The 57,671-nt window shown below is 42.6% G+C and carries 53 protein-coding genes and 1 other annotated feature (1 of these 54 running past the window's edge); of the genes, 51 read left to right on the forward strand and 2 right to left on the reverse strand.

Annotated elements, in window-relative coordinates; all coding sequences use genetic code 11:
* The first annotated feature begins 141 nt into the window (after nucleotides 1-141).
* From BK139_RS00005 to ftsZ, 13 genes are all read left to right on the forward strand, one after another.
* Entirely contained in the window at nucleotides 142-1,602 is a 1,461-nt protein-coding gene (locus BK139_RS00005; protein ID WP_076255619.1) for a UDP-N-acetylmuramoyl-L-alanyl-D-glutamate--2,6-diaminopimelate ligase, read from the forward strand.
* Between the two features lies 1 nt (nucleotide 1,603).
* On the forward strand, nucleotides 1,604-2,053 hold the full coding sequence (locus BK139_RS00010; RefSeq protein ID WP_076255620.1) for a hypothetical protein: 450 nt from the start codon (nucleotides 1,604-1,606) through the stop codon (nucleotides 2,051-2,053).
* A gap of 2 nt (nucleotides 2,054-2,055) precedes the next feature.
* Nucleotides 2,056-3,030, forward strand: coding sequence for a phospho-N-acetylmuramoyl-pentapeptide-transferase (gene mraY, locus BK139_RS00015; protein ID WP_076255622.1), 975 nt, complete (start codon nucleotides 2,056-2,058; stop codon nucleotides 3,028-3,030).
* A complete protein-coding gene (gene murD, locus BK139_RS00020) occupies nucleotides 3,031-4,383 on the forward strand; it encodes a UDP-N-acetylmuramoyl-L-alanine--D-glutamate ligase (RefSeq protein WP_076255624.1) in 1,353 nt (450 codons plus the stop codon).
* A gap of 170 nt (nucleotides 4,384-4,553) precedes the next feature.
* Complete coding sequence (gene spoVE, locus BK139_RS00025) at nucleotides 4,554-5,654, forward strand: stage V sporulation protein E (protein WP_048007890.1); 1,101 nt, start codon at nucleotides 4,554-4,556, stop codon at nucleotides 5,652-5,654.
* A 284-nt stretch (nucleotides 5,655-5,938) separates the two neighbouring features.
* Entirely contained in the window at nucleotides 5,939-7,042 is a 1,104-nt protein-coding gene (murG, locus tag BK139_RS00030) for an undecaprenyldiphospho-muramoylpentapeptide beta-N-acetylglucosaminyltransferase (RefSeq protein ID WP_076255626.1), read from the forward strand.
* Nucleotides 7,043-7,108: 66 nt separating this feature from the next.
* Nucleotides 7,109-8,017 (forward strand): UDP-N-acetylmuramate dehydrogenase, encoded by a 909-nt coding sequence (gene murB / locus BK139_RS00035; protein WP_076255628.1) that lies wholly within the window; start codon nucleotides 7,109-7,111, stop codon nucleotides 8,015-8,017.
* 192 nt (nucleotides 8,018-8,209) lie between these two features.
* Complete coding sequence (locus BK139_RS00040) at nucleotides 8,210-9,001, forward strand: cell division protein FtsQ/DivIB (protein WP_076255631.1); 792 nt, start codon at nucleotides 8,210-8,212, stop codon at nucleotides 8,999-9,001.
* Nucleotides 8,949-9,680, forward strand: a complete 732-nt coding sequence (locus BK139_RS00045) for a DUF881 domain-containing protein (protein ID WP_076255633.1) — start codon at nucleotides 8,949-8,951, stop codon at nucleotides 9,678-9,680. Before BK139_RS00040 ends, BK139_RS00045 begins: the two co-directional genes overlap by 53 nt.
* Before the next feature lie 69 nt (nucleotides 9,681-9,749).
* Nucleotides 9,750-10,481 (forward strand): DUF881 domain-containing protein, encoded by a 732-nt coding sequence (locus tag BK139_RS00050; protein WP_076255636.1) that lies wholly within the window; start codon nucleotides 9,750-9,752, stop codon nucleotides 10,479-10,481.
* Nucleotides 10,481-10,849 (forward strand): small basic family protein, encoded by a 369-nt coding sequence (locus BK139_RS00055; protein WP_019381715.1) that lies wholly within the window; start codon nucleotides 10,481-10,483, stop codon nucleotides 10,847-10,849. Before BK139_RS00050 ends, BK139_RS00055 begins: the two co-directional genes overlap by 1 nt.
* A 122-nt stretch (nucleotides 10,850-10,971) precedes the next feature.
* The gene (ftsA, locus tag BK139_RS00060; RefSeq protein ID WP_076255638.1) at nucleotides 10,972-12,258 is read left to right on the forward strand and encodes a cell division protein FtsA; all 1,287 of its coding nucleotides are present in this window, start codon (nucleotides 10,972-10,974) and stop codon (nucleotides 12,256-12,258) included.
* Nucleotides 12,259-12,406: 148 nt separating this feature from the next.
* Entirely contained in the window at nucleotides 12,407-13,552 is a 1,146-nt protein-coding gene (gene ftsZ / locus BK139_RS00065; RefSeq protein ID WP_076255640.1) for a cell division protein FtsZ, read from the forward strand.
* Between the two features lie 116 nt (nucleotides 13,553-13,668).
* On the opposite strand, the gene hmpA is transcribed toward ftsZ, so the two are convergent.
* Nucleotides 13,669-14,898, reverse strand: a complete 1,230-nt coding sequence (gene hmpA, locus BK139_RS00070; RefSeq protein WP_076255642.1) for an NO-inducible flavohemoprotein — start codon at nucleotides 14,896-14,898, stop codon at nucleotides 13,669-13,671.
* Nucleotides 14,899-15,344: 446 nt separating this feature from the next.
* Here hmpA and spoIIGA point away from each other — a divergent pair, with 446 nt between their 5' ends.
* The 24 genes from spoIIGA (at nucleotide 15,345) to pyrE (ending at nucleotide 39,360) form a co-directional block, all read left to right on the forward strand.
* Entirely contained in the window at nucleotides 15,345-16,283 is a 939-nt protein-coding gene (spoIIGA, locus tag BK139_RS00080) for a sigma-E processing peptidase SpoIIGA (protein ID WP_076255644.1), read from the forward strand.
* Nucleotides 16,284-16,327: 44 nt separating this feature from the next.
* A complete protein-coding gene (gene sigE / locus BK139_RS00085) occupies nucleotides 16,328-17,047 on the forward strand; it encodes an RNA polymerase sporulation sigma factor SigE (RefSeq protein WP_009330857.1) in 720 nt (239 codons plus the stop codon).
* A 168-nt stretch (nucleotides 17,048-17,215) separates the two neighbouring features.
* Entirely contained in the window at nucleotides 17,216-17,995 is a 780-nt protein-coding gene (sigG, locus tag BK139_RS00090) for an RNA polymerase sporulation sigma factor SigG (RefSeq protein WP_026041699.1), read from the forward strand.
* A gap of 94 nt (nucleotides 17,996-18,089) precedes the next feature.
* The gene (locus tag BK139_RS00095; RefSeq protein ID WP_076255646.1) at nucleotides 18,090-18,359 is read left to right on the forward strand and encodes a YlmC/YmxH family sporulation protein; all 270 of its coding nucleotides are present in this window, start codon (nucleotides 18,090-18,092) and stop codon (nucleotides 18,357-18,359) included.
* 69 nt (nucleotides 18,360-18,428) lie between these two features.
* The gene (gene pgeF, locus BK139_RS00100) at nucleotides 18,429-19,256 is read left to right on the forward strand and encodes a peptidoglycan editing factor PgeF (RefSeq protein ID WP_076255648.1); all 828 of its coding nucleotides are present in this window, start codon (nucleotides 18,429-18,431) and stop codon (nucleotides 19,254-19,256) included.
* The gene (locus tag BK139_RS00105; RefSeq protein ID WP_076255650.1) at nucleotides 19,257-19,943 is read left to right on the forward strand and encodes a YggS family pyridoxal phosphate-dependent enzyme; all 687 of its coding nucleotides are present in this window, start codon (nucleotides 19,257-19,259) and stop codon (nucleotides 19,941-19,943) included.
* A gap of 4 nt (nucleotides 19,944-19,947) precedes the next feature.
* Nucleotides 19,948-20,394, forward strand: coding sequence for a cell division protein SepF (locus BK139_RS00110; protein ID WP_048007904.1), 447 nt, complete (start codon nucleotides 19,948-19,950; stop codon nucleotides 20,392-20,394).
* Nucleotides 20,395-20,400: 6 nt separating this feature from the next.
* On the forward strand, nucleotides 20,401-20,664 hold the full coding sequence (locus tag BK139_RS00115; RefSeq protein WP_009330847.1) for a YggT family protein: 264 nt from the start codon (nucleotides 20,401-20,403) through the stop codon (nucleotides 20,662-20,664).
* 65 nt (nucleotides 20,665-20,729) lie between these two features.
* A complete protein-coding gene (locus tag BK139_RS00120) occupies nucleotides 20,730-21,503 on the forward strand; it encodes a YlmH family RNA-binding protein (protein WP_076255652.1) in 774 nt (257 codons plus the stop codon).
* A 396-nt stretch (nucleotides 21,504-21,899) separates the two neighbouring features.
* Nucleotides 21,900-22,418 (forward strand): DivIVA domain-containing protein, encoded by a 519-nt coding sequence (locus BK139_RS00125; RefSeq protein ID WP_035328829.1) that lies wholly within the window; start codon nucleotides 21,900-21,902, stop codon nucleotides 22,416-22,418.
* Between the two features lie 50 nt (nucleotides 22,419-22,468).
* Nucleotides 22,469-22,734 (forward strand) — a binding site (T-box leader).
* 94 nt (nucleotides 22,735-22,828) lie between these two features.
* A complete protein-coding gene (gene ileS, locus BK139_RS00130; protein WP_076255654.1) occupies nucleotides 22,829-25,600 on the forward strand; it encodes an isoleucine--tRNA ligase in 2,772 nt (923 codons plus the stop codon).
* A 173-nt stretch (nucleotides 25,601-25,773) separates the two neighbouring features.
* Nucleotides 25,774-26,061 carry a hypothetical protein gene (locus BK139_RS00135; protein ID WP_076255655.1) on the forward strand — a complete coding sequence of 96 codons (288 nt, stop codon included), beginning with the start codon at nucleotides 25,774-25,776 and terminating at the stop codon, nucleotides 26,059-26,061.
* Between the two features lie 79 nt (nucleotides 26,062-26,140).
* Nucleotides 26,141-26,638: a signal peptidase II gene (lspA, locus tag BK139_RS00140; RefSeq protein WP_009330836.1), complete on the forward strand. Its 498-nt coding sequence runs from the start codon at nucleotides 26,141-26,143 to the stop codon at nucleotides 26,636-26,638.
* Complete coding sequence (locus BK139_RS00145) at nucleotides 26,610-27,521, forward strand: RluA family pseudouridine synthase (RefSeq protein ID WP_076255658.1); 912 nt, start codon at nucleotides 26,610-26,612, stop codon at nucleotides 27,519-27,521. Before lspA ends, BK139_RS00145 begins: the two co-directional genes overlap by 29 nt.
* A gap of 191 nt (nucleotides 27,522-27,712) precedes the next feature.
* The gene (gene pyrR, locus BK139_RS00150) at nucleotides 27,713-28,258 is read left to right on the forward strand and encodes a bifunctional pyr operon transcriptional regulator/uracil phosphoribosyltransferase PyrR (protein ID WP_076255660.1); all 546 of its coding nucleotides are present in this window, start codon (nucleotides 27,713-27,715) and stop codon (nucleotides 28,256-28,258) included.
* A 138-nt stretch (nucleotides 28,259-28,396) separates the two neighbouring features.
* The gene (locus tag BK139_RS00155) at nucleotides 28,397-29,701 is read left to right on the forward strand and encodes a solute carrier family 23 protein (RefSeq protein WP_076255662.1); all 1,305 of its coding nucleotides are present in this window, start codon (nucleotides 28,397-28,399) and stop codon (nucleotides 29,699-29,701) included.
* A 150-nt stretch (nucleotides 29,702-29,851) separates the two neighbouring features.
* A complete protein-coding gene (locus tag BK139_RS00160; protein ID WP_076255664.1) occupies nucleotides 29,852-30,790 on the forward strand; it encodes an aspartate carbamoyltransferase catalytic subunit in 939 nt (312 codons plus the stop codon).
* Nucleotides 30,753-32,039, forward strand: coding sequence for a dihydroorotase (locus BK139_RS00165; protein ID WP_076255666.1), 1,287 nt, complete (start codon nucleotides 30,753-30,755; stop codon nucleotides 32,037-32,039). Before BK139_RS00160 ends, BK139_RS00165 begins: the two co-directional genes overlap by 38 nt.
* Nucleotides 32,036-33,142 carry a carbamoyl phosphate synthase small subunit gene (locus tag BK139_RS00170; RefSeq protein WP_076255668.1) on the forward strand — a complete coding sequence of 369 codons (1,107 nt, stop codon included), beginning with the start codon at nucleotides 32,036-32,038 and terminating at the stop codon, nucleotides 33,140-33,142. Before BK139_RS00165 ends, BK139_RS00170 begins: the two co-directional genes overlap by 4 nt.
* Nucleotides 33,121-36,333, forward strand: a complete 3,213-nt coding sequence (gene carB / locus BK139_RS00175; RefSeq protein WP_076255670.1) for a carbamoyl-phosphate synthase large subunit — start codon at nucleotides 33,121-33,123, stop codon at nucleotides 36,331-36,333. Before BK139_RS00170 ends, carB begins: the two co-directional genes overlap by 22 nt.
* Nucleotides 36,333-37,109 (forward strand): dihydroorotate dehydrogenase electron transfer subunit, encoded by a 777-nt coding sequence (locus BK139_RS00180; protein WP_286147638.1) that lies wholly within the window; start codon nucleotides 36,333-36,335, stop codon nucleotides 37,107-37,109. Before carB ends, BK139_RS00180 begins: the two co-directional genes overlap by 1 nt.
* Nucleotides 37,106-38,047 carry a dihydroorotate dehydrogenase gene (locus tag BK139_RS00185; RefSeq protein WP_076255674.1) on the forward strand — a complete coding sequence of 314 codons (942 nt, stop codon included), beginning with the start codon at nucleotides 37,106-37,108 and terminating at the stop codon, nucleotides 38,045-38,047. Before BK139_RS00180 ends, BK139_RS00185 begins: the two co-directional genes overlap by 4 nt.
* Nucleotides 38,019-38,735 (forward strand): orotidine-5'-phosphate decarboxylase, encoded by a 717-nt coding sequence (gene pyrF, locus BK139_RS00190; RefSeq protein ID WP_076255677.1) that lies wholly within the window; start codon nucleotides 38,019-38,021, stop codon nucleotides 38,733-38,735. The genes BK139_RS00185 and pyrF overlap by 29 nt, the downstream gene beginning before the upstream one ends.
* The gene (gene pyrE, locus BK139_RS00195) at nucleotides 38,725-39,360 is read left to right on the forward strand and encodes an orotate phosphoribosyltransferase (RefSeq protein ID WP_076255679.1); all 636 of its coding nucleotides are present in this window, start codon (nucleotides 38,725-38,727) and stop codon (nucleotides 39,358-39,360) included. Before pyrF ends, pyrE begins: the two co-directional genes overlap by 11 nt.
* Nucleotides 39,361-39,405: 45 nt before the next feature.
* On the opposite strand, the gene BK139_RS00200 is transcribed toward pyrE, so the two are convergent.
* On the reverse strand, nucleotides 39,406-41,121 hold the full coding sequence (locus BK139_RS00200) for an Rqc2 family fibronectin-binding protein (protein ID WP_076255681.1): 1,716 nt from the start codon (nucleotides 41,119-41,121) through the stop codon (nucleotides 39,406-39,408).
* Between the two features lie 809 nt (nucleotides 41,122-41,930).
* Here BK139_RS00200 and BK139_RS00210 point away from each other — a divergent pair.
* The 14 genes from BK139_RS00210 to rsgA all read left to right on the forward strand — a co-directional run.
* Entirely contained in the window at nucleotides 41,931-44,609 is a 2,679-nt protein-coding gene (locus BK139_RS00210; RefSeq protein ID WP_076255685.1) for a calcium-translocating P-type ATPase, SERCA-type, read from the forward strand.
* Between the two features lie 176 nt (nucleotides 44,610-44,785).
* Nucleotides 44,786-45,658: a YicC/YloC family endoribonuclease gene (locus tag BK139_RS00215; protein ID WP_076255687.1), complete on the forward strand. Its 873-nt coding sequence runs from the start codon at nucleotides 44,786-44,788 to the stop codon at nucleotides 45,656-45,658.
* A 60-nt stretch (nucleotides 45,659-45,718) separates the two neighbouring features.
* The gene (remA, locus tag BK139_RS00220; protein ID WP_026585597.1) at nucleotides 45,719-45,982 is read left to right on the forward strand and encodes an extracellular matrix/biofilm regulator RemA; all 264 of its coding nucleotides are present in this window, start codon (nucleotides 45,719-45,721) and stop codon (nucleotides 45,980-45,982) included.
* A gap of 10 nt (nucleotides 45,983-45,992) precedes the next feature.
* Nucleotides 45,993-46,607 (forward strand): guanylate kinase, encoded by a 615-nt coding sequence (gene gmk / locus BK139_RS00225; protein ID WP_076255690.1) that lies wholly within the window; start codon nucleotides 45,993-45,995, stop codon nucleotides 46,605-46,607.
* Between the two features lie 2 nt (nucleotides 46,608-46,609).
* Nucleotides 46,610-46,831, forward strand: coding sequence for a DNA-directed RNA polymerase subunit omega (gene rpoZ / locus BK139_RS00230; protein ID WP_035328865.1), 222 nt, complete (start codon nucleotides 46,610-46,612; stop codon nucleotides 46,829-46,831).
* A 196-nt stretch (nucleotides 46,832-47,027) separates the two neighbouring features.
* Nucleotides 47,028-48,236: a bifunctional phosphopantothenoylcysteine decarboxylase/phosphopantothenate--cysteine ligase CoaBC gene (coaBC, locus tag BK139_RS00235; RefSeq protein WP_076255693.1), complete on the forward strand. Its 1,209-nt coding sequence runs from the start codon at nucleotides 47,028-47,030 to the stop codon at nucleotides 48,234-48,236.
* Entirely contained in the window at nucleotides 48,233-50,647 is a 2,415-nt protein-coding gene (gene priA / locus BK139_RS00240) for a primosomal protein N' (RefSeq protein WP_076255695.1), read from the forward strand. Before coaBC ends, priA begins: the two co-directional genes overlap by 4 nt.
* A gap of 106 nt (nucleotides 50,648-50,753) precedes the next feature.
* Complete coding sequence (gene def, locus BK139_RS00245) at nucleotides 50,754-51,239, forward strand: peptide deformylase (RefSeq protein WP_076255697.1); 486 nt, start codon at nucleotides 50,754-50,756, stop codon at nucleotides 51,237-51,239.
* Nucleotides 51,236-52,186, forward strand: coding sequence for a methionyl-tRNA formyltransferase (fmt, locus tag BK139_RS00250; protein WP_076255699.1), 951 nt, complete (start codon nucleotides 51,236-51,238; stop codon nucleotides 52,184-52,186). The genes def and fmt overlap by 4 nt, the downstream gene beginning before the upstream one ends.
* The gene (gene rsmB / locus BK139_RS00255; RefSeq protein WP_076255701.1) at nucleotides 52,183-53,538 is read left to right on the forward strand and encodes a 16S rRNA (cytosine(967)-C(5))-methyltransferase RsmB; all 1,356 of its coding nucleotides are present in this window, start codon (nucleotides 52,183-52,185) and stop codon (nucleotides 53,536-53,538) included. The genes fmt and rsmB overlap by 4 nt, the downstream gene beginning before the upstream one ends.
* Nucleotides 53,539-54,624, forward strand: coding sequence for a dual-specificity RNA methyltransferase RlmN (gene rlmN, locus BK139_RS00260; RefSeq protein WP_076255703.1), 1,086 nt, complete (start codon nucleotides 53,539-53,541; stop codon nucleotides 54,622-54,624). It begins immediately after the preceding gene.
* A gap of 4 nt (nucleotides 54,625-54,628) precedes the next feature.
* Nucleotides 54,629-55,393 carry a Stp1/IreP family PP2C-type Ser/Thr phosphatase gene (locus BK139_RS00265; protein WP_076255705.1) on the forward strand — a complete coding sequence of 255 codons (765 nt, stop codon included), beginning with the start codon at nucleotides 54,629-54,631 and terminating at the stop codon, nucleotides 55,391-55,393.
* Nucleotides 55,386-57,374 carry a Stk1 family PASTA domain-containing Ser/Thr kinase gene (pknB, locus tag BK139_RS00270; protein ID WP_076255707.1) on the forward strand — a complete coding sequence of 663 codons (1,989 nt, stop codon included), beginning with the start codon at nucleotides 55,386-55,388 and terminating at the stop codon, nucleotides 57,372-57,374. The genes BK139_RS00265 and pknB overlap by 8 nt, the downstream gene beginning before the upstream one ends.
* Before the next feature lie 15 nt (nucleotides 57,375-57,389).
* Nucleotides 57,390-57,671, forward strand: the 5' end (the start) of a protein-coding gene (gene rsgA / locus BK139_RS00275) for a ribosome small subunit-dependent GTPase A (protein ID WP_076255709.1). The gene runs 600 nt beyond the window's last position; only the first 282 of its 882 coding nucleotides appear in the window; the start codon lies at nucleotides 57,390-57,392; its stop codon lies off the right edge, out of view.

The raw sequence follows: 57,671 nt of genomic DNA on the forward strand, positions 1-57,671 counted from the left end.
GCCCGTAAAGGCCCGATTGGTTCAACTAACAATTAGCGGGGAAAAAGCACTCCCCACTAATTGAAGTTTCACTTTATACTGATCAGTTTTATTAAATAAGGGAATAGTTTGCTCTGTTTTAACATGAGAGGAATGGTAAAGATGGAATTACATAAACTGCTGCGATTTTTACAGCCTTATATGACATATAAAGGGGAAAACCCTGAAATCACAGCGATTGTTAACGATAACCGAAAAGTTCTGCCTGGAAGTCTGTTTATTTGCATTGAGGGCTATACGGTGGATGGCCATGATTTTGCAGCTTCTGCTGCCGAAAAAGGCGCAGCAGCGATAGTGGCCCAAAAAGAGCTGGACTTAGATATCCCGGTTATAGTAGTTAATAATACAAAACGGGCGATGGCCGTGCTGGCTGATGCTTTTTATGGACAGCCGAGCAAGCAGCTTCATTTAATTGGCATAACAGGGACTAATGGCAAAACAACAACAAGTCATTTAATTGAAAAGATTCTTGCAGACGCAGGAAGGAAGACCGGCTTAATTGGCACGATGTATACGAAGATTGCCGATGAAACTTTTGAAGTGAAAAATACTACTCCTGAAAGCCTGACTTTGCAAAGCACATTTAGAAAAATGGCAGATGCAGGTGTGGATTCAGCTGTAATGGAAGTGTCTTCTCATGCACTTGTTGAAGGCCGTGTTCATGGCTGTGATTTTAATATAGCTGTATTTACGAACCTGACACAGGATCACCTGGATTATCATAAAACGATGGATGAATACAGGAGAGCAAAAGGGCTGTTGTTTGCCCAGCTTGGAAGCGCCTATAATCATGGAGAACCGAAGTATGCCATTTTAAATTCAGATGACCCTGCCTCCGCAGAATATGAAAAAGCGACAGCTGCTCATGTCATTTCCTACGGAATTGATCAGGAAGCTGATCTGCGGGCTATTAATATTCAAATGACTGCTGCCGGTACGGAATTTGACTTAATTTCCCCATTCGGGAAGCATAAAGTTTCTTTAAAAATGATAGGAAAGTTCAGCATCTATAATGTACTGGCAAGTATTGGTGCTGGTATCGCTGCAGGCATATCAATCTCTCAAATCATTAAATCTGCAGAAGAAGTTAAAGGAGTTGCCGGCAGATTTGAAACCGTAGATGCAGGCCAGGATTTTTCTGTGATTGTTGATTATTCACATACACCGGACAGTCTGAAAAATGCACTGGAAACGGTAAAGCAATTTGCCCTGAAGCGCATTTTCGCCATCGTGGGCTGCGGAGGAGACAGAGACAGATCCAAACGTCCGTTAATGGCAGAAATTGCATGCCAGTACAGTACAGACCCAATTTTCACTTCAGATAATCCGAGAAGTGAAGATCCAATCCAAATCCTGAGAGATATGGAAGAGGGAGTAAAAGATGAAAGTTATAAAATAATCGTCGATCGAAAAGAAGCCATTCACTATGCGGTGAAAAATGCCAGTGCAGGAGACGTTATCTTAATAGCAGGAAAAGGTCATGAGACCTATCAGATAGTAGGCAGCCATGTTTTTGACTTTGATGACCGTCTGGTGGCAAAAGAGGCTATAGAGGAGCGATAAAATGTATTTGACGTATCAGGATTTAGCGGAATTGTTTCCGGCTGCCAAAGGAATAAAGGATCATGAGCTGGAATTTCATACCGTGGCATCGTCCTCTTCTGACCTGCAGCCAAAAGGAATTTATATTCCTTACGAGGAAGACGGAAATCTGAAGGAAGCTATTGAAAGAGGGGCTGTTGCTGCAATCTGGAATGAGAATGCCGAGACGCCGTCATACACCCCAAATCATTTCCCTATTTTTTATACAAACGACTTAACGAAAGGCTTAAAGGATATCATGGAATTATATATTAATAAATTAAGTAAAGCAGAAGAAAAGATGAACACAACTAATTTTCTTATTTCGAATGAAGAAAGTCTTAAAGAAAAAGAAACAACATATGATATTGCTGTAATGGCTGCAAGATTAGCGGAAACTGCGGGTAATGCCAAACGCGAAAGGAGGGGATAAGTATGATGGAGCAAGTTATTTTTTTCACAATATTGGCAGGTTTTTTAATTACGGTATTGCTGTCTCCCATATTTATTCCCTTCCTGAGAAGGTTAAAATTTGGGCAAAGCATCCGTGAAGAAGGCCCGAAATCCCATATGAAGAAGACAGGTACTCCGACAATGGGCGGGATTATGATTCTTCTTTCCGTCACGGTGACCACTTTATTTATGACCAGTAAATTTTCACAGCCTGCAGTAGAAACATATTTGCTGCTTCTGGTTACCCTGGGGTTTGGACTCCTCGGTTTCCTGGATGATTTTATTAAAGTGGTTTTGAAGCGTAATTTAGGCCTGACTTCAAAACAGAAGCTTCTGGGCCAGATTATTATTTCAGTGATTTTTTATTTTGTTTATAAGCAGAATGACTTTTCAACAGAGGTACATATTCCGCTGACAGATATTTCGATTGATTTGGGCTGGGGGTATGTTTTATTTATTATTTTCTGGCTGGTCGGATTCTCAAATGCTGTCAATCTGACAGATGGACTTGATGGACTTGTCTCCGGGACTGCCGCAATCGCTTTTGGAGCATTTGCAGTACTGGCCTGGAATCAATCCCAATTTGAAGTATCCATTTTTTCTGTAGCAGTAGTTGGAGCAGTATTGGGTTTCCTTGTCTTTAACGCCCATCCTGCAAAGGTGTTTATGGGAGACACGGGCTCACTGGCTCTTGGCGGTGCTATTGCGACCATAGCCATCCTGACAAAACTTGAAATCATCCTGATTATTATCGGCGGGGTTTTTGTTATTGAAACATTATCTGTTATTCTACAGGTGGCCTCCTTTAAAACCACCGGCAGACGGATTTTCCGCATGAGCCCGCTTCACCATCATTATGAATTGGCAGGCTGGTCAGAATGGCGGGTTGTTGTTACGTTTTGGACGGTTGGGTTATTGTTTGCAATTTTAGGAATTTATATTGAGGTGTGGGTGTAAGTGAAAGAAGTCAATCGCTATAGACATAAGAAAATATTAGTACTGGGGCTGGCGAAAAGCGGAGTGAGTGCAGCTTCCCTTTTACATAAGCTTGGAGCATTTGTGACTGTTAATGATTATAAGCCGCTTGCAGAAAATCCTGAAGCACAAGGACTGCTTGAGCAGGGGATTACAGTTATTTGCGGTGGCCATCCCATTGAACTTCTTGAAGAGGGGTTTGAGCTGATTGTGAAAAATCCCGGTATACCTTATCATAATCCAATGATAAAAGGAGCCCTTGAAAAGGGCATACCGGTTATTACAGAAGTGGAGCTTGCCTATCAGGTTTCTGAAGCTCCTTTTATTGCGATTACTGGCACTAATGGAAAAACGACAACGACTACTCTTGTGTTTGAAATGCTTCAGGCAGGGAGCAAGATGCCGCTGATAGCTGGAAATATTGGTACAGTAGCTTCAGAAGTTGCCCAGAATGCCGCGGAAGAAAACAATATCGTGATTGAGCTTTCATCGTTTCAGCTGATGGGCATTCAGGATTTCAGGCCGAGAATTGCCATTTTAACCAATTTATATGATGCCCATTTGGATTACCATGGCACAAGAGAAGATTACCATGCAGCCAAAGCAAACATAACGATGAATCAGACTGAACAGGATTATTTCATTGTCAATGCCGACCAGGATAAAGTAATGGAATGTGCTGCCCGGTCAAAGGCTCAGATCATTCCTTTTTCGACTTCCAAAGTCCTGTCTGAAGGTGCATATGTTAAAGATGGCTGGATTTATTTTAATGATGAACAAGTGATGGAAAGAAAAGATGTATCATTGCCAGGAGAGCACAACCTTGAAAATATCCTTTCGTCAGTGGCTGCTGCCAAGCTGACAGGAGTCGGGAATGAAGCCATCAGCCGGATTCTGAGCTCGTTTACAGGTGTAAAGCACCGCCTGCAATATGTTGGGGAATATCAAAATAGGAAATTTTATAATGATTCTAAAGCAACGAACATCCTTGCAACGAAGAATGCAGTCGCAGCATTTGATCAGCCTGTTCTTCTTCTTGCAGGAGGTCTTGACCGCGGAAATAGCTTTGATGAACTCATTCCATCTCTTAAAAAGGTAAAGGCTCTGGTAACCTTTGGCCAAACTGCTGAAAAGATTGAAAAAGCAGCAATGGAAGCGGGAATAAAAACAATTGAGCGTGTCGATAATGTTGAAAACGCCGTACCAGCAGCCTTCAAGCTTTCGGAGCCGGGAGATGTGATTCTGCTTTCTCCTGCCTGTGCAAGCTGGGACCAATATAAAACTTTTGAGGTTCGGGGAGACATGTTTATAGATGCGGTGCATAAACTTAGTTAAGGGCTTGTCTGCGGGACTAAGAAACTTTCAGCAAAGGCATTCATCTTCCTCGCGTGGCATTTAGAGCTATAAAAAAGAAACAATAGACTGCCTGAAAGCGGGTAAGCTTATTTCGGCAGGGTATATTATTCTACTTGACAGCCCTAAAACTTGCATTCGAGGTGTTTTCGTTGCCGGCTAAAAAAACCACTCCCGATTTTATATTAATGATCGTCACTTTAACGCTGCTTGCTGTAGGATTGACTATGGTATACAGTGCCAGTGCAATTTGGGCAGATTATAAATTTGACGATTCTTTCTTTTTTGCGAAAAGGCAAATGCTTTTTGCCGGAGTCGGAATTATTGCGATGTTTTTTATTATGAATGTGGATTACTGGACCTGGAGAACTTGGGCAAAAGTGTTAATTATCATCTGTTTTGTGCTTTTGCTACTGGTGCTGGTTCCGGGCGTAGGCAATGTGCGAAACGGTTCCAGGAGCTGGATTGGCGTTGGTGCATTTTCCATACAGCCTTCGGAGTTTATGAAGCTTGCCATGATTGTGTTTATGGCAAAATTCCTCTCCGAAAAACAAAAGCTGATCACTTCTTTCCGAAAAGGTCTTGTACCATCTTTAGGGCTGGTGTTTCTAGCATTTGGATTAATTATGCTGCAGCCTGATTTAGGGACTGGAACTGTAATGGTGGGTACCTGTGTTGTCATGATTTTCATTGCAGGGGCCAGAATCAGCCACTTTGTCTGGTTTGCCGCTGCAGGTCTGGCCGGATTTGTGGCACTGGTTCTGTCAGCCCCTTACAGAATAAAGAGGATTACATCCTTTCTTGACCCATGGGAGGACCCGCTGGGAAGCGGTTTCCAGATTATCCAATCCTTATATGCAATTGGGCCTGGAGGGCTGTTCGGCCTTGGTCTGGGACAGAGCAGACAAAAGTTTTTCTATCTTCCTGAACCGCAGACAGATTTCATTTTTGCCATTTTAGCTGAGGAACTTGGGTTTATTGGCGGATCTTTTGTCATATTGTTATTTGCCCTTCTCTTATGGCGAGGCATCCGCATAGCTCTTGGCGCCCCTGATTTATATGGGAGTTTTTTGGCTGTTGGGATTATAGCAATGGTCGCTATTCAGGTAATGATCAACATCGGGGTTGTAACAGGTCTGATGCCTGTTACGGGCATCACGCTTCCATTTCTGAGCTACGGGGGATCTTCCCTGACACTGATGCTAATGGCTATAGGGGTTCTGCTTAATATTAGCAGATATGCAAGGTACTAGCGCATTTATAACATGCATTTTAGGAAACCCTGTGAAGCAGGGTTTCTTTTTTGGAAGCAATAACAAATCCGGCACGCTAAATTATCAAACTTCTTTGCAATTTTGCACATTATTACATTTCTTTAACATTATGATGTTCGTTCCTATCTATTTGTTTTGAATATAGTAGAATAGGGAAATGAGGGGGAGTGTTTGCACTCCAACACGCTATGGCCCTTTATAAATATTTACCGAGGCTTAACAAATGAATGCTATAGATTATAACTCTTTTATGAGGTGAAAGAATGAAAATTGCTGTTAGCGGCGGAGGAACTGGCGGTCATATATATCCGGCACTTGCGCTTATAAGACAAATTCAGAAAGAACATAAGGATGCTGAATTTTTATATATTGGAACTGAAAAAGGGCTTGAAAACACGATTGTGAATCGTGAAAATATCCCTTTTAACTCAATACATATAACCGGTTTTAAAAGAAAAATCTCCTTGGATAATGTGAAAACTGTCTTAAGGTTCCTGAAAGGCGTTCGTGACAGCAAAATGATGCTTAAGGAATTTAAGGCAGATGTTGTCATCGGTACAGGCGGATATGTATGCGGACCTGTTGTATATGCTGCTTCCAAGCTTGGGATCCCAACCATAATTCATGAGCAAAACAGTGTCCCTGGATTAACCAATAAATTCTTAAGCAGATATGTAGATAAAATTGCAGTTTGTTTTGAAGAAGCAAAGGCTTTTTTTCCGGAAACTAAAACCGTCATGACAGGGAATCCGCGTGCATCAGAGGTTTTGGGACAGGATGGAATCAGGGGAAGGCTATCTGCAGGATTAAAGACAGGAGTTCCTGCTGTGTTAATTTTTGGCGGCAGCAGAGGAGCAAGGCCGATAAATGATGCAGTATTAAAAACACTGGCTGAGCTTGGTGAAAAGCCATATCAGGTTCTTTATATTACAGGTGATGTGCACTATGAGGATGTGCAAAAAGAAGTAGAGCTTGTGGGAAATCCTGAAAACGTAATTATCAAACCATTTATTCACAATATGCCAGAAGTGCTGGCCGGAGCCAGCCTTGTCGTATCACGTGCAGGAGCCACCACATTGGCAGAAATAACTTCTTTAGGCATTCCAAGCATATTAATCCCGAGCCCGTATGTAACAAATAACCACCAGGAGAAAAATGCAAGAGCGCTTAGTGACCATGGTGCTGCAGAGCTATTGCTTGAAAAAGAATTAACAGGCAAAAAACTTATTGATAGCATTGACCGAATTATTCTCGATAAAGATAAAATGGATAGCATGAAGGAAGCTTCGAGAAAACTTGGAATCCGGGATGCATCAAATAGACTTTACAAACTAATGGCAGAATTGGTTTCAGATAGCGGAAAGTAGCCCTGAATCGTTAATTTGCATAGAATAAATAAATTTAGGTTGAAATCAATAGAAAGGGAGGTAAATATGGACGGATTTATCAGCAAACTTAGAGAATTAAACATTGGAACAATCAAAGAAAATGAACCAATGGCTAATCATACAACAATGAAGATTGGCGGTCCCGCCGATTTGTTTATTGAGCCTTCTTCCATAGAAAACCTGGCAAAAGCGATGGAATTGATCCGTCAATTTGAATTGAACTGGAGAGCGATTGGAAGAGGATCGAATCTGCTCGTATCTGATGGCGGCATAGAAGGCGTGGTCATTAAATTGGGCCGCGGCATGGACCACATGGATCTTAATGGAACAGAGCTGAAAGCTGGCGGCGGTTATTCATTGGTAGCTCTCTCCACCATAATCAGTAAAAAAGGCTTGTCAGGACTTGAGTTTGCCAGCGGGATTCCCGGGTCGGTAGGCGGAGCAGTTTATATGAACGCTGGTGCTCACGGTTCAGATATTTCGCAAATTCTGACCAAGGCACATGTTCTTTTTGAGGATGGGAAAATGGGCTGGCTCACGAATGAGGAAATGGAATTTTCTTATAGAACCTCCGTTCTTCAAAAGAAGCGTCCAGGAATTGTTCTTGAGGCCGTTTTTCAGCTTACAGAGGGAGACCGGGAAAAAATATCCTCCGCTATGCAAAAGAATAAGGATTACAGGAAGGAAACTCAGCCTTGGAACTTCCCATGTGCAGGCAGTATTTTCCGTAACCCGCTCCCTGAATATGCCGGTCATCTCATTGAGAAAGCCGGCTTGAAAGGCCACTCCATTGGAGGTGCTCAAATTTCCAATATGCATGGGAATTTCATCGTGAATGCAGGAGATGCAAAAGCGGAAGATGTCCTGGCGCTTATTCAGCATATTAAGGATACAATCTTTGATATGTACGGAGTAAAAATGGAGACAGAAGTGGAAATAATCGGTCGAAAGTAACGGGAAATAATACCTCACAGATACCATTTATTGTGATATAATGATTAATTAGATAACAGTATATGCAGTGTTAACGGCATGTTTCACATGCCGTTCTCTTCCCTAATTTTTTAATTGCATAAATTGTGCTGGACAAGCCATTTGATTAATTTAATTTATTGTCCTTGCGCTTTTCTTGATGGGGTGATAAATGTGGAGAAAAGTAAGGTTGTCTCGCTTGAGGATCGAATCCCGAAGCTTAAGCAGCAAAGAAAAAAGAAAGCGAACAGAAGGCTGATCTTTTTGCTGCTGCTTTTTTTCTCGCTGATTGTTTTAGTTATCTACTTTCAATCGCCCTTAAGCCATATTAAACAAATTAAAGTATCCGGCAATTCAATTTATGATAAAGAAGAAATTATCCAAATCAGCGGTGTTACTGAAAAAACAAATATTTGGAAGGTTGATGAAGAGGGTATGGAGGGTAAGCTTAAAGAGCTGCCTGAAATAAAATCTTCAACTGTTAAGATTCAGCTGCCAAGCACAATCATTATACAGGTAGATGAATTAAAGCGCATTGCCTACATAGCGAAAGAGAAGCACTACCTTCCTGTAATGGAGAATGGGAGCATATTAAAGGATGAAAAAGCTGCAGAGATCCCTGTTAACGCACCAATCCTAAATGGCTTTTCTGAGGGTGACATCCTTGATATGATGATCGGAGAACTGGAAACACTGCCCGAAGAGGTATTAAATTCAATTTCAGAAGTCCACCACTCTCCAAAAAAGACAGATTCCAATCATATTACTTTGTATATGAATGATGGTTTTGAAGTCAGCGCTACACTAAGAAGTTTTTCAGAAAAAATGGCACACTACCCTTCTATCATAAGCCAGCTGGATCCCGAAAAAAAGGGAGTCATTGACTTGGAAGTAGGCTCTTATTTTAAAGCTTATGAAAAAGAGGGAGCTGAAGAGATTGAAGAAGAAAATGAAGGTGAAGGGTAATCATGTAATATTCTCCCTGGTCTTTCTCGTTCTGGGTTACATGATGGCTTTTTCCTATCACCTTACACAGGGAGAAGAAGAAAAGCCGGCATTAAGCGGGAAGCAATGGGAAAGAGACCTGGAGCTCCGTAATCAGCTTGTTGAACTGGAGGAAAAAAACAGAGCTCTTCAAAAAGAATTAAATCAAAAGCAGGAAAACGTTCTTGATATTGAAAAGGAGCTTTCACAGGAAGCACAGGTTTATTTTAATCTAGCCGAGGATGCTGAAAAGTACCGGATGCATCTTGGAAAAGTTAAAGTAAAGGGCCCGGGTGTTGAAGTTACTCTTGCAGATGGCGATTATGATCCTGATGAAGATAACATTAATAATTATATTGTACATGAACACCATGTCTTTAAAGTAATTAATGAGCTCTATATTTCCGGTGCTTCCGCAGTTGCCATAAACGGGCAGAGGCTGTCGCATAGTTCATATATTGTATGCAATGGGCCTGTGATAGAAGTAGACGGCTATCAGCATCCTGCCCCTTTTGTCATTACTGCCATTGGTGATGCCGAAGTTCTTTCGTCAGCTCTGAATCTCACAGGCGGGGTGAAAGATACATTGGTAGATGAAAACATCCAATTCACTTTAGAGGAAAAGGGCGAAATTATCATTGAACCATTACTGGGTTCGTAAAGCCAAACCAGCATTCGTATAAAATTTGTCCACAGAATAATTTATTCGGGAAAGCAAGGTGGAATTAAAGTGGACAGCAAAAAGAAGTTAAGCTTTACCTTTATAACAGTTGTAATTGGCTTTATGATTGCCATACAGTTTCAAACAGTTAAGGAACCGGCTGTCCGTGATACGAGAGATACGTGGGAGCTTAGAGCTGACATCCTTAAAGAAAAAGAACTGCAATTAAAACTTTTGCGTGAAATCAGTTCAAACGAAGAGAAAATTGCCCAATATGAAACAAAGCGCAAACAAAGCAAAGAACAAGTGCTTCGTGAGACACTGAAGGAATTAAAAATGGAAGCCGGATTAAGTGAAGTGACGGGACCTGGCATAATCTTAACCATAGAACCGGTGCATGAGGAGCTGCTCCTGGGCAAGCAGGCTGATTCTGTTTCCCCTGATTTACTTAAGCGACTGGTAAACGAGTTAAATATGTATGATGCCATGCACATATCTATTGGAGGCAGAAGGGTCATCAACACTACCGTCATAAGGGACATTAACAGGGAGACCATGATAGACGGTTATGCCTTAAAATCCTTGCCTATTGAAGTGAAAGTAATCACTGAGAATGTTCAATCTGCAGAGAAGCTTTTTAACCGCATGCAGGTATCAAAATCTGCAGAAGAATTCTTCATTGACAATCTTCGGGTAAAGGTGGAAAAGTCTGCAGAGCCAATTACTGTTCCTGCATATGACGAGGCGTTGAGAATCAGATATATGGAGCCTGTGAAACCTGATGAAGGAGGCAAATCATAATGTGGCTTCCCGTTTTAGGATTGATCATAGGTGTGATACTTGGACTTATGACAGATATAAAAGTGCCGGATGAATACTCGAATTATCTGTCCATTGCTGTTCTTGCTGCATTGGATACTCTATTCGGCGGGATTCGGGCGCAGCTTCAAAACATTTATGATGAAAAAGTTTTCGTTTCCGGTTTCTTTTTTAACATCCTGCTGGCAGCAAGTTTAGCTTTTCTGGGTGTGCATCTTGGTGTAGACTTGTATTTAGCAGCAGTATTTGCTTTTGGGGTCAGGCTATTCCAGAATATTGCGGTCATCAGAAGAATATTAATTGCAAAATGGTCTCAAAACAGAGAAAAAACAGAAAAAAATGATATTTAAAAAAGGGAAAATATTAGTTTTGACGAATAATTTTATAGATAAACTAACTTATTAAAACAAATAACAGCAAAAAATTATTGTTGTTCAATATTCGGAATAGCAAAAAAAGGAGGTGCCAGAGAATGAACAGCAATGAAATATATGTTAGTCTTGACATCGGTACATCCAGTGTAAAAGTAATCATTGGGGAAATGGTCAATGACTCTTTAAATATTATTGGTGTTGGCAATGTACATTCAGAGGGGCTGCGCAAGGGCTCTATTGTTGATATAGACGAAACAGTTCATTCTATTAAAAAGGCAATCGAACAGGCTGAGAGAATGATAGGTATGGAAATAAAAAATGTGATTGTGGGAATAACAGGCAATCATGTTATGCTTCAGCCATCCCATGGTGTTGTCGCGGTCTCTAGTGAAAATAGGGAAATAACAGACGAGGATGTTGCTAGAGTTATAGATGCGGCACAAGTTGTATCGATCCCGCCGGAAAGGGATATCATCGATGTCATTCCAAAACAGTTTATTGTCGACGGATTGGACGAGATCAGTGATCCCCGAGGAATGATTGGTGTGCGCCTGGAAATGGAAGGCACCATTATTACCGGATCAAAAACGATTTTACATAACACACTGCGCTGTGTGGAACGCGCTGGCCTTGAAATCATGGATATTACACTACAGCCTCTTGCGGCAGGTGCATTCGCATTATCCAAGGATGAGAAAAATCTTGGAGTTGCACTTGTTGATATTGGCGGCGGCTCCACAACCATTGCCATATTCGAAAATGGTTATTTAAAGGCAACCAGTGTCCTTCCTGTAGGTGGAGACCATATTACAAAAGACTTGTCAATCGGACTCCGTACTTCTACAGATGATGCAGAAAAAATTAAAACAAAGTATGGCTATGCGTTCTATGATCATGCATCCGAAGATGAGGTATTCAGTGTGCCCATCATTGGAAGTGATCAGCATCAGCAATTTAATCAGCTGGAGATTTCAGATATTATAGAAGCGCGAATGGAGGAGATTTTTGATCTTATCCAGCACGAAGTGAAACGTATTGGTGCAAAAGATCTTCCTGGCGGCTATGTATTATCTGGGGGTGTTGCGAACACTCAGGGGATCCTTGAACTGGCACAGGATGTTTTCCAAAACAGAGTCCGCATTGCAATTCCAGATTATATTGGAGTAAGGGAACCGCAGTACACAACTGCAGTTGGATTGATTAAGTTCGCATATAAGAATGCTAAAATACAGGGCAGAAAAATGGAGCAGCCAGTGACTGTCCCTGAAGCAAAAGAAAACCGAGTGCAAAAACCGCAACCGCAACCAAAAACAAAGCCGGAAAAACAGCCGGAAGAAAAGATCACATCAAGAGTTAAAAAGTTCCTCGGATACTTTTTCGAATAACTTGATTTGATTCGCAAGGGTTAGGGAAACGGAATCGAAAGCCATACGGCGGATAGAAAAAGCACTGCAGCCCCATTATGGGAGTGCGTTAAAAAGCGAATCAAATAAGGGTGTTCTTAGGAATGTCGACGAATTAGGAGGATAAGTCATGTTGGAATTTGATACAAATTTGGATTCATTAGCAACTATAAAAGTCATCGGCGTTGGAGGCGGCGGTAACAATGCAGTAAACAGAATGATTGAGCATGGTGTTCAAGGTGTCGAGTTTATTGCAGTTAACACGGATGCACAGGCGCTGAATTTATCAAAAGCAGAAGTGAAAATGCAAATCGGAGGCAAGCTTACAAGAGGGCTTGGAGCTGGTGCCAACCCTGAGGTAGGCAAAAAAGCAGCAGAAGAAAGTAAAGAGCAGGTAGAAGAAGCACTTAAAGGTGCGGATATGGTATTTGTTACTGCTGGTATGGGAGGAGGAACTGGAACCGGAGCGGCTCCAGTAATCGCCCAGATTGCACGCGATTTGGGTGCTCTTACTGTCGGTGTTGTTACGCGCCCTTTCACCTTTGAAGGCCGCAAGCGTTCCACTCAGGCAGCCGGCGGAATTGCTGCTATGAAGGAAGCGGTTGATACACTGATCGTGATTCCAAACGACAGGCTATTAGAAATCGTTGATAAAAGTACGCCAATGCTTGAAGCATTCCGCGAAGCGGATAATGTTCTTCGCCAGGGTGTTCAGGGTATTTCCGATTTAATCGCTGTCCCGGGATTAATTAACCTTGACTTTGCAGATGTGAAGACAATCATGTCAAATAAAGGTTCAGCCCTAATGGGAATTGGTGTTGCTGCAGGAGAAAACCGTGCAGCAGAAGCCGCGAAAAAGGCGATTTCATCTCCTTTACTCGAGACATCCATTGATGGCGCACAAGGCGTCTTAATGAATATTACCGGCGGGTCGAATCTAAGCCTTTATGAAGTACAGGAAGCTGCTGACATTGTTGCTTCGGCATCAGATCAGGACGTAAATATGATCTTCGGTTCTGTTATAAATGAAAATCTTAAAGATGAGATCGTAGTGACGGTCATTGCAACGGGATTTAATGAAGAAGTGATCCAGCCTAAGCCTATGAGGCCATCATTTGGACAGCCTAAGTCTGCTCCAAATATGGGAACAGCTATGAAGCGTGAGCCAAAGAGAGAGGAAGCTCCACAGGAAACTGTAAGAAGCAGCCAATCTCATCAGCCGGAAGAAACGTTGGATATCCCGACGTTCCTTCGCAATCGTAACCGCAGAAGATAATATATGAATGAAAAAACACCTGGAATCAGCTCGATTCCAGGTGTTTTTACAATTGTCATCAAAGTTTTTACACATTTAAGCACGGCTCAAAGTGATGAGCCATGCTTATTAAATTTTTAAACTGATTGAGTTTCCTTTAATTGCATTGATGGCCCGAAGAATTCATAGCGGATATTTTCCTTTTTAAAACCTGCACCAAGTAATGCTTCATACATAGCCTGCATGAAAGGAACTGGACCGCACATATAAACCATACTTTCTTTATTTGGCACGATTGTTTTTAACCACTCAGTAGTAATATAGCCTTCTTTGCTGTATACTTTTTCTGTTTTATCTCTATCTGTTGGCTTTTCATAGCAGAAATATGTTTTAACTAAGGGATTATTCTTTTCAATCTCCTGAACTTCACCGGTAAATGCATGTACATTTCCATTAAGTGCAGCATGAACAAAAATAGTTTCATGATTTACTCCTGCTGCATCAAGATGACGCAGCATGCTGTGCATTGGTGTAATGCCTACCCCGCCGCTAAGCAGAACTACAGGCTTATCCACATTCTCCAGAACAAATTCTCCAGCAGGAGCACTAATCTCTATCTGATCGCCTTCGTTAAGGTCATTATGAAGATAGCTGGAAACCTTTCCGTCCGGCTTTTCAGAGTAGCCTTCTTCTTTCTTAACAGAAATCCGGTAATAAGATTTTTCCGGGGAATCAGACAGGCTGTATTGGCGAATATGTGTGTATTCTTCACCTGGAATCGTTAATTTCACACTAATATATTGACCCGGAAGGTAACCGGAAATATTTCCTCCATCAGCCGGTGTAAAGTAGAAGGATGTAATCACATCACTTTCTTTCACCTTTTTAGCCACAGTGAAAGTTCTGAAGTCATTCCAGCCTCCTGGCTTATGTGCTGCATCCTCATAAAGGTTTTTTTCCAATCCGATGAATGCATCAGCTATTACACCATATGCTTTAACCCAAGCATCAATAATTTCTTCAGTTGCTGCCTCCTGCAGTACTTCCTTAATTGCAAGAATTAAGTGTTCTCCCACAATTGGATAATGTTCAGGTTTAATTCCTAATGATCTGTGTTTATGTGCGATTTGTGTGACAACCGGAATAATAGCTTCGAGGTTATCGATATATTTAGCCGCAGCATATACTGAATTTGCAAGTGCTTTTTGCTGACGTCCCTGTTTTTGATTAGCGTGATTGAAAATGTTCAGCAGTTCAGGGTGATTTGTAAACATCAGTTTATAGAAGGTTTTCGTAATATCTTCACCATGTTTTTCAAGTACAGGTACAGTGCTTTTAATAATTTCGATTGTTTTTGTGTCTAGCATATCAGCAAAACTCCTTTTTAATATTTTCACTGTCATTATAGTTGATAATCAAAACAAAAAATGTGATATAAATCACACCCAGTGAAAAAAGGAGTGCAATGAATAGAAAAATAATGACAAAATCCGTTGGGAATAGGGAAAATTTCTATCTTTTTGCATACAGAAAGCGACACACTTTCTTTACTGAAATGCGCTATACTTTTTTCTAACAGAATCAAAGCACTTTAACTTTATGAGAGAATTGGAACCTCACGTCAATCTATCAGATTCTGATTTTATCGCAGTCTAACGGGCAGTAAGACCCCACTTCAAGACTCAGAGAAATCAACGGAGGAAAAGTGGGGGTCAAACTGCCCGTAAAGGCCCGATTGGTTCAACTAACAATCAGCGGGGGATAAGGAAAACCCCCACTGATTGAAGTTTCACTTTATAAAGGAGGAAGATAATTGACGGTCTATTTGGATGTTATCTGGGCATTGAATTTTATGTTTGACAGCCTGCTCCTTTATTTAACAGCCATAATTCTAAAAAGAGAAACCGGACTATGGAGAATTTTTGCGGGTGGCTTCATAGGATCCATCATTATTTTATTAGCATTTACACCTTTTAATGAATATTCAGGTCATCCGTTCACTAAGCTGCTATTCTCGATTGTAATGGTACTGGTTGTTTTCGGCTTTAAGAGGTTACGTTATTTTGTAAAAGCTCTCATGACTTTTTATTTTGCTACTTTTTTAGTTGGAGGCTCCTTAATAGGAATTCATTATTTTATCAATTTTGATTTTAAGCTTTCTTCATCTGTCATGATGGCCAGTATTAAAGGCTTTGGTGATCCAATCAGCTGGCTGTGCGTGGTTATAGGGTTTCCTCTTGCCTGGCATTTTTCAAAGAGAAATGTTGAGGGAATTGAGATGACAAAAATTCAGTATGACTCTTTTATCCTGGTGCGTGTTGTGATCAATGAAACAGAATATTGTTTCAATGGCCTGATTGACAGCGGCAACCAGTTATACGATCCCATTTCGAAGATGCCTGTTATGTTCATATCCATAAAAGACAGGCTGGATGAGTTTCCGCCTGAAATTAGTAAACTGGCAGGAAACCCGGAGGATATCATTATGGGCAGCGAGTCAATTGGAGTGGATTGGGAGCATAAAATGAGGGTCATTCCATGTAAGGTTGTTGGACAAGAACACCAATTAATCATAGGGTTTAAGCCTGACCGGATTCTCTTTGAAAAAGAGAATGAAATAATCGAAGCAGACCGCGGATTAATATCATTTTCCATGCAGCAGCTTTCATCAGACGATTCATTTCAGTGCATCGTACACCCAAAGATGCTTACAGGCAGAAGTACAATGAAGCCGGATGCAAAAGTAAGTTAATATACTATACTCTGCACGAACTTAATTTAGAAGGAGGACAATTCATGAAAAAGTTAAAACTTCGCTTATCCTACTATTGGTATAAATTGTTGATTAAGCTGGGGATCAAAACAGATGAAGTATATTATATAGGCGGCAGCGAAGCATTACCTCCTCCACTCAGTAAGGAAGAAGAAGAAATGCTCCTGATTAAGCTTCCAAAAGGGGATAAAGCGGCAAGGTCCATTTTAATTGAAAGAAATCTTCGCCTTGTTGTGTATATTGCCAGGAAGTTTGAAAATACAGGCATTAATATAGAGGACTTAATCAGTATTGGAACCATTGGGCTTATTAAAGCAGTAAATACTTTTAACCCGGAGAAAAAAATCAAACTGGCTACATATGCATCGCGCTGTATTGAGAATGAAATTCTCATGTATTTAAGAAGGAACAATAAAATTCGTTCTGAAGTTTCCTTTGATGAACCATTAAATATTGATTGGGATGGCAATGAACTTCTTCTATCTGATGTTCTGGGCACTGAGGATGACATCATTACAAAAGATCTCGAAGCAAATGTTGATAAAAAGCTGCTGTTAAAGGCATTGCATCAGCTTTCGGATCGTGAAAAACAGATCATGGAACTTAGATTCGGCCTCGGATCAGGTGAAGAAAAAACTCAAAAGGATGTGGCAGATATGCTGGGAATTTCCCAGTCCTATATTTCCCGCCTGGAAAAAAGAATTATAAAAAGACTTAAAAAAGAATTTAATAAGATGGTTTAGAAGTTTAAAGCCTTGAATATTTTTTACAAAATTTTGCAAGGTGAAAACCTAGTGTTAATGATGCTTTGACCATTTCCCCATCCGGAAGCCTGATTAGCCGGTGCATATTTTTCCTTTCCAAGGAGATACTGTTTTTTGTACAGCAGCTCCTGTGAGGAGGGAAATGGATTGACTCGAAATAAAGTAGAAATTTGCGGTGTTGATACTTCAAAGCTTCCAGTTTTAAAAAACGAAGAAATGAGAGAGCTCTTCAAGCAAATGCATAAGGGGGATATAACCGCACGGGAAAAACTCGTCAACGGCAATTTGCGCCTCGTCTTGAGTGTGATTCAGCGTTTTAACAACAGAGGCGAATTTGTTGATGACCTTTTCCAGGTCGGCTGTATCGGTCTGATGAAATCTATTGATAATTTTGATTTAAGTCAAAACGTTAAGTTTTCCACCTATGCCGTTCCGATGATTATTGGGGAAATACGCAGGTATCTGCGTGATAATAATCCGATCCGTGTCTCTCGTTCTTTAAGGGACATTGCTTATAAAGCTCTGCAAGTAAGGGAACGTCTCATGAGTAAAACATCCAGAGAGCCTACAGCCGAAGAAATAGCTAAAGAGCTGGATGTGCCACATGAAGAAATCGTTTTTGCATTAGATGCCATCCAGGATCCTGTTTCCTTATTTGAGCCGATTTATAATGATGGCGGGGATCCAATTTATGTGATGGATCAGCTTAGCGATGAACGGAACAAAGATATTCAATGGATTGAGGAAATAGCGCTCAAAGAGGGAATGAGGAGACTGAATGAACGGGAAAAACTGATTCTCAGAAAACGCTTCTTCCAAGGCAAAACTCAAATGGAAGTGGCAGAGGAAATCGGCATTTCCCAGGCACAAGTTTCAAGGCTTGAAAAAGCGGCCATCAAACAAATGAATAAAAATATTCAAAGCTAGCAGCCAATTTGGCTGCTTTTTATATTTAGCAAACATTTTTCTCATAGAAGCAAACATATATTGAATAAGAACATAAATTGGGAGTGAAGTGTCGATGGTGAAAATATCTGAATTTCAAATGAAGGATGTTGTAAATGTAGCTGACGGCAAAAAGCTTGGAAATATTGGGGATATAGATATTAATATTAGTACAGGGAAAATTGAAGCGGTCATTATTGGAGGAGCGGGGAAAGTATTAGGCTTCTTTGGCAGAGACGCAGATATTGTCATTCCCTGGAAAAACATTATAAAAATCGGTGAGGATGTCATACTTGTCCGCTATCAGGATGCGATTGAGCCGAAATATATAGAGGATGAAGCATAAGAGTTGTTAATGGTGTCATCACTGCCTTCCTTGTGGTAAACTATAGAAAAATAAAATGGGGTTAATCGCATGGAACCATTTACTTTAAAAAAGGAAGAGTATTTTGTCATAAAAGAGTGGGCGGATCGTTTTCCCAATATAACCGCTGGTTTTACAACAAAAAATGACGGCTTCAGCCGCAATGAATTTGAAACTCTAAATGTAGGATTACATGTGAATGACAGCTATGAAGCAGTCAGCCAAAATCGGCAGCATGTGGCTGACTTGCTTGGCTTTTCAATTGAAAATTGGGTTGGCGCTGAACAAACACATGATGTAAATATAAAAAAAGTTACTGAAAATGATAAAGGAAAAGGTGCTCTTGTTTACGAGGATTCCTTTCCAGGTACCGACGGCTTTTTCACATATTCTAAAGGTGTCCTTATGACCCTATGTTATGCCGATTGTGTGCCCCTTTATTTCCTGCATGAAAAGACAGGAGCCATAGGCATTGCCCATGCCGGCTGGAAAGGCACTGTTGGCGGGATTGGCAGGAATATGGCTGAACTGTTTGCAGGTGAAGGCATAGACTTAAAAGAGGTCCAAGCCGTGATTGGCCCTTCCATTTGCGGAAACTGTTATATTGTTGATGATCGTGTTATTTCAAAAGTGCAAAAAATACTAGAAGATGTCGATATAAAGCCATATAATCAAATTAGTGACAATCAATTCCAGCTTGACCTAAAAGAACTAAATACGAAAATCCTTGTAAACGCAGGGATCCCACATGAAAATATCATGATGACTGATTATTGCACAAGCTGTCATGCAGACTATTTTTTCTCCCACCGAAGAGATAGGGGGAATACCGGCAGGATGATGAGTTTTATTGGCTGGAAGGAGGAAGCAGGGAATTAAATGAGAGTAGAGGATAATTTAAAGCAAATAGAGACTGCCATCCGCGGAGCGTGTATAAAGGCCAACCGCAAGCCGGAAGAAATTACCGTAATTGCTGTTACTAAGTACGTTTCAGCGGAAAGGGCACAAGAAGCCTTTGAAGCAGGTATTCATCATTTAGGTGAAAACAGGGATGAAGGACTTCTTGCTAAATGGGAAGTTTTAAAAGACAGGCCAACCTGGCATTTTATCGGAACACTGCAAACTCGTAAAGTAAAAAATATTATTGATAAAGTTGACTATATTCATTCACTGGACAGGCTATCCCTTGCGAAGGAAATCGACAAGCGGGCGGATCGAAAGATAAATTGCTTTGTACAGGTCAATGTTTCAGGCGAAGCGTCGAAACAGGGAATAAATCCTGAAGAGGCAGCTGACTTTATTTCAAGCCTGGCTGATTATAAAAATCTCAATATCATTGGCCTGATGACAATGGCGCCACATACATCAGACAAGGATCTGCTGCGTGCCTGTTTCCGGAAGCTCAAGGACCTTCAAAAACAGGTTAAAGATCTGGGATTTGATTTTGCTCCTTGCACTGAGCTTTCAATGGGCATGTCCAATGATTTTTCTCTGGCAATTGAAGAAGGTGCCACAATGGTTAGGATTGGGACAGCTTTAGTAGGCCAAGAGGGTCAGGAGGTTTAATAAAATGAGTATAAAATCAAAATTTAAAACATTTTTCTTCCTAGATGATGAATATGACTATAAGGAAGAGGAAATCATCGAAGAAGAAAGAGAGCCGGTGAAGCAGGTGCAGAAACAGCAGCAGCCAGTTCAAAAACAGAACATTGTCAGCCTTCAAAGTGTGCAGAAATCTTCTAAAGTAGTTCTTGTTGAACCGCGGGTATATGCCGAAGCGCAGGATATTGCGGATCAGCTGAAGAACAGAAGAGCTGTTGTAGTCAATCTGCAGAGAATAGAAAAAGATCAGGCAAAGCGCATTGTTGACTTCCTAAGCGGAACCGTTTATGCCATCGGCGGAGACATTCAGAAGATTGGCACTGATATTTTCCTGTGTACACCTGACAATGTTGAAGTATCAGGGAACATCTCTCAGCTGATGAAAGAACAAGAATTAGAAAATACGAGGTGGTAGCACTTAATGGAATTAGTATTTGGAATATTGTCATCTGCAATTTATTATTACTCATGGGCACTGATTATTTATATTCTGCTGTCCTGGTTCCCTAATGCAAGGGAATCGGCTTTTGGCCAGTTTCTGGCAAGGATTTGTGAACCGTACCTTGAGCCTTTCCGCAAAATCATTCCGCCGCTCGGAATGATTGATATTTCTCCAATTGTGGCTATCTTAGTTTTGCGATTTGCCACTGGAGGCTTGCAGCAGCTTTTTTATTGGATTTCATAAGACTGACAAAACTGGGCTATCAAAATGGCCCTTTTTTATTTGTGTAAAAGGAGGCCCGCAAAAATTTGTCTATTTATCAGCACTTTCGGCCGGAAGAAAGAGAATTTATTGACCTGGTCCTTAACTGGAAAAATCTTGTGGAAAATACATATGCACCGAAGCTTACTGATTTTCTTGATCCAAGGGAGCAGCAAATCCTAAAAAGCATCATAGGACAGGATTCGGGAATCTTATTTGCTTTATTTGGCGGAACAACAGGGGCTGAAAGAAAGAGAGCACTGATATTTCCGGATTATTATACAAGCGATGAAGAAGATTTTAAAATTCGGCTGTTTGAATTGGAATATCCAAAGAAGTTTGTTACCATTGAACACCCGCAAGTCCTCGGCAGCCTGATGTCACTGGGACTAAAAAGAGGGAAATTTGGTGATATCCTATTTGAAGAGGACAGAATCCAGTTTTTTGCAGCTCAAGAAATTGAAGAGTATATCAGCCTGCAGCTGCAGTCAATTGGCAGAGCGGCAGTATCTTTGAAAAAACAGCCCTTTTCTCAGGCGATCCAATCATCAGAAGTGTGGAAAGAAAGCTCCATCACCACTTCATCCCTAAGATTGGACACAGTCATCTCAGCCGTATACAACATCTCAAGACAAAAATCCCAGCTCTATATCCAACAGGGGCTGGTTAAAGTCAATTGGACGCAAATAGAAAACCCCTCATTTGAATGCCAGCAAAGCGACATCCTCTCAGTCAGGGGACAAGGCCGATCCAAAATCATAGAAATAGATGGGAAAACAAAAAAGGACAAATGGAGAATAATTGCCGGGAGACAGAGATAGTAAAGTAGGAGAGGGTTTTAACAAACCTATATTGAGGCTGTTTTTTAAGTTTGTTGTTCAAAATGCAACATTTTGTTCATTTGCTGAGTTGATTGGAGCGTAGGGCATTTGACTCCGGCGGGAGCAGCGGGAGAGTTGAGACCCCAAAAGTGCAAAGCACCGAGGAGGCTCACCGTCCGCCCCGCGGAAAGCAAGTGTCCGCAGCGGAAATCAACGGGCTGCATTTAAAAGCCAAAAACAATTAAAAGACAGTTAAAAGAAATAATTTAAATTTGAAGGATTTTGAAACAACCTGTCGAATAAATAATCAAAAGACAGCGGAGTCTGCTATAATTAAATAGAACCAGCAGGCTCATACAATTTACATAAGATCAACAGACCTGGGAGGTGGCACTCATGCCATTAACACCGTTAGATATTCATAACAAGGAATTCAGCAAAGGATTCCGAGGTTATGACGAAGATGAAGTGAACGAATTCCTAGACCAAATCATAAAGGACTACGAAATCCTGATCCGGGAAAAAAAAGAGCTTGAAGAAAAGCTCAATGAAACGAATGACCGCATTGGCCACTTTACCACAATTGAAGAAACACTTAATAAATCTATTGTGGTTGCACAGGAAGCAGCAGAAGAATTAAAACGCAATGCTCACAAAGAAGCAAAGCTTATCATCAAAGAAGCTGAAAAAAATGCTGACAGGATTGTGAATGAATCCCTATCCAAAGCGAGAAAAATCGCACTGGATATTGAAGATTTAAAGAAACAGTCCAAAGTATTCCGAACACGCTTTAAAATGCTTGTTGAAGCACAGCTTGATATGCTGAATAACGATGATTGGGATCACTTAATGGAATATAAGCTGGACTCTACTGAACTCAAATCATTAAGAGAAGAAGAAGAATCACTGGCTTGACGAAAGCTGGAAATATCGCATATAATTTTAAAACAAAGTAAATACAATGTTTATCAACAATGAGAGGGACAGTACAGTCTTTTTAAATAGCTTATGTTCAGAGCGGTATACTCACTCTGTAAGCGAGCCGGGGATGGTGGAAGCCCGGGTATAAGCCAAAGCTGGAAAATCACCCTTGAGTTCCTTGCCGAACGTTAAGTAATCAGTAGGCCAAGGCGGATCATTCACGTTAAGAATGCTTTGAGCGGATGAAATTTCATTATATTTCATCTACAAGGGTGGTACCGCGGGAGAATAAAACCTTCTCGTCCCTTTTTGGGATGAGAGGGTTTTTTGTATTTTCCCGAGGTTTTTCTAAGCTCTCATTGGCTATCATGGTATTTAATGAGTTACAAACAGGAGGAAAAGGAATGGATTACAAAGATAGTTTATTAATGCCAAAAACTGAATTCCCAATGCGCGGCAATCTTCCAAAGCGGGAACCTGAAATCCAGGCGAAATGGGAAGAGATGAATATTTATGAAAAGGTCCAGGAACGGACAAAAGGGCGTCCGATGTTTGTTCTGCATGATGGCCCTCCATATGCAAATGGCGACATCCACATTGGCCATGCGCTGAACAAGATCTTAAAGGATTTCATCGTACGTTCTAAGTCGATGACTGGCTATAATGCTCCTTATGTTCCTGGCTGGGATACACATGGTCTGCCAATTGAGCAGGCGCTGACAAACAAAGGCGTAAAGCGTAAAGAAATGAGTGTTGCTGAGTTCCGCGAGTTATGTGAAGAATACGCATATGAGCAGATCGACAGCCAGCGCGGACAATTTAAGCGCTTAGGTGTCCGGGGTGATTGGGAGAACCCATACATCACACTTAAGCCGGAGTATGAAGCCCAGCAAATTAAAGTTTTTGGGGAGATGGCAAAAAAAGGCTATATCTATAAAGGCAAAAAACCTGTTTATTGGTCTCCATCTTCTGAATCTGCTTTGGCGGAAGCGGAAATTGAATATAAAGACAAACGTTCGCCATCCATTTATGTTGCATTTAAAGTAAAAGATGGCAAAGAAGTATTGGATCAAGATACTCATATCGTCATTTGGACTACAACTCCATGGACCATTCCGGCAAACCTTGGAATTTCAGTTCATCCTGACCTTTCTTATACTGTAGTTGAGGCAAACGGCAAAAAGTTTATGGTTGCAGAAGATTTATTGGCAGCTGTGGCTAAAGAGTTCGAATGGGAAGGTTATCAAGTTGTCCAGACGGTTAAGGGGACTGACCTTGAGAATGTGGTTGCTGAACATCCCCTTTATGGCCGTGATTCTCTTGTCATGCTGGGTGAACATGTTACAACTGATGCCGGTACAGGGTGTGTTCATACTGCTCCCGGACATGGGGAAGATGATTTCCAAGTCGGCATGAAGTACGGGCTTGACGTATTATGCCCGGTAGATGATAAAGGAAACATGACAAATGAAGCTCCCGGGTTTGAAGGGTTATTCTATGATGCAGCCAATAAGCCGATTACTGAGAAACTTGAGGAAGCCGGAGCATTATTAAAACTGACTTTTATTACTCACTCTTATCCGCATGACTGGAGAACGAAAAAGCCTGTTATTTTCCGTGCTACTGCCCAATGGTTTGCATCCATTAAGGATTTCCGCAATGAACTTCTGGAAGCTGTTAAAGAAACAAATTGGTATCCTGCATGGGGTGAGACCAGACTATTTAATATGGTCCGGGATCGCGGAGATTGGTGCATCTCCCGCCAGCGTGTATGGGGAGTGCCTATTCCGGTATTTTATGCGGAAAATGGCGAAGAAATTATCACAGATGAGACAATTGAACATGTATCAAACCTTTTCCGTGAACACGGTTCAAACATCTGGTTCGAGAAAGAAGCGAAAGAATTGCTGCCTGAAGGGTTTACACATACCGGAAGCCCGAATGGCCAGTTTACAAAAGAAACGGATATCATGGATGTTTGGTTTGATTCCGGTTCTTCCCACCAGGCAGTTCTTTTAGAGCGCGACGATTTACAGCGTCCTGCAGATTTATACCTTGAAGGTTCTGACCAGTACCGAGGCTGGTTTAACTCTTCACTTTCAACTGCCGTGGCAGTTACAGGGAAAGCGCCTTACAAAGGAGTGCTGAGTCACGGTTTTACACTCGATGGTGAAGGAAGAAAAATGAGTAAATCCATCGGTAACGTAGTTGTTCCGGCAAAAGTAATGAACCAGCTTGGAGCTGACATTTTGCGCTTATGGGTGGCTTCAGTTGATTATCAGGCTGATGTCCGGGTATCTGATGCTATTCTGAAGCAGGTTGCTGAAGTGTATAGAAAGATCCGCAATACTTTCCGCTTTTTGCTTGGAAATCTGGATGACTTTAATCCAGCAGCAGACTTGGTATCGTTTGAGAACCTGCGTGAAGTGGATCAGTTTATGCTGGTGAAGCTGAACAAGCTTATCAAGAGCGTCCGTGAGTCATATGATCGCTATGAATTTGCAAGCATCTACCATGCTGTGAACAATTTCTGTACATTGGACCTTAGTGCATTCTACCTTGATTTTGCTAAAGATGTCCTTTATATTGAAGCAAAAGATAATGCAGAGCGCCGTGCAATTCAAACTGTTCTTTATGAGAGCCTAATTGCTCTTACGAAGCTTGTTGCACCTATTCTTTCCCATACATCAGATGAGGTTTGGAGCTTTATTCCGAATGTGAAAGAAGAAAGTGTTCAATTAACGGATATGCCTGAATATACGGAGCTTCCGAACGCTAAACAGCTGGAAGAAAAATGGACTGCATTCATGAAGCTTCGCAATGATGTCCTTAAGGCATTGGAAGAAGCGCGTAATGAGAAGGTGATCGGCAAATCACTTACTGCTAAAGTAACCCTTTATGTAAACGATCAATCCAAGAGCCTTCTGGATTCAATTCAGGAAAGTCTTCAGCAGCTCTTTATCGTATCTGGATTCGAAGTAGCAGGCAGCCTTTCAGATGCTCCTGAAAATGCCGTTAAATTTGAAAACACTGCTATTGTTGTTTCCAAAGCAGAAGGCGAAACATGCGACCGCTGCTGGACAGTCACTCCAGAAGTTGGCAAGACAGAAGGATATGACACGCTTTGCCCTCGCTGTGCTGATGTTGTAAAAAATAATTATAGCCACTTGGCTTAAATACCGGCAGTCCCTCAAATATTGGGGGGCTGTTTTTCATTAACTTCTTCAAATCCTTTTTATAAATAATTCCACCTTCACTAAATGTTGTGCCGTTTGCTAAAAGTTTGTCCGTGTCTGAATTCCGTTCCGAGAAAATAATAAAGTAAACATCTCAGAACGGAGGAAAAAGCATGGATGCAAAAGCAGAAGGGCTATATACAGAACTCCGTAATACAAGACAGGAAATATTGGAAAAGCTTATGGAAGGCAACAGTTCCCCGTTGATAAAGCCTATTTTATTGGAAGAGCTGCATGATATTGAACAAACACTCACCAAAATTGAATCAGGAAAATTCGGCAAGTGTGAAATTTCGGGTGAGCTGCTGCCGGAGGATTTGCTGCAGATGATTCCTACTTTAAAAACAATGGAGGATTGCAGCAGATTGGGGAATTTCTACAGAAAGTCTATTTTTCACTGAGTTTAAGCGTGTGCTGTGTTTTTTATTCAGATTGTGCTAAAATGCAAAGGTAATGATATGAGATATGGGGGTTGCCTTTGTGTTTTATTACATAATTGCATTGTTCGTTATTGCACTTGATCAGTTTACTAAGTGGCTGATTGTAAAGAACTTTGAATTAGGGGAAAGTGTTAAAGTTATTGAGGACTTTCTTTATATTACATCGCACCGCAACCGTGGCGCTGCCTGGGGCATCCTGCAGGGGCAAATGTGGTTTTTCTATGTTATAACCGTTATTGTCATAATTGGTATCATTTATTACATTCAAAAAGCAGCTAAAGGCAAATTGCTTCTTGGAGTCTCTTTGGGCCTGATGCTGGGCGGGGCAATTGGAAACTTTATTGACAGGGTATTTCGAAAAGAAGTAGTGGATTTCGTAAACACTTATATTTTTGGCTATGACTTTCCTGTTTTCAATATTGCTGACTCGGCGCTGGTCATTGGTGTAGGACTATTGATGATTCAGATGCTGCTTGAAGAGAGAGAAGCAAAGAAAAAGGAGAAATCTTATGGAGAAAATGGAACACATCATTCCTGATGAACAGGCAGGAGAAAGAATAGATAAAGTGTTATCCACATTAAATGCTGATTGGTCAAGAACTCAGGTACAGCAATGGATCAAGGATGGCAATGTTTTAGTGAATGGCCAAAAGCCTAAAACTAATTACAAATGTTCCGCAAATGATAAAATTGAAATATCAATACCTGAACCAGAAGAACTGGATGTAGTGCCTGAAGAAATGGATTTGGATATTTATTATGAGGACCAGGATGTCCTCGTTGTAAATAAACCGAGAGGAATGGTTGTCCATCCTGCAGCCGGGCATGGAACAGGAACACTTGTAAATGGGCTTATGGCTCATTGCAAAGACTTATCAGGAATTAATGGGGTCATGAGGCCCGGAATAGTTCATAGAATCGATAAAGATACGTCGGGACTTCTTATGGTTGCAAAGAATGATATGGCCCATGAGAGTCTTGTGAACCAGCTGATGAACAAAACTGTTACACGTAAGTACCGGGCCATTGTCCATGGAGTTATTCCACACGACTACGGTACTATTGATGCGCCAATCGCCCGTGATCCCAAAGATCGTCAAAGTATGAGTGTTGTGGACAATGGAAAACATGCTGTTACACATTTTCAGGTCATTGAGCGTTTCAGGGATTTCACCCTGGTGGAATGCCAGCTGGAAACGGGAAGAACACATCAAATCCGGGTTCATATGAAATACATTGGCTATCCACTGGCGGGAGATCCTAAATACGGTCCCAGAAAGACACTTGATATCGGAGGACAGGCACTTCATGCAGGCGTTCTTGGCTTTGAACATCCACGTTCTGGCGAGTACCTTGAATTTGAAGCACCTGCACCTGCTTATTTTAAGGAACTAGAAGAGAACCTGGCAAATAATCGTTGACAATTGTCCAATTGTGCTATATGATGACTATAGTTGAATAAGTCCTTTAAAACAGTCCCGTGAGGCTGGGAAGGAAACGGATTGAATAAGGAGAATTATGTCCTTATTCTGCAGAAAGAAGTCGTTTACCCTCTCACCTGATCGGTGAGAGGGTTTTTTGTATATAAAATCTGATAATAGGGGTGATCATGATGCCGCAGCAAAAAGCAATTGTTTTGGATGACCAGGCAATCAGGAGAGCGCTGACAAGGATTGCTCATGAAATCATAGAGAAAAATAAAGGAATTGAAAATTGCATTCTGATTGGCATCCGGACCAGGGGGATTTACCTGGCGAACCGCCTGGCGGAAAGAATTGAACAAATCGAGGGAGCCAAAATTGATGTAGGCGAACTTGATATCACTCTCTATAGAGATGATCTTACGAAAAAGACTGAAAATCAGGAGCCGCTTGTCAAAGGCTCCGATGTTCCAAAAGATATTAACGATCAGAAGGTGATCCTGATCGATGATGTTCTTTATACAGGAAGAACAGTTAGAGCTGCCCTTGATGCGCTGATCGATATTGGGAGGCCATCTCAGATTCAGCTTGCAGTCCTTGTGGACCGCGGCCATAGAGAGCTTCCGATAAGAGCTGATTATGTAGGAAAGAACATTCCAACCTCCAGTTCGGAAAAAATTGTCGTCGAGCTGAAGGAAGTGGATGAAAACGACCAGGTAAGTATATTTGAAAATTAAATAGCCCTTTTAAATGCAGTCCAGAGAGGCTGGCAAAGGGGAACACAGCAGAATCGGTCTGTCTTTTGCTGTGCTCTTGCACCCTCTTTGCACTCCTGCAAAGAGGGTTTTTTAATAAAATGCAGAGGAGAGATCGTAATGAATAAGCCTATTTTAGATATAAAGGATGTTCCAAAACCAGCCCATTGGCTGACATTAAGTTTACAGCATTTATTCGCAATGTTCGGAGCCACTATACTTGTACCATACTTAGTAGGATTAAATCCTGCCATTGCGCTAATCTCAAGCGGACTGGCAACGATAGCCTTTCTAATCATTACAAAATGGCAGGTGCCGGCATACCTTGGTTCATCTTTCGCATTCATTGCCCCGATCCTAGCTGCCAAAGCTGCCGGAGGTCCGGGTGCTGCCATGATCGGCAGCTTCATGGCTGGACTTGTGTATGGGGCAGTAGCCCTGATCATCAAAAAAGCAGGCTACCGCTGGATTATGAATTTGCTACCGCCAATTGTGGTAGGACCTGTGATCATTGTAATCGGATTGGCATTAGCAGGGACAGCAGTCGGAATGGCTATGAACAATCCTGAAACTGGTGAATACAGCATGCTGCATTTCTCAGCAGCGCTTATCACTTTAGGTGCAACAATCATCTTTTCCATCTATGCAAAAGGTATGCTCAGTATGGTGCCGATTCTGGCAGGGATCATCATCGGCTATGTTTACTCACTGGCTGTGGGCCTGATCGACTTCTCTCTTGTACAGCAGGCAGCCTGGTTCGAAATGCCGGAATTCTTATTCCCGTTCGCAGATTATGAAGTGAGGATAACTCTGGATCTTGCGCTTCTAATGATTCCGGTAGCTGTTGTGACAATCTCTGAACATATCGGCCATCAGCTTGTCCTTGGAAAAGTAGTTGGAAAAGATTACATTAAAGAACCGGGTCTTCACCGCTCCATCCTTGCTGATGGAACAGGAACAATGATCTCGGCATTAATCGGGGGTCCGCCAAAGACAACTTACGGTGAAAACATTGGTGTACTCGCCATCACGAAAATTTACAGTGTCTATGTACTTGCGGGGGCTGCAGTCATTGCCATCATCTTCGGATTCATTGGCAAGGTGACAGCACTGATCAGCTCGATCCCTACTCCAGTAATGGGCGGCGTATCGATCCTGCTGTTCGGGATCATCGCTTCATCAGGATTAAGAATGCTGGTTGACAGCAAAGTGGATTTTGGAAACAACCGCAATCTGGTTATCTCATCAGTCATCCTTGTCCTGGGAATTGGGGGAGCTCATATCGAGATTTGGGCATTCAAACTGGAAGGAATGGCACTGGCAGCAATCAGCGGGGTTCTCCTGAACCTGATTCTCCCTGGCAGGGAAGAGACTAAGGAAGATATTTTTGAAACAGAAAACGAAAAAAAAAATAATGTAGCTTAATGCTTTTTAACTAAGTCCCGAGAGGCTTAAAAGGGTGTTGGCGGCAAACCTGGCTATACGGTATCAGTGTATCCGTATATCCGGCTGCCTCAACTTTGCAGCACCCTGACCAAATCGGCAGGGTGCTTTTTTTGAAGAGGAGGATAAAAAATGAAACATTTGCTCACTACCTCAGAGTTGGAAATTAAAGAAATCAATAAAATTCTTGAAGATGCGCAATATTTTTTAAACGGCGGAACATGGACCCCTGAACGAAAGGTTTTTGTCGCAAACCTTTTCTTTGAGAATAGCACAAGAACTAAATGCAGCTTTGAAGTGGCTGAAAGGCGGCTTGGACTGGACATAATTCCTTTTGAAGTCAGCACATCAAGTGTATCCAAGGGTGAGTCATTATACGACACAGTCAAAACACTGGAAGCGATCGGTGTGCACGCAGTCGTCATCCGCCATAGCGAGGATCGCTACTTTGACGAATTGGCAGACAAAAGCGGTGTGTCCATCCTGAATGCAGGGGATGGCTGCGGGCACCATCCAACACAATCACTGCTGGATCTGCTGACGATTAAACAGGAATTCGGATCCTTTGAAGGATTAAAAGTAGCCATCATCGGTGATATCGCACATAGCCGTGTCGCAAGGTCCAACGCAGATGCACTTGTCAGGCTCGGTGCGAAGGTTGTTTTTTCAGGTCCAAAAGAATGGTTTAATGAAGAATTGCTTGAGAATGGAATGTATGAAGATGTTGACACAGCTATGGAAACTTCTGATGTTGTCATGCTCCTGAGAATACAGCATGAGCGGCATGAATCGAAAGCTGACCAAACGGCTGAAGAATACCACCTGGCATACGGCCTTACAGAAGAACGTGAAAGAACAATGAAGCCAAGCAGCATTATAATGCATCCGGCACCTGTAAATCGGGGTGTTGAAATAGCAGATTGTTTAGTGGAATGCGGGCGCTCCAGGATCTTCAAGCAGATGCAAAATGGTGTGTACATCCGAATGGCTGTATTAAAACGATCAATTGAACATATTGAAGGGGGAGCTAAACATGTCAACATTGATAAAAAATGGCCAGTTGCTTACTAAGAAAGGGAACTTTGAAAAAACGGACATTTACATAAAGTCAGGAAAAATCGCTGAGATAGGTGCAGGTGTGGGGAGAGAGGCACAGGAAGTGATTGATGCAGAAGGATTGCTGGTTGCTCCAGGTTTTATAGACCTGCACGTCCACTTGCGTGAACCAGGCGGCGAAAAAAAAGAAACAATCGAAACTGGCACAAGAGCAGCTGCTAAAGGCGGTTTCACAACGGTTGCTGCGATGCCGAATACCCGGCCGGTACCTGATACAAAAGAACAGCTTGAAAAATTGAACAGCCGTATTGATGAGACTGCGGCGGTCAAGGTTCTGCCTTATGCATCGATTACAATCCGTGAGCTTGGCCAGGAATTAACAGATTTTAAAGCTTTGAAGGAAGCTGGGGCGTTTGCTTTTACAGATGATGGAGTAGGAGTGCAATCAGCAGCCATGATGCTTGAGGCAATGAGAAATGCCGCAGAGATCAGCATGCCGATAGTTGCGCACTGCGAAGAAAATACCCTCATTAACAAAGGTTCCGTACATGATGGAGTTTTTGCTAAAGAGAACGGTTTAAATGGTATTCCTTCTGTCTGTGAATCAGTGCAAATCGCAAGGGATGTTCTTCTTGCCGAAGCTGCCGGCTGCCATTATCATGTCTGCCACATCAGCACGAAAGAGTCTGTCAGGGTGGTAAGAGATGCAAAGCGGGCAGGCATCAAGGTAACAGCCGAGGTGACACCTCATCATCTCCTTCTATGTGAAGAGGATATCCCGGGTCTGGATGCTAAATTTAAAATGAATCCTCCATTAAGAGGAGCAGATGACAGAGCTGCCTTAATCGAAGGATTGCAGGATGGCACAATAGACTTTATCGCCACCGACCATGCACCACATACAGCAGCAGAAAAAGAAGAGGGGATGGCACTGGCGCCTTTTGGGATTGTCGGACTTGAAACTGCCTTTCCGCTTCTTTACACCCAATTCGTTGAGAAGGGGATATTCACACTAAAGCAGCTGATTGATTACTTAACAATCAAGCCAGCAGAGGCATTCGGCATTCAATCAGGAAAATTGGAAGCTGGTGAAATAGCAGATCTTGTCCTGCTTGACCTGAACCGTCAGGAAAAGATTGATCCAGCTCAGTTCTTATCAAAAGGGAAAAACACGCCATTTACTGGCTGGGATTGTAAAGGCTGGCCGGTAGTGACAATAGCAGGCGGAAAAATTGTTTGGAACAGAGGGAGTGTAAAAGCATGAAAAAACAGCTGATTCTGGAAGACGGAACAATTTTTATTGGAAAGGGATTCGGAAGTGATACGAATTCGATAGGAGAAGTAGTATTCAATACAGGAATGACGGGTTATCAGGAAATCCTGTCTGACCCATCCTACTGCGGCCAAATCGTAACCTTGACATACCCCTTAATCGGAAATTATGGGATAAACAGAGACGATTTTGAATCGATCTCCCCGGCAATCTCCGGTTTTATTGTGAAAGAAGCGTGCGAGTTTCCTTCAAACTGGAGAAATGAACAATCGATTGAAGAATATTTTAAGATGAAAAACATCCCTGGAATTGCTGGCATCGATACAAGAAAATTAACAAGAATTATCAGGCAGCATGGTACGCTGAAAGGTGCTATTTGCAGCATAAGTGAAAACCCGGAAGTGATCATTGAAAAACTGAGGGCAACCAAGCTGCGAAACGATCAGGTTAAGCAAGTCTCAACTAAGACACCATATCCAAGCCCTGGCCGCGGCAGAAGGGTAGTCCTTGTAGATTTCGGCATGAAACACGGAATCTTAAGAGAATTGAACAAACGGGGTTGTGATGTGATTGTTGTGCCTTATAACACAGCAGCTGAAGAAATACTCAGCATGAGCCCGGATGGTGTTATGCTTTCAAATGGCCCTGGAGACCCGAAAGATGTTCCGGAAGCCATCACAATGATTAAAGGACTGCTGGGAAATGTACCGATTTTCGGAATTTGTCTGGGACATCAGCTTTTTGCCCTTGCTTGCGGTGCCAATACAGAAAAACTGAAATTCGGCCATCGCGGTTCAAACCATCCGGTGAAAGATCTGCAAACCGGAAAAGTCGCTTTAACATCTCAAAACCATGGATACTCAGTAGAAGAAAATTCAATTACTGGTACTCCGCTTGAAGTAACACATATCGCCTTAAACGATGGAACAATTGAAGGCTTAAAGCATAAAGAAGTCCCTGCATTCACTGTGCAATATCATCCTGAAGCTTCACCGGGACCTGAGGATGCAAACGGATTATTTGAACAATTCTTGCAAATGATTGAATCACATAAAGAGGAAGGTGCTGCAGCATGCCAAAGCGTACAGATATAAAAAGCATTTTAGTAATCGGTTCAGGACCAATTGTCATCGGGCAGGCAGCAGAGTTTGATTATGCTGGAACACAGGCTTGCATTGCTTTGAAAGAGGAAGGATACCGCGTAATTCTTGTAAACTCAAATCCTGCCACTATTATGACAGATACCGAGATTGCTGACGCGGTATATATAGAGCCGCTTACGCTGGAATTCGTCAGCCGCATTATCCGGAAAGAACGGCCTGATGCGCTCGTTCCAACTCTTGGGGGACAGACAGGATTAAACCTGGCAGTAGAGCTTGCTGAATCAGGTGTTTTGGAAGAATGCGGGGTTGAAATCCTCGGTACAAAATTGTCTGCTATCCAAAAGGCGGAAGACCGGGACCTTTTCAGAAACTTGATGAATGAGCTTGGCGAACCAGTGCCTGAAAGTGAAATTATTCATAACCTGGATGAAGCATATGAATTTGTAAACAGGATTGGCTATCCGGTCATTGTACGCCCTGCTTTTACATTGGGGGGAACAGGCGGGGGCATCTGCCATGATGAAGAAGAGCTGATAGAAATTGTGACAAGCGGCTTAAAGAATAGCCCTGTTACACAGTGTTTGCTTGAAAAGAGCATTGCGGGTTTCAAGGAAATTGAGTATGAAGTGATGCGGGACTCCAATGACAATGCGATTGTTGTCTGCAATATGGAAAACTTTGATCCTGTAGGGGTCCACACAGGAGATTCAATCGTTGTAGCCCCCAGCCAAACTTTGAGTGATCGTGAGTATCAGCTGCTTAGAAACACCTCATTAAAAATTATCCGCGCCCTCGAGATTGAAGGTGGATGCAACGTGCAGCTGGCGCTTGATCCGGATAGCTTCAATTATTACATCATCGAAGTTAACCCGCGTGTAAGCCGTTCATCTGCGCTGGCATCAAAGGCAACAGGTTATCCGATTGCCAAATTGGCAGCCAAGATAGCGGTAGGGCTGACACTTGATGAAATGATGAATCCTGTGACAGGGAAAACATATGCCTGCTTTGAACCGGCATTGGATTATATTGTCTCAAAAATCCCGCGCTGGCCGTTTGATAAGTTCGAATCTGCAAACCGTTCGCTTGGCACCCAAATGAAGGCTACAGGTGAAGTAATGGCGATAGGACGGACATTTGAAGAATCTCTCCTGAAAGCAGTACGTTCACTTGAAGCAAACATTTATCATCTTGAGCTGAAGGATGCCGGTAAAATTTCTGATGAATTGATCGAAAAGCGAATCCGTAAAGCAGGAGATGAACGCCTGTTTTATATCGGTGAAGCCATCAGAAGGGGAGTCACTATCGAGACGATTCATGAATGGAGCAAAATTGATTTATTCTTCCTTTATAAGATTAAGAAAATCATAGATTTTGAGAATGTACTAACTGAAAATCCTTTTGACCCTGAAACAGGGAAAGCTGCAAAGGAAATGGGCTTTGCCGATCTGGTAATTGCCAGGCTGTGGGATTCAAATGAGTTGGAAGTATACAGCTGGAGAAAAGAACATGCGATTGTACCGGTTTACAAAATGGTTGATACATGTGCAGCGGAATTTGAATCGGAAACTCCGTATTTCTATGGAACTTATGAAGATGAGAACGAATCAGAAGTGTCCGGCCGCAAAAGTGTTGTCGTTCTGGGCTCAGGGCCAATCCGGATCGGGCAGGGAGTGGAGTTTGATTATTCAACTGTTCACGCGGTATGGGCCATCAAGGAAGCAGGATATGAAGCAATCATCATTAATAATAATCCTGAAACAGTCTCTACTGACTTTAGCATCTCCGATAAGCTCTATTTTGAGCCGCTAACGATTGAAGATGTGATGCACATTATCGATCTTCAGAAACCGGAAGGTGTAGTTGTACAATTTGGCGGACAAACCGCTATTAATCTTGCAGCAGATCTGGTAGAAAGAGGCGTAAAAATTCTGGGAACTTCGCTTGAAAGCTTAGACCGGGCAGAAGACCGGGATAAATTTGAGCAAGCTCTTGCAGAGCTTGGCATCCCGATGCCTAAAGGAAAGACTGCCCTGTCGGTGGAGCAGGCAGTAGAAATTGCCGGTGAAATCGGATATCCAGTGGTCGTCCGTCCATCATATGTACTTGGCGGAAGAGCCATGGAGATCGTTTATAAAGAAGATGAGCTTCTATACTATATGGAAAATGCCGTAAAAGTAAACCCGGAGCATCCCGTATTAATTGACCGATATTTGACTGGGAAGGAAATTGAAGTGGACGCTATCTCGGATGGGGAAAATGTACTCATACCGGGCATCATGGAGCATATAGAAAGAGCAGGAGTTCACTCAGGTGATTCTATTGCGGTCTATCCTCCGCAAAATGTTTCAGAAGCAATCAAAGACAAGCTTGTTGAGTATACGGAGAAGATGGCTAAAGGCCTTGGCATTATAGGTCTGCTAAATATCCAGTATGTAGTGGCTAAAGGGGAAGTATATGTTCTGGAAGTCAATCCGCGTTCAAGCCGGACAGTTCCGTTCTTGAGCAAGATTACAAATGTGCCAATGGCTAAAATCGCCACAAAGGTTATCATGGGCCAAACTCTTGCTCAGCAGGGCTTTGGATCCGGCCTTGTTCCGGAGAGAAAAGGCGTGTTCGTAAAAGTGCCGGTGTTCTCTTTCGCGAAATTAAGAAGAGTAGACATCACTTTAGGGCCTGAAATGAAGTCAACCGGTGAAGTTATGGGGAAAGATTCCACGCTTGAAAAAGCCCTTTATAAAGGTCTTGTTGCTTCCGGCATGAAAATCCAGCCGTTTGGAACTGTTCTAATGACTGTCGCCGACAAGGATAAGGAAGAAGCTCTGCAGCTGGCAAAAAGATTTGTATCCATCGGCTACAGGCTAATGGCGACAAGCGGAACGGCTTTATTCCTGAAAACTGAAGGCATACCTGTAAAAGTAACTGGAAAAATCGGCTCAGCAGGGCCTAACCTTCTGGATGTCATAAAAAATGGCGAAGCGCAATTTGTTATTAATACTTTAACAAAAGGGAAACAGCCTGCAAGAGATGGCTTCCGCATCCGCCGTGAATCAGTGGAAAATGGGGTGCCATGTCTAACCTCACTTGATACGGCAGAAGCAATTCTTCAAGTAATCGAATCAATGAATTTTTCAGCAGACGCGATGGATAAGCCAGAGGAAGTCCGGGAGGCGGTTTTATCTTGATCAGACAGGAACAATGTAAAGTCATATCACAAATTAAACTGGCCGAAAACATTTACGAGCTCACCCTTCAAGGTGAGCTTGTTCATGAAATGAAAGAGCCCGGGCAATTCGTCCATTTGAAAATATCAGAGGGCTATGATCCAATGCTGAGAAGGCCAATCAGCATTGCAGAAATTTTACCTGATGAAAGCCAGTTTAAAATGATTTACCGTGCTGAAGGCAGAGGAACGGCATTGCTTTCAGAAAAAAAACCTGGTGATTTCACTGATGTACTGGGACCGCTTGGAAATGGGTTTCCGATCAGTGAAGCTGGCCGGGGAGAGACGGCCCTTCTTGTAGGGGGAGGAATCGGAGTCCCCCCTTTATATGAACTGTCCAATCAGCTTGTAAACCGCGGCGTTAAGGTAATTCACGTCCTGGGATTTCAATCGGCCGGCGCGGTATTTTATGAGGAAAAGTTTGCCCGGCTGGGCGAGACCTGCCTTGCCACAGCTGATGGAAGCGCAGGAACGAAAGGCTTTGTTACAGATGTTATTAATCGGTTGAATATTGATTTCGATGTTTTATATTCCTGCGGCCCTACACCGATGCTGAAGGCGCTTGAAAATCAATTCCCTCATAAAAAGGTATTCCTGTCATTGGAAGAACGAATGGGATGCGGCATCGGGGCATGTTTTGCATGTGTCTGCCATACAGGGAATGACCCTGAAGGATACAGTTATAAAAAAATCTGCAGTGACGGACCGGTCTTTAAAGCAGGGGAGGTAGTTCTATGAATTCATTAAACGTCAGTCTGCCTGGGCTGGAGTTAAAAAATCCAATCATGCCTGCATCAGGATGCTTTGGCTTCGGCAGGGAATTCAGCCAGCTTTATGAATTGAGCCAATTGGGCGCAATCATGATAAAGGCGACGACTTTAGAGCCCCGATTTGGAAATCCAACACCAAGAGTGGCTGAGACATCTGCAGGTATGCTAAATGCAATCGGGCTGCAGAATCCCGGCCTGGATAAAGTGGTAAATGAAGAGCTTGTATGGCTTGAACAATACGATGTCCCGATCATTGCCAATGTAGCCGGTTCGCAGGAAGAAGATTATATGGCGGTTGCCAGGAAAATTTCTGCAAGCCGGAATGTACATGCACTTGAACTCAACATCTCATGCCCGAATGTGAAAACAGGCGGAATAGCATTCGGCACTATTCCGGAAATTGCAAAAAACTTAACGAAAAAAGTAAAAGAGGTTTCTGAGGTACCTGTCTATGTGAAGCTTTCACCAAATGTCACAAATATTGTAGAAATGGCTAAAGCAGCAGAAGATGGCGGAGCTGATGGTTTAACGATGATCAACACGCTTGTCGGCATGAGAATCGATCTGAAAACCGGCAAGCCTATTCTGGCAAACAAATCAGGCGGTCTTTCAGGGCCAGCCATTAAGCCAGTCGCACTCCGGATGATCTATGAAGTGAGCCAGCAGGTATCCCTTCCGATCATCGGCATGGGAGGAATTGAATCTGCTGAGGATGTCATCGAATACTTCTACGCAGGGGCAAGTGCAGTAGCGGTTGGAACAGCTAACTTCGTAGATCCTTTTGTGTGTCCGAAAATTATCGGTGAACTGCCGGAACTTATTGGAAAGCTGGGTTATGAACATATTTCAGAATGCACAGGAAGGAGCTGGAAGAAACTTGAAAAATCCGCTCATTATTGCTCTTGATTTTCCAGGAAAACAGGAAGTTCATCATTTTCTGAAAAACTTTGAAAATGAAAAGTTATTTCTTAAGGTCGGCATGGAGTTGTTTTACCAGGAGGGACCTTCCATTGTTTACGATTTAAAAGAACAAGGGCACAATATTTTCCTTGATCTCAAGCTTCATGATATTCCGAATACAGTACAAAGTGCAATGAAACGTCTTGCCGGGCTTGGCTGCGATATGGTTAATGTGCATGCCGCAGGAGGAAAAGCCATGATGGAAGCAGCATGTGAAGGACTAGAAGCAGGCAGCACCGGAAAAAGGCCATCTTGTATTGCGGTGACACAGCTGACAAGCACATCGGAACAGCAAATGAGATCTGACCAATTAATCGCTGTTTCATTAAACGAATCTGTTCTTCATTATGCCAATCTTGCCAAAGAAGCGGGACTTGATGGTGTGGTTTGTTCAAGCTTTGAGGCAAGGGCGATAGGTTCAAAAATAGGCTCTGCCTTTCTGACTGTAACACCGGGAATACGCCTGTCATCAGACGATAATGGAGATCAGAAGAGAGTGGCCACACCAGAATTCGCGAGAAAAGAAGGAGCTTCTGCCATTGTGGTGGGACGGTCGATTACCAGAGCGGAAAATCCTTTCGAAAAGTATATTCAATGCAAACAATCCTGGGAGGGTGTTCTGAATGAAGCATAAAATTGCAGAAAAATTACTGGATATAAAGGCTGTAGCATTAAACCCAAACGATCCGTTTACTTGGTCTTCAGGACTGCGTGCCCCAATTTATTGTGATAACCGTCTGACACTGTCTTATCCTGAAGTCAGAAAAGAAATTGCTGCCGGTCTTCAGGCTATCATTCTAAATAAATTTCCTGAAGCAGAACTAATTGCCGGGACTGCCACAGCGGGCATTCCTCATGCAGCCTGGGTCAGTGGCAATATGGAACTGCCAATGTGCTATGTTCGTTCCAAGGCAAAGGGACATGGAAAAGGAAAGCAAATTGAAGGTCAAGCAAATAAAGGCCAGAAGGTTGTTGTTGTAGAAGACCTGATCTCAACAGGTGGAAGTGCCATTACTGCTGTCAAAGCTTTAAGAGAAGCAGGCTGTGAGGTGCTGGGTGTGGCGGCCATCTTCACATACCAGCTTGAAAAAGGAAAAGAAATGCTGGCTGAAGAGAACATCAAAGCATATACTCTGACTGATATTGAAGCTCTCACAGAAGTAGCTGTGGAAAAGGGCTTTATCCAGGAAGAGGATATGAACAAGCTGATTGAATGGCGAAAAGACCCTGCTGAGTGGGGAAAAGTATCTCAGGTTTAGTCAAATGAAAAAAAGCAAGCATCGGAGCTTGCTTTTTTCATTTATTTAAAGATTTTGTTTTAAGGACAGAACCGTTTCTTCATCAGGTGTAACGTAAACAGTCTGCTGATTGTCATATATAACAAATCCAGGTTTAGCGCCGCTTGGCTTTTTCACGTGCCTGACTTGGGTGAAGTCAACGGGTACGGAACTGGAATTGCGGGCCTTGCTGAAGTAAGCTGCGAGGGATGCAGCTTCAAGAATTGTGTCTTCTGCCGGTTCCTTGCTTCGAATCACCACATGTGAACCGGGGATATCTTTGGTATGCAGCCAGATTTCATCCCTTCCAGCTAATTTGTTCGTTAAATAGTCATTTTGCTTGTTGTTTTTCCCGACTAGAATTTCCGTTCCGTCAGTGGCGGTATAACGGTCCAAAACAGGCTTTAGGTTTTGCTGTTTCTTGTTTCCCCGTTTCTGCCTTTCACGAATATAACCGCCTTCTGCAAGCTCTTCTCTAATTTCGGAAATGTCTCTTGTTGAAGCCGTTTCGACTTGCTGAAGAAGAGACTCGAAGTATGCCGCTTCCTCTTCTGCTTTTTTAATTTGCTCTTTTACTGCAATTACGGCATTCTTTGCTTTTTGGTATCTTGTAAAATACTTTTGTGCATTCTCCGAAGGAGTCTTTTGAGGATCCAAAGGAATCGTCACTGAAGCGCTATTTTCATCGTAATAATTGACGACTTCCGCTTCCTTCATACCCTTTTGAATCGCATAAATATTTGCCGTGATCAATTCCCCATATAATTGATGTTTATCGGCATTTTCCGCTTCATGAAGAGTTCTTTTCAGCTTTTCAATTTTCTTTTCATTCTTTTCTTTCTCATTTACTATAAACCGTTCAAGATCATTGGATTGCTGTTTGACCCGGTCTCTTTCGGCTTTGCCAAAATAAAAGCGTTCCAGCATTTCACTCAGGGAATTAAACTCCCGGCTTTCCCCTTTTAGATGCTGAAGGGGCAATAAATAAAAGCTTTCTTTATTTTCCCCTTCGGTAATAGCCGGCCTTAATCTATGGTCTTTCAGCAAGTCGATAAAATGCTGGAAACTCTTAGGAACAGTTGTCCTGTTTACTAGACCTGCATGGTGTATCACTTCTTTGGCAAAAAGCGGTGAGATTCCGGAGAAACCCGCCACAAGCTGTTTATCAACTTTCCCGCTGTTAAAATCAATTTTACGCAGTATAACTTCTTCATCTGCCTCGAAGGGATTCATTTTATCCTGAGATGGAGGGAGTATGTACTCCTGTCCGGGCAAAATCGCACGATGGCTATTAACGGCAAAAGAAACATGTTTGATGCTGTCGAGAATGATGTTGCGGGATTTATCCACCAGTGTAATATTGCTGTGCCTGCCCATAATCTCAACAATCAGCTGTTTATAGGATGTATCGCCAATCTCATTCCTGCCTTTCACCTCGAACACGATTATACGGTCAAGCCCGATTTGATGGACATCTTCAAGTATGTAGCCTTCCAGGTGCTTTCTTAAAAGCATGCAGAACATCGGCGGTTCTGAAGGGTTTTCGTGTGTTTCATTCGTCAGCTGGACTCTCGCATAGCTTGGATGGGCTGACAGCAAAAGCCTGTGATTCTTCCCATTTGCCCGCACAACTAAAATGATTTCATTTTTATATGGCTGCTGAATCTTATTGATTCTGCCGCCCTTTAAAGTATCTATGAGCTCTTTCGTCATAGCTCTTGTGAACAAACCATCAAATGACATATCGGAACATCCTCTTCTATAAAAATTACATTAGATATACATTATTCTTTCATTTATTAAATAAAAATCAAGTTTTACTGCTTGGTTTTTCTATTTCAGTCGCTATCGGCTCGTCTTATGCTTGAGGCCCGCAGGACAAGGAAGGCTTCGTCAGCATAAACATCGCACGACCGAAAGCGACAGCTTTTGGGAGGATGCGGGTCATACAGACGTTGCCACAGGACAAGGAACGCTACGGCAGCGATACATCGCACGACCAAAAGCGGTAGCTTTTAGGAGGACGTGGCGGTTTTAGTCTGCGTTCCTTTATAAGCGGGCGCCTTCCGCTTTTCTAATATTGTCTAGCTCCAGGCACCATCGGCTCGAGGTCATAAGCCAATCCGCCAAGAAGGTTAAAAAACAACCTTCATGTCGGCTCGTCTTATGCTTGTCGCCGATAAGCGGGCGCCTTCCGCTTTTCTAAAGCTGTCTAGCTCCAGCGCCTACCCCCTCGAGGTCACAAGCAGGACCTCCCAAAAAGGCAAAGGACGCCTTTCCGGGAGCCCCGTCTTGTGCTTGTCGGGGGTGGGCAAGGCGCTTCCGCTTTTCTTATTAATAATAGCATTTTTTTGGACAGGGCTGAATATGCTTTCTTTAGAGTGAGATTGGACAACTCTGCCTTGTTTTAGCAGAAGAGGATAGTCTGCCATCTGGCGGATTCCCTTTAAAGTCTGGCTGTTAGTGCTTCGGGGATTCTTTTTGGGTTTATTCCTGCACCGGAGGCACTCATGGCTTTTCTCAAACCACAAAGGAGGAAGTGTGATGTCCGGATGAAGTTTCATGAAATGAATGAAAGGGAGGTTGAGCAGGCCTTAAATACAGACATTAAGGCAGGCTTAACAGAGGATGATGTAAAAAAACGCCACAAACAATATGGCTTTAATGAATTGAAAGAGGGAGAAAAGCAGTCTGCTTTACTCTTATTTTTTAGTCAATTTAAAGATTTCATGGTTCTTGTTTTATTAGCTGCCACCTTGATTTCGGGGCTGCTTGGTGAATATATTGATGCGATTGCCATTATTGCGATTGTAGTCATAAATGGGTTTCTGGGCTTTTTTCAGGAAAGGAAAGCGGAAAAGTCTCTGAGTGCACTTAAAGAGTTATCCGCTCCCCAGGTAATTGCTCTTCGAGATAGAGAGTGGAAGAAAATCCCTTCCAAAGAAGTGGCAGTCGGGGACCTGCTTAAATTTTCCACGGGTGATAGAGTTGGTGCAGATGTAAGAATAGTAGAATCCAATAGCCTTGAAATTGAAGAGTCTGCCCTAACGGGAGAGTCGCTGCCTGTTCAAAAGAGGACCGGATCCCTGAAAACGCCTAACCTCGCTATTGGAGATATGGAAAATATGGCTTTTATGGGTACAATGGTGACCCGCGGCAATGGATTGGGTGTGGTTGTCGGTACAGGGATGAATACCGCTATGGGACAAATTGCTGATCTTCTGCAAAATGCCGAAACCATGACAACACCGCTTCAGCGGAGATTGGAACAGCTCGGCAAAATTCTCATTACGGCAGCGATATTCCTTACAGTTCTCGTTGTTGCGGCAGGTGTGATGCAGGGACAGGAATTATATACAATGTTCCTTGCTGGTGTCTCATTGGCTGTTGCGGCAATTCCCGAAGGGCTGCCTGCCATTGTCACGGTGGCGCTCTCGCTTGGTGTTCAAAGAATGATCAGGAAAAAGGCAATCGTACGGAAACTTCCTGCAGTTGAAACACTTGGCTGTGCGTCTGTTATTTGTTCAGACAAAACCGGAACCATGACTCAAAACAAAATGACCGTCACCCATCTCTGGAGCGGAGGGAAAGAATGGAGAGTAGACGGAGTCGGGTATGAACCGCAAGGGCAGTTTTATCGAAATGAGAGCCAAATTGAGCCGAAAAGTGATAAAGCCCTCCAGCAGATGCTGATGTTTGGCATGCTATGCAACCATGCGGAAATACAGCAGAAAAATAATGAGTTTGTGATTGACGGGGACCCAACTGAAGGTGCTCTCCTTGTAGCAGCCATGAAAGCTGGCTATAACAGAAGCAGTCTGCTGAATCAATTTCAGATTATTAATGAGTTTCCGTTTGACTCTGCCAGAAAAATGATGAGTGTTGTGGTAAAGGATCATAATGGAAGACAATTTATTGTTACCAAAGGTGCTCCCGATGTCTTAGTCGGGAAAAGCGAATCGGTTCTTTGGGAGGGAAGGCGGCAGATTCTTTCGAGAGAGCTTTCAGGTGAAATTCAGGCAGCCATAGAAGATCTGGCTTCACAAGCATTGAGAACGATCGCGATTGGTTATAAAGAAATCCCATCTAAAAATGTCATTCTTGATGAAAAAGAGGCGGAGAAGGGATTAACTTTTATCGGGCTGCAGGGGATGATTGATCCGCCAAGGCCGGAGGTTAAAGAAGCAGTCAGGGAATGCAGGGAAGCAGGAATCAAAACGATCATGATCACAGGAGATCATGTGATTACAGCACAGGCTATTGCCAAACAGTTAGGCATTTTAACAGAAGGTTCAAAAGTACTTCAGGGGAAAGACCTGGCAGAGATGTCTGTAGAAGACCTTGAAGATGTGGTTGAGGATGTCGCAGTATTTGCCAGAGTATCACCTGAGCATAAATTGAAAATTGTCAAGGCTCTCCAGAATAGAGGTCATATCGTTGCCATGACAGGTGATGGAGTCAATGATGCTCCGGCCATTAAAGCAGCAGATATTGGCATTTCAATGGGCATTACAGGCACAGATGTGGCTAAAGAGGCATCTGCACTTGTATTGCTGGATGATAATTTTGCTACCATAAAAGCCGCGATAAAAGAAGGAAGAAATATATACGAAAATATCCGCAAGTTTATCAGGTATTTGCTTGCATCAAATGTTGGCGAGATTCTGGTTATGCTGTTTGCTATGCTTCTAGCCCTTCCACTGCCGTTAGTGCCCATTCAGATTCTCTGGGTGAACCTCGTAACGGATGGACTTCCGGCAATGGCTCTGGGCCTTGATCAGCCTGAGGAGAATGTGATGAAGCGGAAACCAAGGAGCCCTAAGGAAGGTGTCTTTTCAAGAGGGCTTGGCTGGAAAGTGGTTTCAAGGGGATTTTTAATTGGCCTTGTGACATTACTTGCGTTTATTTTTGCCTACCGGGCAAATCCGGATCATCTTGCATACGCACAGACAGTAGCGTTTGCCACATTGGTAATGGCTCAGCTGATCCATGTATTTGATTGCCGCAGTGAAAAATCCGTGTTCTCAAGAAATCCATTTGGCAATAAATATTTAGTCTGGGCAGTCATCTCTTCCCTGGTTTTAGTGCTGATTGTCATATACTATCCGCCGCTTCAGCCAATTTTCCACACGGTCCCTATTGAATTGCGCGACTGGTTTATGATCACAGGACTCTCAGCCATTCCAACATTTTTACTGGCAGGCACATTTTTGGCAAGAAAAACAAAATAAAATATGTTATAATCCTTTAGGTAGTAGAGAAGAACTCTATTACCTTTCTTTTTTGCGCAAACATATAAATCTCCATCACTACTTGATTTTTATACATAAACTGCACAGGCACCATGCCGCTAACTGAAAGTAAGTGCTTTTATAAGCTGTGCTTTTCCCAAAAGGAAGTGTGAGAAATGGCAGTAAGCATGACTGGTTATGGCAGAAGCAAGAAAGATTCCGGGCAAGGCTCCATTACGGTTGAAATCAAAACTGTAAATCATCGTTTTTCCGAATTTCAAATAAGAATGCCCAGACAGCTGATGCATATTGAAGACAAAATAAAGAAAAAGCTTAATAGGCATATCAAAAGAGGAAGAATCGAGGTTTTTATCACCGTTGACGGTGATGTCCTGGCCAGCAGGAAAGTAAATGTTGACTGGGAACTATTAGATGAATATTATCAATACATAACTGCAATTCAAGCAAAGTATCAAATTCAATCGGAATTATCCATCGGGGATGTCATTCGTGAAGAATTAATTGGCATTGAAGAGAAAGAGTCCGGCAATGAGGAAATGAGCCAGCTGGTCCTTTCTGCTGCTGAAGAGGCATGCCTGCAGTTAATGCAAATGAGGAAAGCAGAGGGCGATGAGCTGGAAAGAGATCTTCGCAGCCATCTTAGTCTTTTAAGCAATAGTGTCAGCAAACTGAGAGAGTATGCGCCAAAGGTTGCTCAGCTATACCAGGAAAGATTGCATAAGCGTATGAAGGAATTTCTTGATGGCCAGGTGGATGAATCCAGAATTTTGACAGAGGTAGCAGTATTCGCTGATAAAGCGGATATCAGTGAAGAACTGATAAGGCTGCAAAGCCATATAAGCCAGTTTGAGCATACACTTCAGCTTACAGATCCGGCAGGCAGAAAGCTCGACTTTATTCTGCAGGAAATGAACCGGGAGGCCAATACGATCGGCTCCAAGGCAAATAGTGCAGATATAGCTGCTGAAGTCGTAGAAATAAAGAGTTTATTGGAAAAAATGAAGGAACAGGTTCAAAATATTGAATAGCAGTTGTTTAGATTCCGGCTCTGGGGGTCAAACTAAATAACTGATGATTGGAGGACCCAAATGTCAATAAAGCTGATCAATATCGGTTTTGGCAATATTGTATCTGCCAACCGGATTATATCAATAGTCAGTCCCGAATCTGCCCCTATAAAACGGATTATTCAGGACGCGCGGGACCGGGGCTCTTTAATAGATGCTACATATGGCAGGCGCACCCGTGCTGTTATCGTTATGGACAGTGACCATGTCATTTTGTCTGCGGTCCAGCCGGAAACCGTCGCACACCGATTAAATGACCGTGATGAAATTATTGAGGAAGGGTAGGATTTTATAAATGAAAGAAAAAGGGTTATTGATCGTTCTATCCGGACCCTCAGGTGTAGGAAAAGGAACAGTAAGAAAAGAGATATTTGCTCAGTCTGATACTGCGTTTGAATATTCTATTTCAATGACAACGAGATCTCCGAGAGAGGGAGAAGTCAATGGAGTTGATTATTTTTTCAAAACGCGTGAGGAGTTTGAAGAGCTCATCAGGCAGGATAAGCTGCTGGAATATGCAGAGTTTGTCGGGAACTACTACGGAACACCGGTTGATTATGTCAGAGAAACACTCGATCGCGGCAAAGATGTTTTCCTTGAAATTGAAGTTCAGGGTGCCCGCCAGGTACGCGAGAAATTTCCAGACGGCCTGTTCATCTTCCTGGTTCCCCCTAGTCTGTCAGAGCTTAAGAACCGTATCGTGACGAGAGGGACAGAGTCAGAAGATATCATCAACAATCGCATGAATGCAGCGAGAGAAGAGATTGAAATGATGAATCTGTATGATTATGTTGTAGAGAATGATCAAATCGATCTGGCCTGTGAAAGAATAAAGTCCATAGTGGTAGCTGAACACTGCCGCAGGGAACGTGTCGAACCTAAATATAAAAAAATGCTGGAGGTAGAATAAATATGCTTTATCCTTCTATTGATTCTCTAATGACAAAGATTGACTCCAAATATTCACTTGTTTCTGTTGCTGCCAAGCGTGCCCGCAAGCTTCAGCTTAATGCCAGACCGCAGCTTGAAAGATACAAATCACATAAAAATGTGGGCAAAGCACTTGAGGAAATACATGCAGACCAGCTTCATTACCGCCTGGGCGAAAAAACAGCCAATGAATCATACGAGTGAAATCGCTGAATAACAACCTTTCAAAAGGTTGTTATTTTTGTTTGAGGTTTTATTAGATGAAAATTCACTGCTCTTCTTGCATAATAAAACTATCATGAAAACTATTTGCCATTAATGGCCAGGCTTTATATAGAAATAGACAGCCAGGCCGTTTTTCATAGAGAAGAATTATTTTTGAGATTGGTGGGGTCATATAATGCTGACTGGAAAGAAGATATTATTATGTGTAACCGGAGGAATTGCTGTTTATAAAGCTGCAGCCTTAACAAGCAAACTGACACAGGCAGGAGCGCAGGTGAAAGTTATCCTAAGTGAATCGGCTGTTAACTTTGTTGCACCATTAACTTTTCAGGCCCTTTCAAGACATGATGTTTACACAGACACTTTTGATGAAAAGGACTCGAAGGTTATTGCGCACATCGACCTGGCTGATTGGGCCGATTTAATTCTTGTTGCTCCGGCTACAGCAAATGTGATCGGGAAGCTTGCCAATGGAATTGCAGATAATATGATCACTACAACCCTTTTGGCTGCATCATCACCGATTTGGATTGCACCTGCAATGAATGTGCATATGTACAGCCATCCCGCTGTCAAAAAAAACATTGAAACCTTATATGGTTTTGGCTGCAGATTCATAGAGCCTTCAGAAGGGTATCTTGCATGCGGCTATGTTGGAAGAGGCAGGCTTGAAGAGCCTGAGAAAATTACAGAAACGATCAGTGAATTTTTCAAGACTTCCAGATTGGAGCTTACTGGCCGAAAAGTGGTCATAACTGCGGGCCCAACGAGGGAAAAAATTGATCCTGTCCGTTATATTACAAACCATTCTACTGGGAAAATGGGCTATGCATTAGCGGAAGCTGCCGTCTCTGCAGGTGCTGAAGTTGTATTAATATCCGGCCCGGTTTCGATTAATGCGCCTGCCGGATTAAAACTGTTAAAGGTGGAATCTGCTGAAGAAATGTATCAAGCGGCCTTGAATGAATTTGATTATGCTGATGTTGTCATAAAGACAGCTGCAGTCTCCGATTATCGTCCTAAGGTGGCTTCTGCGCAAAAAATGAAGAAACAGCCCGGGGATGAAGTATTGGAGCTTGAAAGAACAAAGGATATATTGTTCGAGCTGGGTCAAAAAAAGGAGAAGCAAATCCTGATAGGCTTTGCGGCTGAAACCGAACAGGTCGAAGAGTATGCAAAGGGCAAGCTAATGAAGAAAAACGCCGATATGATCGTTGCCAATAATGTAACTGCTGAAGGTGCGGGCTTTGGAACTGACACTAATATTGTTACACTTTTTAAAAAGGATGGATCGTCGGAAAAACTTCCGCTAATGTCTAAAAAAGATGTGGCTGTAAAAATTCTTGAAGAAGCCTCGAAGCTTCTAAAGGATGAGCATGAATGAACATAGCCAGTGTAATTGTCGATGTTCCTGCCAAACAGACTGACCGGGCGTTTGACTATAAAATACCCTCTCATCTGAAAGGTGTCATTTTCCCTGGCATGAGGGTGGTTGTTCCATTTGGGCCGAGAAAAATACAGGGGTTTGTTACAGGATTAAAAGAAGAGTCGGATTTTCAGCAGTTAAAATCCATTTTAGAGCCGATGGATTTAAATCCAGTTCTTAATCAGGAGCTTTTGAATCTTGGTGAATGGCTGACAGAAAAAACATTATGCTACAAAATTTCAGCTTTTCAGGCTATGCTGCCTGCAGCATTGAAGGCAAGATATGAAAAAAAGCTTGTCATGGCGGAAAATGCAAATCATAAGCTGCTCCCTGAAAAAGTATGCGCACTCTTTCAGAATGCTGATGAAATTACCTGGGATGATGCAGTAAAGGGCGGTGCTTTGCCGCTTCTTCAGAAGGAAGCAACCAATGGAAATATCGATATTATTTACCAGGTAAAAGAACGGGTGAAAAAGAAAAAAGTCAAGCAGGTGTTTGCGGCGGCACCCCCTAAAGAGCTTGCTGATTACCTTCAAAACCTTCCAGGCAATGCAACTAAGCAAAAGGAAGTGCTTGAGTATTTTCTTCAGGAGGAAGGACCGGTCGATCAGAAAGAGTTATTTTCCTTGCTTGGAATCACTTCTTCCACATTAAAAGGGCTTTTGCAAAAAGGGCTGCTTGGCCAGAAGGACGTGGAAATATACCGCAATCCCTTTGGAGACCGTGAATTCGAAAGAACAGAACCGCTCTCTTTGACTGATGGACAAAGAAAAGCCATTATCCCCATCCTTGATTCTATTGAAGATAGCAGGCATGAAACCTTTTTGCTCTATGGAGTAACAGGGAGCGGGAAAACGGAGGTTTATCTGCAATCCATCCAGCGGGTGCTTGAAGATGGCAAAGAAGCCATTGTCCTTGTTCCTGAGATTTCTTTAACTCCGCAAATGGTCAAACGCTTTAAAGGAAGGTTTGGCGATCAGGTTGCGGTTATGCACAGCGGCCTGTCAGCAGGAGAAAAATATGATGAGTGGAGAAAGGTTCAGCGGAAGGAAGTCAAGGTGGTTGTCGGAGCCCGGTCGGCGATCTTTGCCCCATTTGAAAACCTCGGAATTATTATAATTGATGAAGAGCACGAAACCAGCTATAAGCAGGAAGAAAACCCAAGATACCATGCAAGGGACGTTGCCATCAAAAGAGCGGAAAATCATAAATGTCCTGTGGTGCTCGGCAGTGCAACTCCCTCATTGGAATCTTTCGCACGGGCACAAAAAGGAGTTTACCATCTCCTCACTCTCGAAAACAGGATGAACAATCAGGCTCTCCCTGCCGTTGATATCATTGATATGCGGGAAGAGCTGCGAGAAGGAAACCGGTCTATGTTCTCAAGGAAGCTCCTTGAAAAAATAAAAGACCGTCTTGTGAAAAAAGAACAAATCGTATTATTTTTAAATAAAAGAGGACACTCCTCATTTGTTATGTGCAGAGACTGCGGATATGTTATTAATTGTCCGCATTGTGATATTTCTTTGACGTATCATCGTTATAACCAGCAGATGAAATGCCATTACTGCGGATATGAGGCATCGGTTCCAAATGCATGCCCGGAATGTGAAAGTGAGCATATCCGCTATTTTGGGACCGGTACGCAGAAAGTGGAAGAGGAGTTGGCAAAGATTCTGCCGGAAGCGAAGGTAATACGGATGGATGTCGACACCACCAGCAGGAAGGGGGCACATGAAAAGCTCCTCGATCAATTCCAGGAAGGACATGCAGATATTCTTCTTGGGACCCAGATGATTGCTAAAGGCCTTGATTTTCCCAATATTACTTTAGTGGGCGTACTCTCGGCAGACACAATGCTGCACTTGCCTGATTTCCGCTCTTCTGAAAAAACCTTTCAGCTGCTGACACAGGTAAGCGGGCGAGCAGGGAGGCATGAATTAGAGGGTGAGGTAATCATTCAGACCTACACTCCTGAACATTATAGTATTGAGCTGGCGGGGGAGCAGGATTACGATAAATTTTACGACAGAGAAATGATGGTCCGCAAAATTCATAGATATCCTCCTTTCTTCTATATCTCCCTTGTCACAGTCAGTCACGAGGAATTAATGAAGGCTGTTTCTGTAACCGAGAAGATCACGCAGTACATTCAGTCAAAATTATCTGCAGAGAGCATTGTTCTTGGACCGGTTGCCTCCCCGATACCGCGGATCAACAATAGATATCGTTATCAATGTCTGATAAAATACAAGCGGGAGCCGGAACTTGGACAGACGCTGAAAAAGATTCTGGATAATTACCAGCAGGAAATTTCTTCAGGGGGCTTAACTGTCTCAATTGACCTGAATCCATATATTTTAATGTAGTTTCTAAAAGAGTCAGCTTTAGAAGGAGTGCATTAAGGCACTTCTGCTTTTCTGGTTATGAATAAACCCAAATTGGTTGAAAATAGATAAAAATGGAGGAAACGTTTTGGCAGTAAAAAAAATTGTTACTTATCCGGCTGAAATTCTGGAGGCAGAATGCGAACCAGTTAAAGTCTTTGATAAGAAGCTTGGCAAATTGCTAAATGATATGTATGATACGATGCTTGAATTCGATGGTGTCGGGCTTGCTGCTCCCCAAATTGGGCAAAAGCTGCAAATTGCCATTGTTGATATAGATGATGAGTTTGGAACAATTGAAATGATCAATCCGGAAATTCTTGAAACGGATGGGGAGCAGACAGGCCCTGAGGGATGCTTGAGTTTTCCGGGGTTATATGGTGATGTTACAAGGCCTGAATATGTCAAAATAAAGGCGCAGGACCGCAAAGGGAAATTTTTTACCCTGGAGGCTGAGGATTTCCTGGCAAGAGCGATCCTCCATGAAATTGATCATTTGCATGGGGTGCTATTTACCTCAAAAGTAACTAGATACTTGAATGAAGAAGAGTTGGAAGGATTGGAAGCTGAATGACAAAAATCGTTTTTATGGGCACACCCGATTTTTCAGTGCCGGTACTAAAGCAAATAATAGACGACGGATATGAAGTGATCGGAGTGGTTACTCAGCCTGACAGGCCGGTTGGAAGGAAAAAAGTCCTTACTCCCCCTCCTGTAAAAGTCGAAGCTGAAAAACAGGGCATCCCTGTGTATCAGCCTGAAAAAATCCGCCAGCCGGATGAATTGGAGAAAGTTCTTGCTCTTAAGCCAGACCTTGTTGTCACAGCAGCGTTTGGGCAAATCTTGCCCAAGGAGCTGCTGGATGCGCCTAAGTATGGCTGTATAAATGTACATGCATCATTGCTTCCGGAATTGCGTGGCGGTGCACCCATTCATTACTCCATTCTGCAGGGAAAAGAAAAAACAGGCATCACCATTATGTATATGGCTGAAAAGCTGGATGCCGGCGATATATTAACACAAGTTGAGGTGCCGATTACTGAAACAGATACAGTGGGCACTCTTCACGATAAACTTAGCAAGGCAGGATGCAAGCTTTTGTCTGAAACCCTGCCGAAACTGCTGAATGGCGAACTGAATCCCATTAAGCAAAATGAAGAAGAAGCCACTTTTGCCTATAATATTAAAAGAGAACAGGAAAAAATCGACTGGAGCAAAACCGGAGAAGAAATCTATAACCACATTAGAGGGTTAAACCCATGGCCGGTTGCTTATACAACATTTGACGGCAAAGTGGTTAAAATCTGGAATTCAAAGAAAGTCAAACATGCTAAAAGCGAAGAACCGGGAACAATCATCAGGCTTGAGGAAGACGGGGTGGTTGTGGCATCCGGGAATGATACAGCCGTTAAAATTACTGAACTGCAGCCTTCAGGAAAGAAAAAGATGCCAGCAGAACAATTTTTAAGAGGTGCAGGGTCCAATCTGACTGCCGGCGGCCGTCTGGGAGACATCGAATGAAAAAGCTGCAGACGAAAAATGTTAGAGAAACGGCAATGGAGCTTCTTGAGGCGATTGAAAAAAATCAGTCCTACAGCAATCTTTTACTGAATAACGCCATAAAAAAGAATGAAATTGATCAGAAGGACATTGGGCTGCTTACCGAACTGACATATGGTACCCTTCAGCGCCGGATGACACTCGATTTTTACCTGAAGCCCTTTTTGGCAGGCAATAAAAAAATCGAAAGCTGGGTAAATCAGCTCTTGAGGCTGACGCTGTATCAGATGGTTTATCTTGATAAAATTCCTGACCGGGCAGCAATTTATGAGGCAGTAGAAATAGCAAAACGAAGAGGGCATAAAGGGATTTCCGGCATGGTCAACGGTGTGCTGAGAAACATTCAAAGGAAGGGGCTGCCGGATCCCGAACAAATTGAGGACAGGGTGAAGCGCCTCTCCGTTGAGACCAGCCATCCAGAATGGCTTGTAAAAAGATGGGCCGATCAGCTGGGATTTGAAGAAACAAAGAAAATGTGCGAAATAAACTTAACTGCCCCGCTGCAGACGGCAAGGGTAAATGAGGTAAAGGCTTCAAGGGAGGAGTGCCTGTCACTTCTTCAGGAAGAGGGATTTGAAGTGGAGCCAAGTCCGTTTATTCCAGTTGCCATTAAATGTTTAAGGGGCAATCTGGCCAATTCCCGTGTATTCAAAGAAGGACTGATTACTATTCAGGATGAAAGCTCGATGCTTGCTGCTTATGCTCTTGGAGGCAATCCCGATGAGAAGATCCTGGATGCCTGTGCAGCTCCGGGAGGAAAAACGACACATATAGCAGAAAAACTGCAAAATACCGGTCAGGTCATTTCACTGGACCTTCACGAGCATAAAGTAAGGCTGATAAATGATAATGCCGATAGACTGGGACTAACAAATATTAAGACAAATGCCCTTGACAGCAGAAAAGTCCAGGAGCATTATGAAAAAGAATCTTTTGACCGTATTTTAGTGGATGCCCCATGTTCAGGCCTTGGAGTTATGAGAAGAAAGCCTGATATGAAATACACCAAAAAAGAAGAAGATTTATATCACCTCCATAAGATTCAGAGGAATCTATTGGATGCCGTTTCACCTTTACTGAAAAAAGGTGGTATTCTTGTTTATAGTACATGTACAGTGGACAAAGAAGAAAATCAGCATGTTGTTCACGCGTTTTTAAAAGACAATGCGGAATTTGAGGGAGATCTATCTGTTCAGGAGCGGATGCCTAATGCAATTGCTTCTTTAATAGATGGCTTTGAACTGCAGGTTTTACCGCAGGATATTGGTTCGGACGGGTTTTATATTTCCTGTCTGAGAAAGAAGGTGCAATAAATGGAACAAAAAGCAGAAGAGAAAATGACAGCATCAGAACAAAAACCATCCATTTATACTTTACAGCTTCATGAGCTGAGGGAATGGCTAAAAGAAAATAATGAGAAAGCCTTCAGGGCTGAGCAAATATTTGATTGGCTTTACACAAAGAGGGTCACATCATTTGAGGATATGACGAATCTTTCAAAAGGGATGCGGGATACGCTATCAGCAAATTTTTCGCTGACAACCCTTAAAACGATCATCCAGCAGGAGTCTGCTGATGGAACAATAAAATTCTTATTTGAACTTCATGATGGCTATTCAATTGAAACTGTACTGATGAGGCATGACTATGGGAATTCAGTATGTGTAACCACTCAGGTGGGCTGCAGGATCGGATGTACATTCTGTGCCTCCACATTAGGCGGATTAAAACGTAATCTTGAAGCAGGAGAAATCGTTGCTCAGGTCGTAAAAGTACAACAGGCACTTGATGAAACAGATGAACGGGTCAGCTCAGTTGTCATTATGGGTATCGGTGAACCTTTTGATAATTATGACAGCATGCTCTCATTCCTTAAAATTATCAACCATGATAAAGGGCTGAATATCGGCGCACGCCATATAACTGTTTCGACAAGTGGGATCATTCCGAAAATTTATAAATTTGCAGATGAAAACATGCAGATTAATTTCGCGATTTCCTTACATGCTCCAAACACCGAAATCAGGAGCCGCCTGATGCCTATAAATAGAGCATATAAGCTGCCGGACCTTATGGATTCAATCAGGTATTATATAAATAAGACAGGCAGACGTGTAAGCTTCGAATATGGCTTATTCGGAGGGGTAAATGATCAGGTGGAACATGCTGAAGAGCTGGCAAAGTTAATAAAAAATGTTAAGTGCCATGTTAACCTGATTCCAGTAAACTATGTGCCGGAACGGGATTATGTAAGAACACCCAAGGATCAGATTTTTGCTTTTGAAAAGACACTGAAGAATCACGGCATTAATGTAACCATTCGCAGGGAGCACGGTCACGATATAGATGCAGCATGCGGACAACTTCGTGCAAAGGAGCGAAAAGAGGAGACGAGGTGACAGAATGAAAGCTGTTTTCATGACAGATAGAGGCAAAGTCAGGCAGCATAATGAAGATAATGGCGGCATCTATGTGAACAGCAGCGGTCAGCGCCTTGCCATCGTAGCAGATGGCATGGGCGGCCACCGTGCTGGCGATGTGGCAAGCGAAATGACTTTAACAAGTTTGAAAGAATTCTGGGATCAGACAGATGACTTTCAGACTGCCGATGAGGCTGAAGGGTGGCTGCAGAAGTATATTGCAGAGGTCAACACCATCCTTTATGAACATTCAAAAGTAAATGAACAATGCGAAGGTATGGGCACTACTGTTGTTGCTGCCATATGTACCGATCGTTTTGCGACTATTGCGAATATCGGCGACAGCAGATGTTATATTTTAAATGAGTCAGGTTTTCAGCAGCTGACGGAAGACCATTCCCTGGTGAATGAACTTGTAAGGTCAGGGCAGATTTCAAAGGAAGATGCCGAGCATCATCCAAGAAAAAATGTGCTGCTGAGAGCGTTGGGAACGGAAGCAGCTGTTGAGATGGATATTAAAACTATTACATTCGAAGACGGCGACTTATTATTATTATGTTCTGACGGATTGTCCAATAAGGTATCTGTGGCAGAAATGAGCGAAATCCTCAATAGTGGAGGTACACTTGAAGAAAAAGCTTCAGTCCTGATTGATAAGGCCAATGATAATGGCGGCGAAGATAATATTACGCTCGTGATTGCTGAGTATGATGAAAGCAATGAGAGCGGGATGATAAATGATGATTAAGGGAAGAAGATTAAGCGGCCGCTATAGAATTATTGATATGATCGGCGGAGGAGGCATGGCGAATGTCTACCTGGCCCATGATATGATTCTTGATCGTGATGTAGCCGTGAAAGTGCTTCGGATGGACTTTGCCGAAGATGAAGAATTTATCCGCCGTTTTCATCGTGAAGCCCAGTCTGCAACCAGCTTAGCCCACCCGCATATCGTCAATATCTATGATGTTGGCGAGGAGGACTCAATCTATTATATTGTGATGGAATATGTAGATGGACAAACGTTAAAGCAATACATACAGCAAAACAGCCCTATTCGCATAGATGATGCCCTGGAAATTTTGAAACAGCTGACCTCAGCCATATCTCATGCACATCAAAACCATATCATACACCGGGATATTAAACCGCATAATATTTTGATAGACAGGCATGGTAATGTTAAGATTACTGATTTTGGAATTGCCATGGCACTAAGCGCTACAAGCATAACCCAGACAAATTCAGTGCTGGGCTCTGTTCATTATCTTTCTCCTGAACAGGCCAGAGGGGGAATGGCCAACAGAAAGTCTGATATCTATTCCCTTGGAATTGTTATGTTTGAGCTGTTGACAGGAAGGCTTCCTTTCTCAGGTGAATCTGCGGTATCAATAGCACTCAAACATCTGCAATCGGAGACGCCTTCTCTGAAGAGATGGAATCCATCCATACCGCAAAGTGTTGAAAATATCGTTTTAAAAGCGACCGCTAAAGATCCTTTTCACAGGTATGATACCGTTGAAGAAATGGAAGAAGATATCAGAACAGCTCTTGAGCCCGAAAGACTGCATGAAAAAAAGTTCATAGTGCCGATTGACGATGATGCTACAAAAGCTATACCTGTTATTACAGATGACCGCCCATATGAAAGTATGGATGAGACCTTAGTTCATGCAAAGGATCCAAAGGGTGACACGCAGCCTGTGGCAAACCCCCTCCCTGAAAAGAAGAAGAAGGAAAAAAAGAAGAAGAAAAAGAAATGGCCGATAATCCTGGTATCAGTCTTTATGTTTCTGATTGTGACAGGGATCCTTGCTATAACCGTTTTTCCTGATCTGATGGAGCCAAAGGATGTTCAGGTTCCGGATGTATCCGGCAAAGAGGTGGAAGATGCAATAGCAGAGCTGATTGCCGCAGGGTTTACGGTTAGGGATACAAAGCCGATCAGTGACCCGGATGTTGATGAAGGCCTCGTAGTTAAAACAGATCCGAAAGCAGGCAGGACTGTTAAAGAGGGAACCTCCATTGATATCTATGAAAGCTCCGGCAAAGAAAAATTTGAATTAGCAGATTACCAGGGCAGGCAATATGGTGATGTTGTCCGCCTGCTTGAAAGCAAAAATTTTAAAAGCATTGAAAAAAACGAAGAAACCGATGATAGTGAGCCGGCTGGGACCATCCTGGATCAAAACTTATCAGAAGGCGACCTTGTCGTTCCAGAGGATACGGAATTGATTTTCACTGTGAGCAAAGGACCGGCGCCAATAGCATTAAAAGATTTACGCGGCTATAACGAAAAGGGTCTTCAGGAGTACGAAGAATCTTCAGGATTGAAGGTAGAATACGGGGAAGAAGAGTACCATGAGGAAGTCCCTGAAGGGCTGGTCATCAAACAGGACCCGGCACCAGGCGCAAATCTGACAAGGGGACAGAAGGTGACGGTGGTTCTTTCAAAAGGAAAAAAAGAACTCCTTCCTAAGACTGAAAATATTGAGATCAGCATTCCATATGAGCCTGCCGCCGAAGGTGAGCCCAATGAAGTTCAGATTATCATTAAGGATTTGAATAATACAGGTTCTGAACCAATGCATACAGAGCTGATCTATGAAGATGTAGTAATACCAATTGATCTGACAATCGCTCCTGGACAGAATGCTTCTTATAAGGTTCTGCGCGATGGCCAGGTTTTTGAGGAAAAAGAAATACCTTATCCGGATGAAGAATCATAAGCAAGGAGTGTTGCTATGCCTGAAGGCAAAATTATTAAAGCCATAGCAGGGTTTTATTATGTATTAAGCGGAAATGAAACCATTCAGTGCCGCGGACGCGGAGTTTTCAGGAAAAATAAAGTTACACCGCTTGTCGGTGATGAAGTAGTGTTTCAGGCAGAAAGTAATACAGAAGGATACATCTTAGAAGTAAAGGAACGGAAAAATGAGCTGATTCGTCCGCCGATTGCCAATGTTGATCAGGCCATTCTTGTATTTTCAGCTGTTGAACCGGGCTTTAGCACCTCTCTTTTAGAT

It is taken from the genome of Paenibacillus sp. FSL R5-0490 (assembly GCF_001956215.1).
Classification (GTDB): domain Bacteria; phylum Bacillota; class Bacilli; order Bacillales; family Cytobacillaceae; genus Cytobacillus.

What these genes read in the sequence shown, in the direction of transcription:
- BK139_RS00005 (WP_076255619.1), top strand. Translation starts at nt 142, where the DNA reads ATGGAATTACATAAACTGCTGCGATTTTTACAGCCTTATATGACATAT.
- BK139_RS00010 (WP_076255620.1), top strand. Translation starts at nt 1,604, where the DNA reads ATGTATTTGACGTATCAGGATTTAGCGGAATTGTTTCCGGCTGCCAAA.
- mraY (WP_076255622.1), top strand. Translation starts at nt 2,056, where the DNA reads ATGATGGAGCAAGTTATTTTTTTCACAATATTGGCAGGTTTTTTAATT.
- murG (WP_076255626.1), top strand. Translation starts at nt 5,939, where the DNA reads ATGAAAATTGCTGTTAGCGGCGGAGGAACTGGCGGTCATATATATCCG.
- murB (WP_076255628.1), top strand. Translation starts at nt 7,109, where the DNA reads ATGGACGGATTTATCAGCAAACTTAGAGAATTAAACATTGGAACAATC.
- BK139_RS00045 (WP_076255633.1), top strand. Translation starts at nt 8,949, where the DNA reads ATGAAAAAGAGGGAGCTGAAGAGATTGAAGAAGAAAATGAAGGTGAAG.
- BK139_RS00055 (WP_019381715.1), top strand. Translation starts at nt 10,481, where the DNA reads ATGTGGCTTCCCGTTTTAGGATTGATCATAGGTGTGATACTTGGACTT.
- ftsA (WP_076255638.1), top strand. Translation starts at nt 10,972, where the DNA reads ATGAACAGCAATGAAATATATGTTAGTCTTGACATCGGTACATCCAGT.
- ftsZ (WP_076255640.1), top strand. Translation starts at nt 12,407, where the DNA reads ATGTTGGAATTTGATACAAATTTGGATTCATTAGCAACTATAAAAGTC.
- hmpA (WP_076255642.1), bottom strand. Translation starts at nt 14,898, where the DNA reads ATGCTAGACACAAAAACAATCGAAATTATTAAAAGCACTGTACCTGTA.
- sigE (WP_009330857.1), top strand. Translation starts at nt 16,328, where the DNA reads ATGAAAAAGTTAAAACTTCGCTTATCCTACTATTGGTATAAATTGTTG.
- BK139_RS00095 (WP_076255646.1), top strand. Translation starts at nt 18,090, where the DNA reads ATGGTGAAAATATCTGAATTTCAAATGAAGGATGTTGTAAATGTAGCT.
- pgeF (WP_076255648.1), top strand. Translation starts at nt 18,429, where the DNA reads ATGGAACCATTTACTTTAAAAAAGGAAGAGTATTTTGTCATAAAAGAG.
- BK139_RS00105 (WP_076255650.1), top strand. Translation starts at nt 19,257, where the DNA reads ATGAGAGTAGAGGATAATTTAAAGCAAATAGAGACTGCCATCCGCGGA.
- BK139_RS00110 (WP_048007904.1), top strand. Translation starts at nt 19,948, where the DNA reads ATGAGTATAAAATCAAAATTTAAAACATTTTTCTTCCTAGATGATGAA.
- BK139_RS00115 (WP_009330847.1), top strand. Translation starts at nt 20,401, where the DNA reads ATGGAATTAGTATTTGGAATATTGTCATCTGCAATTTATTATTACTCA.
- BK139_RS00125 (WP_035328829.1), top strand. Translation starts at nt 21,900, where the DNA reads ATGCCATTAACACCGTTAGATATTCATAACAAGGAATTCAGCAAAGGA.
- ileS (WP_076255654.1), top strand. Translation starts at nt 22,829, where the DNA reads ATGGATTACAAAGATAGTTTATTAATGCCAAAAACTGAATTCCCAATG.
- BK139_RS00135 (WP_076255655.1), top strand. Translation starts at nt 25,774, where the DNA reads ATGGATGCAAAAGCAGAAGGGCTATATACAGAACTCCGTAATACAAGA.
- BK139_RS00145 (WP_076255658.1), top strand. Translation starts at nt 26,610, where the DNA reads ATGGAGAAAATGGAACACATCATTCCTGATGAACAGGCAGGAGAAAGA.
- pyrR (WP_076255660.1), top strand. Translation starts at nt 27,713, where the DNA reads ATGCCGCAGCAAAAAGCAATTGTTTTGGATGACCAGGCAATCAGGAGA.
- BK139_RS00155 (WP_076255662.1), top strand. Translation starts at nt 28,397, where the DNA reads ATGAATAAGCCTATTTTAGATATAAAGGATGTTCCAAAACCAGCCCAT.
- BK139_RS00160 (WP_076255664.1), top strand. Translation starts at nt 29,852, where the DNA reads ATGAAACATTTGCTCACTACCTCAGAGTTGGAAATTAAAGAAATCAAT.
- BK139_RS00165 (WP_076255666.1), top strand. Translation starts at nt 30,753, where the DNA reads ATGTCAACATTGATAAAAAATGGCCAGTTGCTTACTAAGAAAGGGAAC.
- BK139_RS00170 (WP_076255668.1), top strand. Translation starts at nt 32,036, where the DNA reads ATGAAAAAACAGCTGATTCTGGAAGACGGAACAATTTTTATTGGAAAG.
- carB (WP_076255670.1), top strand. Translation starts at nt 33,121, where the DNA reads ATGCCAAAGCGTACAGATATAAAAAGCATTTTAGTAATCGGTTCAGGA.
- BK139_RS00185 (WP_076255674.1), top strand. Translation starts at nt 37,106, where the DNA reads ATGAATTCATTAAACGTCAGTCTGCCTGGGCTGGAGTTAAAAAATCCA.
- pyrE (WP_076255679.1), top strand. Translation starts at nt 38,725, where the DNA reads ATGAAGCATAAAATTGCAGAAAAATTACTGGATATAAAGGCTGTAGCA.
- BK139_RS00200 (WP_076255681.1), bottom strand. Translation starts at nt 41,121, where the DNA reads ATGTCATTTGATGGTTTGTTCACAAGAGCTATGACGAAAGAGCTCATA.
- BK139_RS00210 (WP_076255685.1), top strand. Translation starts at nt 41,931, where the DNA reads ATGAAGTTTCATGAAATGAATGAAAGGGAGGTTGAGCAGGCCTTAAAT.
- BK139_RS00215 (WP_076255687.1), top strand. Translation starts at nt 44,786, where the DNA reads ATGGCAGTAAGCATGACTGGTTATGGCAGAAGCAAGAAAGATTCCGGG.
- remA (WP_026585597.1), top strand. Translation starts at nt 45,719, where the DNA reads ATGTCAATAAAGCTGATCAATATCGGTTTTGGCAATATTGTATCTGCC.
- gmk (WP_076255690.1), top strand. Translation starts at nt 45,993, where the DNA reads ATGAAAGAAAAAGGGTTATTGATCGTTCTATCCGGACCCTCAGGTGTA.
- rpoZ (WP_035328865.1), top strand. Translation starts at nt 46,610, where the DNA reads ATGCTTTATCCTTCTATTGATTCTCTAATGACAAAGATTGACTCCAAA.
- coaBC (WP_076255693.1), top strand. Translation starts at nt 47,028, where the DNA reads ATGCTGACTGGAAAGAAGATATTATTATGTGTAACCGGAGGAATTGCT.
- priA (WP_076255695.1), top strand. Translation starts at nt 48,233, where the DNA reads ATGAACATAGCCAGTGTAATTGTCGATGTTCCTGCCAAACAGACTGAC.
- fmt (WP_076255699.1), top strand. Translation starts at nt 51,236, where the DNA reads ATGACAAAAATCGTTTTTATGGGCACACCCGATTTTTCAGTGCCGGTA.
- rsmB (WP_076255701.1), top strand. Translation starts at nt 52,183, where the DNA reads ATGAAAAAGCTGCAGACGAAAAATGTTAGAGAAACGGCAATGGAGCTT.
- rlmN (WP_076255703.1), top strand. Translation starts at nt 53,539, where the DNA reads ATGGAACAAAAAGCAGAAGAGAAAATGACAGCATCAGAACAAAAACCA.
- BK139_RS00265 (WP_076255705.1), top strand. Translation starts at nt 54,629, where the DNA reads ATGAAAGCTGTTTTCATGACAGATAGAGGCAAAGTCAGGCAGCATAAT.
- pknB (WP_076255707.1), top strand. Translation starts at nt 55,386, where the DNA reads ATGATTAAGGGAAGAAGATTAAGCGGCCGCTATAGAATTATTGATATG.